52 protein-coding genes and 1 other RNA gene (2 of these 53 cut by a window edge) are annotated in these 57,671 nt (G+C 48.8%); 24 read left to right on the forward strand and 29 right to left on the reverse strand.

What is annotated here, in order from left to right; genetic code table 11:
* The 6 genes from AC5FX6_RS01190 to dnaN form a co-directional block, all read left to right on the forward strand.
* Nucleotides 1–153, forward strand: the end of a protein-coding gene (locus AC5FX6_RS01190; RefSeq protein WP_493595200.1) for a hypothetical protein. The gene continues 423 nt to the left of window position 1, outside the view; the window shows 153 of its 576 coding nt (coding positions 424–576); its start codon lies off the left edge, out of view; the stop codon is at nt 151–153.
* Between the two features lie 20 nt (nt 154–173).
* Nucleotides 174–878 carry an SDR family oxidoreductase gene (locus tag AC5FX6_RS01195; RefSeq protein ID WP_493595201.1) on the forward strand — a complete coding sequence of 235 codons (705 nt, stop codon included), beginning with the start codon at nt 174–176 and terminating at the stop codon, nt 876–878.
* 126 nt (nt 879–1,004) lie between these two features.
* Nucleotides 1,005–1,916, forward strand: coding sequence for a gliding motility-associated ABC transporter ATP-binding subunit GldA (gene gldA, locus AC5FX6_RS01200; protein WP_493595202.1), 912 nt, complete (start codon nt 1,005–1,007; stop codon nt 1,914–1,916).
* A gap of 13 nt (nt 1,917–1,929) precedes the next feature.
* Nucleotides 1,930–2,658, forward strand: a complete 729-nt coding sequence (gene gldF, locus AC5FX6_RS01205) for a gliding motility-associated ABC transporter permease subunit GldF (RefSeq protein WP_493595203.1) — start codon at nt 1,930–1,932, stop codon at nt 2,656–2,658.
* Nucleotides 2,652–4,352, forward strand: coding sequence for a gliding motility-associated ABC transporter substrate-binding protein GldG (gene gldG, locus AC5FX6_RS01210; protein ID WP_493595204.1), 1,701 nt, complete (start codon nt 2,652–2,654; stop codon nt 4,350–4,352). Before gldF ends, gldG begins: the two co-directional genes overlap by 7 nt.
* Before the next feature lie 107 nt (nt 4,353–4,459).
* A complete protein-coding gene (gene dnaN / locus AC5FX6_RS01215; RefSeq protein ID WP_493595205.1) occupies nt 4,460–5,584 on the forward strand; it encodes a DNA polymerase III subunit beta in 1,125 nt (374 codons plus the stop codon).
* Between the two features lie 80 nt (nt 5,585–5,664).
* On the opposite strand, the gene AC5FX6_RS01220 is transcribed toward dnaN, so the two are convergent.
* Nucleotides 5,665–6,735, reverse strand: coding sequence for an endonuclease/exonuclease/phosphatase family protein (locus tag AC5FX6_RS01220; protein ID WP_493595206.1), 1,071 nt, complete (start codon nt 6,733–6,735; stop codon nt 5,665–5,667).
* Between the two features lie 42 nt (nt 6,736–6,777).
* Between AC5FX6_RS01220 and gldC the strand changes: the two genes are divergently transcribed.
* Nucleotides 6,778–7,119 carry a gliding motility protein GldC gene (gldC, locus tag AC5FX6_RS01225; RefSeq protein ID WP_303412809.1) on the forward strand — a complete coding sequence of 114 codons (342 nt, stop codon included), beginning with the start codon at nt 6,778–6,780 and terminating at the stop codon, nt 7,117–7,119.
* Nucleotides 7,120–7,183: 64 nt separating this feature from the next.
* On the opposite strand, the gene AC5FX6_RS01230 is transcribed toward gldC, so the two are convergent.
* The 5 genes from AC5FX6_RS01230 to guaA form a co-directional block, all read right to left on the reverse strand.
* Complete coding sequence (locus AC5FX6_RS01230) at nt 7,184–7,630, reverse strand: DUF4890 domain-containing protein (RefSeq protein WP_493595207.1); 447 nt, start codon at nt 7,628–7,630, stop codon at nt 7,184–7,186.
* 213 nt (nt 7,631–7,843) lie between these two features.
* Nucleotides 7,844–8,380, reverse strand: coding sequence for a dCTP deaminase (gene dcd, locus AC5FX6_RS01235; protein WP_116544581.1), 537 nt, complete (start codon nt 8,378–8,380; stop codon nt 7,844–7,846).
* Between the two features lie 168 nt (nt 8,381–8,548).
* The gene (gene hemL / locus AC5FX6_RS01240; protein ID WP_493595208.1) at nt 8,549–9,847 is read right to left on the reverse strand and encodes a glutamate-1-semialdehyde 2,1-aminomutase; all 1,299 of its coding nucleotides are present in this window, start codon (nt 9,845–9,847) and stop codon (nt 8,549–8,551) included.
* A 73-nt stretch (nt 9,848–9,920) separates the two neighbouring features.
* Nucleotides 9,921–11,624 carry an ABC transporter substrate-binding protein gene (locus AC5FX6_RS01245; protein ID WP_493595209.1) on the reverse strand — a complete coding sequence of 568 codons (1,704 nt, stop codon included), beginning with the start codon at nt 11,622–11,624 and terminating at the stop codon, nt 9,921–9,923.
* 169 nt (nt 11,625–11,793) lie between these two features.
* Complete coding sequence (guaA, locus tag AC5FX6_RS01250) at nt 11,794–13,323, reverse strand: glutamine-hydrolyzing GMP synthase (protein WP_493595210.1); 1,530 nt, start codon at nt 13,321–13,323, stop codon at nt 11,794–11,796.
* Between the two features lie 242 nt (nt 13,324–13,565).
* Between guaA and ffs the strand changes: the two genes are divergently transcribed.
* From ffs to AC5FX6_RS01270, 4 genes are all read left to right on the forward strand, one after another.
* An RNA gene (ffs, locus tag AC5FX6_RS01255) (signal recognition particle sRNA small type) lies at nt 13,566–13,663 on the forward strand.
* 209 nt (nt 13,664–13,872) lie between these two features.
* Nucleotides 13,873–14,529 (forward strand): fructose-6-phosphate aldolase, encoded by a 657-nt coding sequence (gene fsa / locus AC5FX6_RS01260; RefSeq protein WP_007654513.1) that lies wholly within the window; start codon nt 13,873–13,875, stop codon nt 14,527–14,529.
* A 133-nt stretch (nt 14,530–14,662) separates the two neighbouring features.
* Nucleotides 14,663–14,866 (forward strand): fructose-6-phosphate aldolase, encoded by a 204-nt coding sequence (locus AC5FX6_RS01265; RefSeq protein ID WP_493595211.1) that lies wholly within the window; start codon nt 14,663–14,665, stop codon nt 14,864–14,866.
* A gap of 7 nt (nt 14,867–14,873) precedes the next feature.
* A complete protein-coding gene (locus AC5FX6_RS01270; RefSeq protein ID WP_493595212.1) occupies nt 14,874–15,587 on the forward strand; it encodes a cell division ATP-binding protein FtsE in 714 nt (237 codons plus the stop codon).
* A 19-nt stretch (nt 15,588–15,606) separates the two neighbouring features.
* Here the strand turns inward: AC5FX6_RS01270 and AC5FX6_RS01275 are convergent, their stop codons facing one another.
* The 11 genes from AC5FX6_RS01275 to pseB form a co-directional block, all read right to left on the reverse strand.
* Nucleotides 15,607–16,233: a hypothetical protein gene (locus AC5FX6_RS01275; protein WP_493595213.1), complete on the reverse strand. Its 627-nt coding sequence runs from the start codon at nt 16,231–16,233 to the stop codon at nt 15,607–15,609.
* Between the two features lie 96 nt (nt 16,234–16,329).
* Complete coding sequence (locus AC5FX6_RS01280; protein ID WP_493595214.1) at nt 16,330–17,814, reverse strand: lipopolysaccharide biosynthesis protein; 1,485 nt, start codon at nt 17,812–17,814, stop codon at nt 16,330–16,332.
* Between the two features lie 50 nt (nt 17,815–17,864).
* Nucleotides 17,865–20,468 carry a LamG-like jellyroll fold domain-containing protein gene (locus AC5FX6_RS01285; protein ID WP_493595215.1) on the reverse strand — a complete coding sequence of 868 codons (2,604 nt, stop codon included), beginning with the start codon at nt 20,466–20,468 and terminating at the stop codon, nt 17,865–17,867.
* A gap of 44 nt (nt 20,469–20,512) precedes the next feature.
* Nucleotides 20,513–21,799, reverse strand: coding sequence for a hypothetical protein (locus AC5FX6_RS01290; protein ID WP_493595216.1), 1,287 nt, complete (start codon nt 21,797–21,799; stop codon nt 20,513–20,515).
* Nucleotides 21,800–21,802: 3 nt separating this feature from the next.
* On the reverse strand, nt 21,803–22,846 hold the full coding sequence (gene pseI / locus AC5FX6_RS01295) for a pseudaminic acid synthase (RefSeq protein WP_493595217.1): 1,044 nt from the start codon (nt 22,844–22,846) through the stop codon (nt 21,803–21,805).
* Nucleotides 22,847–22,862: 16 nt separating this feature from the next.
* Nucleotides 22,863–24,347 carry a UDP-2,4-diacetamido-2,4,6-trideoxy-beta-L-altropyranose hydrolase gene (gene pseG, locus AC5FX6_RS01300; RefSeq protein ID WP_493595218.1) on the reverse strand — a complete coding sequence of 495 codons (1,485 nt, stop codon included), beginning with the start codon at nt 24,345–24,347 and terminating at the stop codon, nt 22,863–22,865.
* 1 nt (nt 24,348) lies between these two features.
* Nucleotides 24,349–25,146 carry a cytidylyltransferase domain-containing protein gene (locus tag AC5FX6_RS01305; RefSeq protein ID WP_493595219.1) on the reverse strand — a complete coding sequence of 266 codons (798 nt, stop codon included), beginning with the start codon at nt 25,144–25,146 and terminating at the stop codon, nt 24,349–24,351.
* A complete protein-coding gene (locus tag AC5FX6_RS01310; protein ID WP_493595220.1) occupies nt 25,140–25,928 on the reverse strand; it encodes an SDR family NAD(P)-dependent oxidoreductase in 789 nt (262 codons plus the stop codon). The genes AC5FX6_RS01305 and AC5FX6_RS01310 overlap by 7 nt, the downstream gene beginning before the upstream one ends.
* The gene (locus AC5FX6_RS01315) at nt 25,925–26,809 is read right to left on the reverse strand and encodes an aldo/keto reductase (protein ID WP_493595221.1); all 885 of its coding nucleotides are present in this window, start codon (nt 26,807–26,809) and stop codon (nt 25,925–25,927) included. Before AC5FX6_RS01315 ends, AC5FX6_RS01310 begins: the two co-directional genes overlap by 4 nt.
* A gap of 2 nt (nt 26,810–26,811) precedes the next feature.
* Nucleotides 26,812–28,008, reverse strand: a complete 1,197-nt coding sequence (gene pseC, locus AC5FX6_RS01320; protein ID WP_493595222.1) for a UDP-4-amino-4,6-dideoxy-N-acetyl-beta-L-altrosamine transaminase — start codon at nt 28,006–28,008, stop codon at nt 26,812–26,814.
* A 23-nt stretch (nt 28,009–28,031) separates the two neighbouring features.
* Nucleotides 28,032–29,051 carry a UDP-N-acetylglucosamine 4,6-dehydratase (inverting) gene (gene pseB, locus AC5FX6_RS01325; protein WP_493595223.1) on the reverse strand — a complete coding sequence of 340 codons (1,020 nt, stop codon included), beginning with the start codon at nt 29,049–29,051 and terminating at the stop codon, nt 28,032–28,034.
* A 223-nt stretch (nt 29,052–29,274) separates the two neighbouring features.
* Between pseB and AC5FX6_RS01330 the strand changes: the two genes are divergently transcribed.
* From AC5FX6_RS01330 to AC5FX6_RS01350, 5 genes are all read left to right on the forward strand, one after another.
* The gene (locus AC5FX6_RS01330) at nt 29,275–30,372 is read left to right on the forward strand and encodes a glycosyltransferase family 61 protein (protein ID WP_493595224.1); all 1,098 of its coding nucleotides are present in this window, start codon (nt 29,275–29,277) and stop codon (nt 30,370–30,372) included.
* Between the two features lie 118 nt (nt 30,373–30,490).
* Entirely contained in the window at nt 30,491–30,973 is a 483-nt protein-coding gene (locus AC5FX6_RS01335; RefSeq protein ID WP_493595225.1) for a hypothetical protein, read from the forward strand.
* Nucleotides 30,974–31,075: 102 nt separating this feature from the next.
* A complete protein-coding gene (locus tag AC5FX6_RS01340) occupies nt 31,076–31,285 on the forward strand; it encodes a hypothetical protein (protein WP_493595226.1) in 210 nt (69 codons plus the stop codon).
* Nucleotides 31,286–31,635: 350 nt separating this feature from the next.
* Nucleotides 31,636–32,142, forward strand: a complete 507-nt coding sequence (locus AC5FX6_RS01345) for a hypothetical protein (RefSeq protein WP_493595227.1) — start codon at nt 31,636–31,638, stop codon at nt 32,140–32,142.
* A 126-nt stretch (nt 32,143–32,268) separates the two neighbouring features.
* A complete protein-coding gene (locus AC5FX6_RS01350) occupies nt 32,269–33,510 on the forward strand; it encodes a S41 family peptidase (RefSeq protein WP_493595228.1) in 1,242 nt (413 codons plus the stop codon).
* A 35-nt stretch (nt 33,511–33,545) separates the two neighbouring features.
* On the opposite strand, the gene AC5FX6_RS01355 is transcribed toward AC5FX6_RS01350, so the two are convergent.
* Nucleotides 33,546–34,880 carry a glycosyltransferase family 4 protein gene (locus AC5FX6_RS01355; RefSeq protein WP_493595229.1) on the reverse strand — a complete coding sequence of 445 codons (1,335 nt, stop codon included), beginning with the start codon at nt 34,878–34,880 and terminating at the stop codon, nt 33,546–33,548.
* Between the two features lie 259 nt (nt 34,881–35,139).
* On the opposite strand from AC5FX6_RS01355, the gene ffh reads away from it, so the two are divergent.
* Entirely contained in the window at nt 35,140–36,480 is a 1,341-nt protein-coding gene (gene ffh, locus AC5FX6_RS01360; RefSeq protein WP_493595230.1) for a signal recognition particle protein, read from the forward strand.
* Nucleotides 36,481–36,565: 85 nt separating this feature from the next.
* On the opposite strand, the gene AC5FX6_RS01365 is transcribed toward ffh, so the two are convergent.
* Nucleotides 36,566–37,042, reverse strand: a complete 477-nt coding sequence (locus AC5FX6_RS01365; RefSeq protein WP_493595231.1) for a nucleoside deaminase — start codon at nt 37,040–37,042, stop codon at nt 36,566–36,568.
* Nucleotides 37,043–37,454: 412 nt separating this feature from the next.
* On the opposite strand from AC5FX6_RS01365, the gene AC5FX6_RS01370 reads away from it, so the two are divergent.
* Together AC5FX6_RS01370 and AC5FX6_RS01375 are read left to right on the forward strand one after the other, a co-directional pair.
* Complete coding sequence (locus AC5FX6_RS01370) at nt 37,455–38,114, forward strand: hypothetical protein (protein WP_493595232.1); 660 nt, start codon at nt 37,455–37,457, stop codon at nt 38,112–38,114.
* 24 nt (nt 38,115–38,138) lie between these two features.
* On the forward strand, nt 38,139–39,032 hold the full coding sequence (locus AC5FX6_RS01375; protein WP_493595233.1) for a PhzF family phenazine biosynthesis protein: 894 nt from the start codon (nt 38,139–38,141) through the stop codon (nt 39,030–39,032).
* A gap of 6 nt (nt 39,033–39,038) precedes the next feature.
* On the opposite strand, the gene AC5FX6_RS01380 is transcribed toward AC5FX6_RS01375, so the two are convergent.
* Nucleotides 39,039–39,602, reverse strand: coding sequence for a DinB family protein (locus AC5FX6_RS01380; RefSeq protein ID WP_493595234.1), 564 nt, complete (start codon nt 39,600–39,602; stop codon nt 39,039–39,041).
* A gap of 206 nt (nt 39,603–39,808) precedes the next feature.
* Here AC5FX6_RS01380 and AC5FX6_RS01385 point away from each other — a divergent pair, with 206 nt between their 5' ends.
* The 3 genes from AC5FX6_RS01385 (at nt 39,809) to AC5FX6_RS01395 (ending at nt 42,062) form a co-directional block, all read left to right on the forward strand.
* The gene (locus AC5FX6_RS01385; protein ID WP_493595235.1) at nt 39,809–40,528 is read left to right on the forward strand and encodes a class I SAM-dependent methyltransferase; all 720 of its coding nucleotides are present in this window, start codon (nt 39,809–39,811) and stop codon (nt 40,526–40,528) included.
* Between the two features lie 73 nt (nt 40,529–40,601).
* Nucleotides 40,602–41,552, forward strand: coding sequence for a YihY/virulence factor BrkB family protein (locus tag AC5FX6_RS01390; protein WP_493595236.1), 951 nt, complete (start codon nt 40,602–40,604; stop codon nt 41,550–41,552).
* Nucleotides 41,553–41,660: 108 nt separating this feature from the next.
* On the forward strand, nt 41,661–42,062 hold the full coding sequence (locus AC5FX6_RS01395; RefSeq protein WP_493595237.1) for a hypothetical protein: 402 nt from the start codon (nt 41,661–41,663) through the stop codon (nt 42,060–42,062).
* A gap of 201 nt (nt 42,063–42,263) precedes the next feature.
* Here the strand turns inward: AC5FX6_RS01395 and AC5FX6_RS01400 are convergent, their stop codons facing one another.
* Nucleotides 42,264–43,247, reverse strand: coding sequence for a pyruvate dehydrogenase complex E1 component subunit beta (locus AC5FX6_RS01400; protein ID WP_493595238.1), 984 nt, complete (start codon nt 43,245–43,247; stop codon nt 42,264–42,266).
* A 73-nt stretch (nt 43,248–43,320) separates the two neighbouring features.
* Nucleotides 43,321–45,108, reverse strand: coding sequence for a tetratricopeptide repeat protein (locus AC5FX6_RS01405; protein ID WP_493595239.1), 1,788 nt, complete (start codon nt 45,106–45,108; stop codon nt 43,321–43,323).
* A 130-nt stretch (nt 45,109–45,238) separates the two neighbouring features.
* Between AC5FX6_RS01405 and AC5FX6_RS01410 the strand changes: the two genes are divergently transcribed.
* Entirely contained in the window at nt 45,239–45,457 is a 219-nt protein-coding gene (locus AC5FX6_RS01410; RefSeq protein ID WP_007654962.1) for a PspC domain-containing protein, read from the forward strand.
* Here AC5FX6_RS01410 and AC5FX6_RS01415 read toward each other — a convergent pair.
* Together AC5FX6_RS01415 and AC5FX6_RS01420 are read right to left on the reverse strand one after the other, a co-directional pair.
* Nucleotides 45,452–46,474: a glycosyltransferase family 2 protein gene (locus tag AC5FX6_RS01415; RefSeq protein WP_493595240.1), complete on the reverse strand. Its 1,023-nt coding sequence runs from the start codon at nt 46,472–46,474 to the stop codon at nt 45,452–45,454. The genes AC5FX6_RS01410 and AC5FX6_RS01415 overlap by 6 nt on opposite strands.
* Entirely contained in the window at nt 46,464–46,799 is a 336-nt protein-coding gene (locus tag AC5FX6_RS01420; protein ID WP_116544553.1) for a YbaB/EbfC family nucleoid-associated protein, read from the reverse strand. Before AC5FX6_RS01420 ends, AC5FX6_RS01415 begins: the two co-directional genes overlap by 11 nt.
* 524 nt (nt 46,800–47,323) lie before the next feature.
* Here AC5FX6_RS01420 and AC5FX6_RS01425 point away from each other — a divergent pair.
* Nucleotides 47,324–50,980 carry an outer membrane protein assembly factor BamB family protein gene (locus AC5FX6_RS01425; protein ID WP_493595241.1) on the forward strand — a complete coding sequence of 1,219 codons (3,657 nt, stop codon included), beginning with the start codon at nt 47,324–47,326 and terminating at the stop codon, nt 50,978–50,980.
* A gap of 32 nt (nt 50,981–51,012) precedes the next feature.
* Here the strand turns inward: AC5FX6_RS01425 and AC5FX6_RS01430 are convergent, their stop codons facing one another.
* From AC5FX6_RS01430 to AC5FX6_RS01450, 5 genes are all read right to left on the reverse strand, one after another.
* Entirely contained in the window at nt 51,013–52,962 is a 1,950-nt protein-coding gene (locus tag AC5FX6_RS01430; protein WP_493595242.1) for a T9SS type B sorting domain-containing protein, read from the reverse strand.
* A gap of 232 nt (nt 52,963–53,194) precedes the next feature.
* Nucleotides 53,195–54,700 (reverse strand): histidine ammonia-lyase, encoded by a 1,506-nt coding sequence (hutH, locus tag AC5FX6_RS01435; RefSeq protein WP_493595243.1) that lies wholly within the window; start codon nt 54,698–54,700, stop codon nt 53,195–53,197.
* Nucleotides 54,701–54,708: 8 nt separating this feature from the next.
* Nucleotides 54,709–56,115: a histidine--tRNA ligase gene (gene hisS / locus AC5FX6_RS01440; RefSeq protein WP_493595244.1), complete on the reverse strand. Its 1,407-nt coding sequence runs from the start codon at nt 56,113–56,115 to the stop codon at nt 54,709–54,711.
* A 56-nt stretch (nt 56,116–56,171) separates the two neighbouring features.
* Nucleotides 56,172–57,554 carry an undecaprenyl-phosphate glucose phosphotransferase gene (locus tag AC5FX6_RS01445; RefSeq protein ID WP_493595245.1) on the reverse strand — a complete coding sequence of 461 codons (1,383 nt, stop codon included), beginning with the start codon at nt 57,552–57,554 and terminating at the stop codon, nt 56,172–56,174.
* A 101-nt stretch (nt 57,555–57,655) separates the two neighbouring features.
* On the reverse strand, nt 57,656–57,671 hold the final stretch of the coding sequence (locus AC5FX6_RS01450) for an O-antigen ligase family protein (RefSeq protein ID WP_493595246.1). Its footprint extends 1,256 nt past the window's final position; 16 of the gene's 1,272 nt are visible here — the last part of the coding sequence; its start codon lies beyond the right edge, outside the window; its stop codon occupies nt 57,656–57,658.

Below are 57,671 nucleotides of genomic sequence, written 5' to 3' on the forward strand. Positions count from 1 at the left end.
AGACCGCGACTGGGCCTGACTGGCTACCGCGGTCATGTTGGAGCATCGCTCAGCTATGCGCACGGTATAAGAAACCAACGGGCTAACATGGATGGCGCCAACATGGAATTATATACCCGGTTATTCCGGATTGGTCTGCTTTACAGATTATAAACTCCACATAAACAGAAACTATGGAACTAGAAGGAAAGATAGCGGTGGTTACCGGCGTAAGCCGAGGTATAGGACTGGCAACAATCAACGCATTGCTGGAACAGGGGGCAAAAGTAGCCGGTTGGGGCAGAACAGCACCTGAGGTGGAGCACGAGCACTTTGAATTTGTGGAATGCGATGTACGCAGTGCTGATGCTGTGCAAATGGCCTACCAACATACAGTAGATCACTTTAGAGGCCAAATCAGCGTGCTCGTTAACAATGCCGGTTTAGGACGCTCTGCGAATCTGGAAGATCAGAGCCTGGAAGACTGGCACCTGATGTTCGACACTAACGTGCATGGTCTCTTCTATTGCACCCGGCTGGTGGTGCCGGGGATGAAAGAGATGGGAGAGGGGCACATCATCAACATCTCTTCTATTGCAGGCACCACAGGTATAGAGCAAATGTCGGCTTACTGTGCCACTAAGCATGCAGTACGCGGCATTTCGCACTCGCTTTACAAAGAAGTGCGTGACTATGGCGTGAAGGTAACTTGTATCTACCCTGGTTCCGTGCAAACTAACTTTTTCGACAACATCGACAGCGTCACTGTGAATGATAACATGATGCGTCCGGAGGATATTGCCTCCACCATTTTACATTGCTTGAAATCTCATGCCAATTACCATCACGTAGATATTGAGGTACGCCCGCTTATGCCAAAAGGCCGAAAACAGGTATAGTCATAATATGGAACAGCTTTTGTAGCTTTGCATACCTAATTAATGACGAGTTAATAATGGTGCATGCATCATGAGCAGGCCGATGGCTACTATTCATGGTGCATGATTCATTAATTATTATAAATAATGTCTGTCGAAGTTAAAAATCTTACCAAGTTATTCGGGTCACAGCGGGCAGTCGATAATATTTCATTTTCGGTTGCGCAAGGGCAGATACTTGGCTTTCTGGGCCCCAACGGTGCTGGCAAGTCTACGACCATGAAGATTGCCACCTGCTACCTGCCCCCAAGTGCAGGCACTGTGCAGGTAGCCGGCTATGATGTCGTACAAGATCCGATCGCTGTACGCCGCCATGTGGGGTATCTGCCTGAACACAACCCGCTGTACCTGGACATGTATGTGCATGAGTACCTGCAGTTTGTGGCCTCGGTCTATGGTCTGAAAGGGCGCCGGGCGAAGGAGCGCGTGCAGGAGATGGTGGAGCTTTGCGGACTTACATTGGAGCAAGGCAAGAAGATCGGGGCGCTCTCCAAAGGGTATCGGCAGCGGGTTGGTCTGGCGCAGGCGCTGGTGCACGACCCGCAGGTGCTGATACTCGACGAACCAACAACCGGTCTTGATCCCAACCAGATCGTAGAGATACGATCGCTGATCAAACGCATCGGGCAGGACAAAACCGTGATCTTCTCGACACACATTATGCAGGAGGTAACCGCTATTTGCGACCGCGTGGTGATCATCAACCGGGGCAAACTGGTAGCCGATAGTGATGTGGCGAGTCTGCAAGCGGGGGCACGCAATGAAAAGACAACCCTGGTGGAGTTTGAACAGGCTATACCGGTTGAGGCTTTGGAGCAAGTGCCTGGCGTACTGAACGTGACATTGGCCGAGGGTACAACTTACCGAATTGTTTCCCGCAAGGATACCGACATCCGCGCTACACTTTTCCGGGTGGCGGCTGAGCGCAATTGGCCGTTGGTTGGTCTGCGCCACGAAGAGAACTCGCTCGAAAAAATATTCCAACAATTGACGAAATAGTTAGAGAGAAAAAATGCTCGCTATACTTAAAAAAGAATTTAACGGCTTCCTGAACTCCCTGATCGCTTATATCGTGATCACTGTTTTCCTGGTAGCCATTGGCATGTTCATGTGGGTGTTCCCTGAGAGCAACGTGCTCGACTACGGTTTTGCCGACATGCAGACGCTCTTCAACATGGCGCCCTGGCTGTTTTTGTTCCTGATCCCGGCCATCACGATGCGCACCTTCGCTGAGGAGAAGCGTGAAGGTACCATTGAGCTCCTGCTCACCAAGCCGATATCAGACTTACAACTGATCCTGGGTAAATACTTCGCTGCACTCTTACTGGCATTGTTTGCGCTTATACCTACCCTGATCTACTACTATACCGTGTATGAACTTGGCAACCCGCAGGGCAACGTGGACTCTGCCGCTGTAGTGGGTTCATACCTGGGCCTAGTGTTCTTGGCGGGCGTGTTTACGGCAATCGGGGTGTTCGCCTCCTCTGTTTCTGACAACCAGATCATCTCTTTTGTGATCGCTATTTTCCTGTGCTACATTATTTATGCCGGCTTCGAGCTGATCGCCTCTATACCTGTTTGGGGCGGGTATGGCTACTTCATCAGCCAGCTAGGTATAGCGTATCATTATACCGCCATTAGCAAAGGGCTGATCGATTCACGCGATGTGCTCTACTTCCTGAGCGTGATTGCGATCATGATCTTATCCACCAAACTTGTATTGAGCAGCAGAAAATGGTAACCGAGCAGGCAACGACACATAAAAGCAAGCGCAGCCGCGACCTGACCCGCTTTCTGATCGCGATAGCAGCCGTTATACTACTCAATGTACTGGCGGCCAATTTCTTTTTTCGCCTCGACCTGACCGAGGATAAACGTTATACTATCTCGCCTGTCACGAAGCAGCTGCTGGCTGATTTGCCTGAGCCGGTGTTTGTAGAGGTATACCTGGAAGGTGAATTTCCAGCCGGGTTCAAACGTCTGCAACAATCTGTGCGGGAGACGCTCGACGAGTTCCGCATCTATTCCGGGGGCAATGTGCGCTACGAGTTTATCGATCCGAACGAGATATCGGACGAGCAGCAACGGGCAGAATTCTTCCAAAAGCTGGCTGCCTCAGGTATACAGCCGACTAACCTGCGGGCCAATGAAGGCGGCAAGCAGGTGGAGCGCCTGGTGTTCCCTGGTGCAAGAGTAATGTACAAAGGTAAGGAGACTGGCGTGATGCTACTGAAAGGTAATCTGGCGGCTTCAGCTGATGAGCGTCTGAACCAATCCGTGGAAGGGGTGGAATACGAACTGGCCACCGCAATCCGCAAAATGGCATTGCCGGGCTCTAAGACTATTGGCTACATCAGTGGACAGGGGCAACTAGAGACACAGAACGTAACAGATCTATTGGGTTCGCTGCAGGAGTTTTATCGGGTAGCACGTGGCGAGTTGCGCGATATACCATCTTTGCAGGGGCTGGATTTGATCATTATTGCCAAACCTACAGAGCCTTTCACGGAAGCCGATAAGTATAAGATCGACCAGTTTATCATGAACGGAGGGAAAGCCGTGTTCTTTGTAGACGCTCTTAACGCCAATATGGACAGCATTGGAGCGGGCGGGATGTTTGCTATGCCGTATAACCTGAACCTCGATGACCTGTTCTTCCGTTACGGTGTGCGCCTCAATCCAACCATGATCATGGACCTGAACTCCGGTTTTATACCGATCGTGACGGGTTATACCGGCGAGCGCCCTCAAACGGAAATGATCAACTGGCGCTTCTATCCGCTAATCAACACATTCAGTAAACACCCGATCACCCGAAACATTGACGCGGTCTACTCTAAATTCATTGGAACGATGGATACCGTAAGGGCCGATGGCATACGCAAAACGCCGCTGGCCTATACCTCGGTATATTCCCGTGTGTTGCAACCGCCTGTGCCGCTTACGCTCGAAGAAGCCCGTATGGAGGTGAAGCCAGAGCAATACCAGGCTGGTCCTCAGCCGGTGGCTTACCTTCTGGAAGGTGCCTTTACTTCGCTTTTCCGTAACAGGAGAGCACCGGAGGGTGCCGCGAACCCGCAAGTAAAAGAAACCGGCGAGCCAACCAAAATAGCAGTTTTCTCGGATGGCGACCTTGTGCGCAATGATGTAAACCCGCGTACCGGGCAGGCTTACGAACTGGGTTTTGACAGGTATAACAATGTCACATTCGCCAATCGTGAACTGGCGATGAACACAATTCACTACCTGCTAGACTCCGAAGGCCTGATTAACGTACGTAGTAAAGAAATACAACTCAGACCGCTGGATAGAGTACGGGTGAAGGAGGAACGTACCTACTGGCAACTACTCAACATTGTGGCCCCGATTGTTTTGCTCGCGTTGTTTGGGGTGGTTCGCTACTACCTGCGCAAGCGCCGCTACGAGCGCTTCTAATTTTTTTGCGCTGTATGTAAAGAAATTGTGAAATTGCTGGCCCGATCTGGTTAGCATAAATGCGAAAAATTTTTAACTTTGTCCAAATAACATTATAGCTATACATAATGAAATTTATCGTCTCTTCTTCTGCTCTTTTGAAGCAGCTAGCCAGCATAAACGGCGTAGTGACCAACAACCCGGTGGTTCCTATCCTCGAAAACTTCCTGTTCGAAATCAGCGACAGCACCCTGACCATCACAGCCAGTGACCTGGAGACTTCCATGATCACCGAACTACAGGTAGAGGCGAAGGAGAACGGCCGCATTGCTGCCCCAGCCAAGATCTTGATCGAGACGCTTAAAAACCTGCCAGACCAGCCGGTTACCTTCACGATCGACGAAGAGACATATACCATCGAGATCAGCTCAGCGAACGGACGCTACAAACTATCTGGTGAGAACGCAACTGACTTCCCGCGTGTACCTGTAGTGAAGGGAGGTAGCGCCATCGAAATTCCGTCTAACGTACTGGCTCGTGCTATTAACAAGACCATATTTGCAGTAAGCAACGACGAGCTTCGCCCAGCTATGACAGGTATCTTCGTGCAGCTGCGTTCTGATAACGTAACGTTCGTAGCCACAGACGGTCACCGTCTGCTGCGTTTCCGTCGTACGGACATTGCTACCAGCCAGGAGGCTTCGTTGATCATTCCTCGCAAGGCCTTTACGCTGTTGAAGTCCACGCTTCCTTCAGAGGCTACTGCCGTGCGCATGGAGTTCAATCAGTCCAATGCTTTCTTTAGCTTCGACAACATCCGTATGATCTGCCGTCTGATCGACGAGCGCTACCCAGACTACGAGAACGTGATTCCGGTGCAGAACCCGAACAAACTGGTGATCGACCGTGCTGCTTTGCTGAGCTCTGTGCGTCGTATCTCTATTTACTCAAACAAAACTACACACCAGATTCGTCTGAAGTTGTCCGGTTCTGAACTGCAGGTATCTGCCGAGGACCTGGATTTCTCTAACGAAGCAAATGAGCGTCTGACCTGCCAGTATGATGGTGAGGACATGGAAATCGGTTTCAATGCGAAGTTTTTGATCGAAATGCTCAATAACATCGATGCCGAAGAAATCTCGTTTGAGCTGTCTACACCAAACCGGGCTGGTCTGTTGATGCCGCTTGCCAATGAAGATAATGAAAATGTTCTGATGCTGGTGATGCCTGTAATGCTGAACAATTACGTATAAGAAGATAATTTCTCCTAATGCAGAAAGGCGGACCGTTTTGGTTCGCCTTTCCTGTTTTAGTGAGGTTTCTAACAGATTGCCTAGGGTTGCAGCTTGATGAACACGGGAAAGTGGTCACTGTAGCCTCCAATATACAGCGTTCCTGACCAAGTCTGTTTGGGTGTGTCCTTATACCTGCCAAAGGTAAATTTTGCGAACTCCGGGTCATGAATCTGGGCGGAGCCATGCACATAATGCAGGCCCGAGCGTGTATTCACCAATGATTTGGAAACCAGGATTTGGTCTCGCATTTTGTTATCGTTACGGGTATGGTAGCTTCCAAGGCCCTGTACAAACCATAGATAGAAGGTATTGAACAATTCTTCCTCGTAAGCGGGATTGGGACGCCCAGAAGCTTTTAAAATGTTCTCCATGGTGGCTGATTTAGGTTCATCAACAAAATCCCCTAGAACGATGATCTTCGCATTCTTATCAGCCTTTAGCTGTAGGTCAATCTGGCGGCGAAGCTCTGTTGCTGCATCCCTTCTACGAACTGATCCCAAAGAGCTGCTGCCCCGGTCTTCCGGCCAGTGGTTGACATATATTGTTACAGGCTCGCCCGCGAGTGTGCCTGTAACTTGCAGGATGTCCCGGGAGGTAAAGCCTTTCTCAGAGAATTTCACAGGTATACTGGTGTTCGCCGAAGGTTTGAAAACTCTCGGATTATAGAGTAAAGCAACATCCAGACCTTCCGGGTCAGGAGAGTTGTGATGGATGATGCTATAGCGCCGTTTGCGAAGAGGAGAGGAAGCTATCAGGTCTTCGAGTACTTTTCGATTCTCCACTTCGCAGAGGCCGATCACAGCTGCTCCTTCCTTGCCACCTATCGTTTCGATGACCGAGGCGATGTTCTTTATTTTGGTTTTATACCTTTCCTGATCCCATTTCATGATCCCAGTGGGGGTGAAACCATCGTCGTCTATTTTAGGGTCGTTCTCTGTGTCATAGAGCTTCTCTGTATTATAAAAGGCAACTGTATGTAACTTAGGTTTCTTAGTAGATGTGGATAAGCTGGCGCATCCCGAGAGGATGGTCAGGCTAAAAAGAAAAAAGAAGGTTTTTATTCCGTAGCGCATCGCGTAACTTTGTACTTGGTTTGAGTATTCAAGCATAGTACGAGATATATATAGCCCAAAGTTTAAAAAGAAAAGAAAATGAAGAAGTCTGAGATATACTTTAGCATAGCCCTGGACGAGCAACGCGTGCCGGAGGCCATCAGTTGGAGAGCTACTGATGCAGGTGAGAAAATTCATTTTGCCAAAGCCATCAACATCTCCTTATGGGATCGTGACGAAGCAGGCACCATGAAAATTGACCTGTGGACGAAGGATATGCCGATAGATGAAATGAAGTACTTCTACATCGACACAATTGGAGCCATGGCCCAAAGTATAGCCACTGCTACCAGCGATAAGGTGATGGCTGATAAAATGCGCGCCCTGTGCGAAGACCTGATGAAGCATGTTGAAGAGGAGCGTAAGAAAGAGAATAACTAAACGCCCATAAACAATGAAAGCCACCTGAAGAGGTGGCTTTTATGCTTTTATAATGTATGTTCAATTAGTTTAAGTTTGAGGCAGTCGTGTTTTCAGCGGCTTTCTCGTTCGTGGCCAGGTTCTGAGAACCCTGATTGTTTAAGTTAGCCATAAACTCACGGTCAACTTTAGAGTACATCTTACGGTCACCGAAGTAATCGTTATACTGAATAGTGCTCAGTACATCTTCAAACTCCAGATCACGTGAGGCAAGTACTTCATTGCACTTCTCAGCGATCAGTTGCTCGTTACCTTCGTGCTTCTGCTCAATTTCAGTAATTTGAGCAGCTACTGCCAGGTTAATTTCTCTAACTTTATTAGCCTGGTAGTTATTCAGACGAAGTTCACGAATCATCTGGTCAGAAAGGTTGTTGGCACGCTTCTCAGCAATCACTGTTACATTGTTACCTGTAGCAAATGCGCCGAATACAGTTCCGAATACCATTAATGTTATTACCAGTAGCTTTTTCATAATCTTAGTGTTTTTGGTGTTTTCAATGCTTTAAATTCTCCGCTAAGGCATTGTAGTTTTACAACGCAGGCTGTCGTGAAATGATTCCGACATTTAAAAATTTTCCTGCTTGCCTGCTAGCGTCAAATACATGTAATATAGTGCAGAAATAATGCCAAAAAAGGCCAAATAACCAAATATTTGACCTTTTTTAATGAATTTTTTAACAGACTTCTACCATTCATTTCGCCACATCATAGACTCGACAGGCTTGGTCGTACGGTTGTTATATTTAGCGTTTTCCTTACTATTATAGTAGTTCTCTATACCGCCTTTTACTTCAAAATAGATCAGCTGGCCAATCGGCATGCCATGGTATACACGTACCTGCTGCGTCACCGAAATCTCCAGAGTCCAGGTGTTGCAGAAGCCCACATCGCCCTTGCCAGCAGTGGCATGAATGTCTATACCCAGACGGCCAACGCTTGATTTACCCTCTAAAAATGGCACGTGTGCATGTGTTTCGGTGTATTCCAGGGTTACGCCCAGGTATAGCGTATTAGGCTGTAATACAAATCCCTCTTCCGGAATCTCAAAGACATCGATTTCGTTGTGGTGACGGGCATCGAGTACTTCGTTGCGGTAAGTTGCCAGGTAACGGCCCAGGTGTACGTCGTAAGAGTTGGTGCCAAGACCTGAACGTTTAAAAGGTTCAATCAGGATGGTGCCTTTCTCTATCTCTGCTAAAATCTGCTTATCTGTAAGAATCATGGGGGTGCAATGTTGTGACCGTAAAAGTAAGCAAAATGGTTGATTGTTGAATTGTCAAATACCTGAATTGTTAAGCACTAGCTATGAATTGTCGGTAAGGTAGCACTATAAAAAGAAGCGGCAGCCCATTGCTGAACTGCCGCCTTTGACTATTTATTAAGGTATAGCTTACTGCTTTACAGCTTCCTCCAAGGACGCCCGGCTGGCTTTGATGTATTCTTCTACCAACTCGTCTGTAATGGCTGTAGACACAAACAGTGACTCGTATTGCGAAGGGGCCAGGTATACGCCACGTTGCAGCATGCTGTTGAAGTAACGTCCGAACATGGCTGTATCAGATGACTTGGCACTTTCAAAATCAGTAACAGGCTGCTCTGTAAAGAAAATGCTGAACATAGAGCCGACGTGATTAATCGTAAAATTCATGCCCAGTTCCTGCATGTTCTGCTTCATGCCGTTGACCATGTTGGATGTCGTCTGCTCCAGATTAGTATATACCTCCGGATGGCTTTGCAGGTACTTCAGCATGGCCATACCTGCCGACATGGCAATAGGATTACCCGAAAGGGTACCAGCCTGGTATACCGGGCCGGCTGGCGCTACAAAGTTCATGATCTCCTTTTTGCCACCGTAAGCGCCCACTGGCATACCGCCACCTATTATTTTACCGAGTGTGGTCATATCTGGCGTTACACCGAACAACTGCTGCGCTCCACCAGGAGCCAAACGGAAGCCAGTCATCACTTCATCAAATATCAGCACAATGCCCTCTTTGGTACAGAGGTCGCGTAAGCCCTGCAGGAATCCTGCCTCAGGCAGTACTAATCCCATATTACCAGCTACTGGCTCCAATATAATAGCCGCTACCTGATTTTTGTTAGCCTCCACCAGTGTCTTCACAGCCTCCAGATCATTGAAAGGAGCGGTGAGGGTATCGGCGGCTACACCCTGCGTTACACCCGGGCTATCCGGCACGCCTAAAGTAATGGCACCGCTACCTGCAGCGATCAGGAAAGAATCGCCATGGCCATGGTAACAGCCTTCGAACTTGATCATTTTGTTACGGCCGGTATAGCCTCTGGCCACACGTACCGCTGACATGGTCGCTTCTGTACCAGAGTTCACCATGCGCACCTTCTCAATTGAAGGCACCATGTCCACGATCAGCTCAGCGATCTCAATTTCCTTGCGGGTAGGGGCACCAAAGGAGAGTGAGTTAGGTATAGCCTGCTGCACAGCTTCCTGTACTATTTCAGCGGCATGACCCAGGATCATAGGTCCCCAGGAGTTGATGAACTCCAAGTAACGGTTTCCGTCCTCGTCATACATATAAGGACCCTTTGCAGATACCATAAAACGCGGATTGCCACCCACGGCTCTGAAGGCACGGACAGGAGAGTTCACTCCGCCAGGTATGGAGTGCTGGGCACGCTGGAAAAGTTCTTCGCTGATTGGCGCTATTTTCATAATTCTGTTTCTTAGATAGTTAATGAGTTAATATAAACAGGTAGCTATACCCTGCTATAGAATGATGAGAGCCTTAAAAGACCGGATTCACAACGGTCAGCTGCAGGTTCTCCAGCTTGGTGATCGGTATGAACTGGTTGTCGCGGCGTACCTCATTAAGAGCTGTACGGTCGGTATACCCAATACCTTTATAGAAAACACCCGGTCTGAGCCCCTCTGAGCCCATTGCCAAGTTAAAGCGTGGACCATAGTTCTGTAGAAGTGTGCCGAAGTAATACATCATTTCAAAACCTGCATAAGCGTACTGTGACGGAGGCATGTTATACCTGGCTGCGTACCTTTTGCGGAAATGACGCGCTGCGGAGCTCATCTGGTCAATGTATTTCGGGTTCACAAAATATATTTCCAGATCATCCAACTGGCGAAGTGTGAGTTGACCTATACCCAGCCAGTTTTCGAATGTAACAATTGGCAGCGTGGCTGCTCTGGACTGTAATGTACTAACTGTGTTTGCGGCAGCTGTCATCTGATCAGAGAAAACAGCCATGTGGCCTACATTCTCCAGTTTCAGGTCCTTAAAAATAGTGGCGGTAGCTGAGCTCTGCGCAGAGTTTATTTTTTTATAAACTGCTACTTTACCTCCTAACTTGAGGAACTGCTCACGGTAGTGTTGACTAAAAGCGATGTCGTCTTTGCTGTCTTCATACAGGATAACAGCCGTTTTAGGCTCGAAGGTGTTAAAAGCATAAGTAGCAGCCTGACGCGCCTGTGTCGCTACTGATGACTCAAACAAAAAGACGTTCGGATTCTCAGATGCTGCCTCTAAATCCTGCGAAAGCGGATTAACCACATTTACATTGTTCTGAGTAGCAAAACGAGCAGCTATTTTGGCAGTTGATCTGTAAACGGGACCAATGACCAGGTCCATCCCTTTAAGCTCTGATGTTTCCAGCAGGCGTTTGACAGCAGTTGTATCAGTGCCTGCATCGTACGCATACAAATTGATGTTAATGCCCTGACGCTTAAGAGAGTCTTGCGCCATCTTCATGCCAGCATAGAGATCCGTAGCGAACTGGTTTTTGCGAGCTGCCTGGCCAAGGTCCTGGTCTAACTGAAATGGCATAAGGGCAGCTACATTGTAAGCTTGCTTGCGCATGGCATTAGTACTCAGGTAACGGTTGCGGTCCAAGCGGTGCTTTGCTACAATGCTTTCAAGGGTGCTTTTGTCTTCGGGACGATACCATCCGGCCAGCAGTTTATCTGCATAGGTCTGCGCTACTGCTTTGTCATCAGGAAAACGTTGCAGCAACTGCTCGAAAATGGCGCGGTCCGTGATACGGATTAAGTAGTGGCGCTTTAGGTTCTCGGCATCGCTTTGCAGCTTAGCGGACGGCAGGCTGCTCAGTTCGGCGAGTGCCTGCTCGTATTCGCCTTGCTCAAACAGCACGTTGCCAAGCAAGTAACTCGCTTCAGGTTGATTAGGCCAGTTCGGGTGCTGACCCTGTAGCTGCTGCAGCATCCGACGGGCTTCCGGCAGTTTATTAGCTTTAAGCGCCGCTACGGCATAGAGGTAAGAAGCTTCCGGAGCATATTGATTTTTAGGACCAGCTTGCGTTATAGGTAGCAGCTCGGCCATGGCCTTGTCGTAACGCTCCTGCTCAATTAGTACCTTGCCATTACTATAGGTAGTGCTGTAATCCTGCTGAGCCTGTGCCGGCAGCGCAAGCGCAGCCATTAGCAGCACACCAGCTGCATGCTTCAATAAGCTTCTCTTCATCTTGTCTATTTTTGATTGAGAGATTTTAAATGAGTAAATAAGTGATCTAGCGAATGAGTGAATTGATAGAAACAGTATCTGAATGACTCATTTACTATTTAAAAAACAACTCGATTCATTACTACTCACTCAATCACTCATTCACTCATTCAAAATTCACTCACTAATACTATTCCCACTCGATAGTAGCCGGTGGTTTTGAGCTGATGTCATACACCACTCTGTTTACACCTTTTACCTTGTTGATGATCTCGTTGGATACATCAGCCAGGAACTCATACGGCAACCGGCTCCAGTCCGCTGTCATGCCGTCGATGGATGTCACAGCGCGAAGTGCAACCACATTCTCATAGGTACGTTCGTCACCCATCACACCTACTGACTGCAACGGTGTCAGGATAGCACCTGCCTGCCATACTTCGTCATACAATCCTGATTTTTTCAGGTTGCTGATGAAAATATGGTCAACTTGCTGTAACACATGTACTTTTTCTGGTGTGATATCGCCCAATATACGGATAGCAAGGCCAGGACCAGGGAAAGGATGACGGCCAAGGATGTTATCGTCGATTTTAAGGGTTTTACCTACCAAACGCACCTCATCTTTGAAAAGTGTTTTGAGAGGCTCTACCACTTTCAGTTTCATAAAGTCAGGCAGACCGCCCACGTTGTGGTGCGATTTGATAGTAGCCGAAGGGCCTTTCACGCTCAGCGACTCAATTACGTCCGGGTAAATAGTGCCTTGTGCCAGCCACTTTACATCTTCAATCTGATGCGCTTCGTCATCGAACACCTCGATAAACACGCGGCCGATCGCCTTGCGCTTGCCTTCCGGATCAGAGATGCCGGCCAGTGCTGCGTAGAAGCGGTCTTTGGCGTCCACACCTTTTACGTTCAGGCCCATGTGCTTGTATGAATCAAGCACTGACTCAAACTCGTCTTTGCGCAGCAGTCCGTTATCTACGAAGATACAGTACAGGTTTTTGCCAATAGCCTGGTGAATCAGCATGGCCGCCACGCTGGAGTCAACACCGCCTGATAGACCAAGAACTACCTTGTCATTGCCGATCTGCTCTTTCAGTTCAGCCACTGTGGCATCCACAAACTGCTCTGATGTCCAGTCTTGCTGGCAATCGCAGATGTGCACCACGAAGTTGCGGAGCAGGGTCTTGCCTTCGTCAGAGTGCGTTACTTCCGGGTGGAACTGAATGCCGTAGGTCTCCTGGTCACGCAGCTTGTAAGCGGCTACGCGCACGGTTTCCGTACTGGCTATTACTTCAAAATTATCTGGAATTTCTTTGATGGTATCACCATGCGACATCCACACGATAGAACCTGGGGTAAGTTCTTTCATCAGGCGGTTAGCCGTGTGCAGCTCCGTAAGTCTGGCACGACCGTATTCGCGGATGGTGGATGGAGTTACTTCGCCCTGATGCTCGTAAGCGATCAGCTGTGCGCCGTAGCATACACCTAGCAATGGGAGCTTGCCCATATACTGGCTCAAATCGATGGTCGGGTGTTCTTGGTCGCGCACCGAGCAGGGGCTGCCCGATAGAATAACGCCTTTGACATCTTCCGTAAGTTCCGGAACATTATTGTAAGGGTAAATCTCACAATATACATTTAGCTCGCGTACCCGTCTTGCGATCAACTGGGTGTACTGGGAGCCGAAGTCGAGAATCAGTATTTTTTCTGGCATGCGCAAAGGTAAGGTGCTTTAGGCTTTTTTGCCAAAAATAGGGGAGATATGTTTTAAAACGCTTATCAGATGGGGTAGCCGATGCATTCTATCGTTGCATTAGCCAAATAAGAGGTACACTGTAGAAATTCTTTCATCACTCAAATAGCCTGACTGTGAGAAGTATGTGCTTATAGCAATGCGTATTCAATATTATTATGCAGAATAAATTTGGACTGCAAGATAATTTGCGTACTTTTGTAACGGCAAATCGGCACGGCCAGCTCCCGTCGAACTCCCCCAGGGCCGGAAGGCAGCAAGGGTAGATGGTTGAAGCGGCGCGATGTTGGTTTGCCACTTTTTTTTGCCCATACTTTTCTGACCGGCCCCCAGCTGGTCTTTTTTATTTCGGTCCCATACCTGTTCGCACTTTCCTTTTGACACTGATAAGCAGTGTGTTTGCCCAGCCTTCCTCCGCTATTCCTTATTTGTCCTGCATCTTTTATACAATGTCTTTTGACTTAGGGCATATTGCGTTAGATTTGTAGTATAATCTACATCCTCAGCATTATGAAATTCTTTGTTGATACTGCAAACCTGCAGGAAATTCAGGAAGCGCACGACCTCGGTGTGCTCGACGGTGTAACCACCAATCCATCACTGATGGCCAAAGAAGGTATCTTCGGCCACGACAATGTGATGGCGCATTACAAGCAGATTTGTGAAATTGTGGATGGCGACATCAGCGCTGAAGTTATCGCAACAGACTTCGACGGTATGGTACGCGAAGGCGAACTGCTGGCTGAGCTGCATCCAAACATCGTGGTGAAAGTGCCAATGACACGTGAAGGTGTAAAGGCGATCCGTCACTTCAGCGAGCGTGGCATTAAAACAAACTGTACGCTGGTATTCTCTGCCGGTCAGGCGATTCTGGCTGCTAAGGCAGGTGCTACCTATGTGTCTCCGTTCGTAGGTCGTCTGGATGATGTGTCAACAGATGGTTTGCAATTGATCGAGCAGATCGTGCATATCTATGGAAACTATGGTTACCAAACGCAGGTACTGGCTGCTTCCGTTCGTCACGTGATGCACCTGGTGCAGTGCGCTGAGCTTGGAGCTGATGTAGTAACGTGCCCACTGTCTGTAATCACAGGTCTGTTAAACCACCCACTGACTGACATCGGTCTGCAGAAATTCCTGGCGGATCACGCCAAAGGAAACAAGTAATATAGCATGACTAATGAGTAATGATGAAGGAATCAGAGTGTCTGAGGTGTGAATCTTAAACATTTTGACTTCTTCATCATTATCCATTCTAAACTATTGTTTTTAATCATTAGTCACGCTACATTCAAATAAGATGTATATCATCAAAGTAAAAGGCAAAGCCAAAATTCCGGATTATATTCAGCTGCGCGACGATAACTTCGTGCTGATTGCCTACTTTAGGGCAGACCGTCCCCTTAAAAACCTGGACCGCTATGGTTTGGAGGGAAAAGAGGATGCTTTGGCTGCGCTGATTGAGTCCCTCGAATTTGGTAAACTGCAGCAATTAGACATTTAATCATTATATGAGCTTTTCTTCATCTACCCCTGTAGTGTCGCTGCGCGACGTCGCTATTTATCAGGATGTGAACACCGTGTTGAGCAGTGTCAACTTTGACATTGACAAAGGGGAGTTTGTGTACCTGGTAGGGCGCACGGGCAGTGGGAAAAGCTCATTGCTTAAAACCCTTTACGGTGACCTGCCATTACAGACAGGTGTAGGCCATATTGCCGATTTCAAGCTGAGTAAGCTTCCACGTAAGCAAGTGCCCTACCTGCGCCGTAAGATCGGTATTGTGTTTCAGGACTTTCAACTTCTTTTTGACCGCACCGTGGCCGAGAACCTGGCCTTTGTGCTAAAAGCCACGGGCTGGAAAGACAAGTCGAAGCGCAAGCAGCGGATCACGGAAGTACTCATGCGGGTAGGACTTGATGCCGCAGCCAACAAGCTTCCGCACCAACTATCCGGGGGAGAGCAGCAGCGTATTGTCGTAGCACGCGCCCTCCTTAACGAACCGGTTATCCTGCTGGCCGACGAACCAACCGGTAACCTCGACCCGATTGTGGCCGACGGGATCATGCAGCTCTTCAACGAGATCAATAACAGTGGCACCGCCATCCTGATGGCAACGCACAACTACGAGATCATCAACCGCTACCCACACCGTGTATTGAAGTGTGAAAACGGAAAAGTACTTGACTCCAAGGTTGAAACCTTCAACCTGACTACAGGCTATTAGAGTACAAGAGTTAGTTCTGCTAAACTGATTGCCTGATCTGTAAGTACCGCTTCTCTGATTCTGCAATGGCAGATCTGTCAACAGGGGTAAGCCCCTGTACGAGTTCTTTAGCTCTGTTTTGGAGGGCGTTCCACCAGCCTTCTATCATTTCCCAGTCGCGGCCTGAGTATTGCGCTTTATTTTGATCCAGGGTGTTGACAAAATGCTGATAAGTTGCTGCCAGATTACCTGTTGTGATCTCACTCAGATCATCTGACTCCACATCAATACCCAGCAACTCCTGCCGGAGCTGGTAACGTCTGCTGACATCTTCGTGCCGCTCTTGTAATTTCTGTATTGCTACATCATACCGTCTTTGCAATTGATTGATCTCCTCCCGGCGTTCCGGCCTGTATTCATCTGAGTATTTCATTACCTGACTTTGATAAGTGAGGTATGATTCTTTAAGCTCGCTGACCTCACCATCCCACTCTTGCAGGTTTGACTGGTCATCTGAATTAGCTTGCTGCTCTGTAGCGATCACAAACTCTTTGTATTCTTGATAAGCGCTTTCTTTACCTGTATCAGATTGGTTTTGCTCTTTATCTGTACATGAAATAACAGATAGAAAGAATGTTATCAATAAGGAAATAATGGTTCGTTGCATGCCTGTTGATTTATTTTATAAGTTAATATTTTCAACGAGCTGCCTACCTGTTAGTTACAGTGGCGTGCTTTCCGCAAGAAACAGGCAGGTTAATACTTACTTCGTATTTCTAAACTTTTTCAGTGAGTTAGCCAGCCACTGGTTCATATCCGGGTATACCCGCAAGCCAAGCATCAGACCCATGTAGATAGCGGTGATCAGCAGGGAGCGAACCAGGATATCCAGGTATAGATTGCCTAGGTATGGCACTAGATAGGAAGCTCCCAGCGCCAAAGCTGCAATAGCTGTCACACCCAATGAATTCCAGGCAAAAGGCTGCATTTTGTAAAGATACTGCACAAAGAAGAGGCGCAGCAGGTTGATGGTGACATAGGAGATCATGGAAGCGAGGGCAGCTCCATTTATACCATACAGTGGAATGAAAACGTAATTGGTCCAGATGGTAAGACCGGCCAGCACCACGTTAAAAAGCAGGTCCCAGCGGTACTTCTCAGAAGTAGCCAGTATGATGCCGTTTATACCTGTGGCCAGGTCGATAATTCGGGCCATGGACAGGAACAGCACTACGTATTTACCGGCCCGGTAGGTCTCCGGCATGAAAGAAAAAAGGTTGTCGATATTAGCCCAAATGCCGATAAAGAGCAGCAAACCCACAATCAGGTTGATCAACGTGATCTGCTTATAAAGCCGCTCCATACCTGCCATATCCTTGTCTTTCCAGTACTCGGCCACCTGCGGAAAAGCGATCTTGAAAATAGACCGTGCCGGCACCATAATAGCACTTGTAATGAAAAAGGCCGTAGTGTAAATACCGTTGTCGCCCAGACTGTAAGAACTGATCATGATCTGGTCGACGGTGGTGATGATGGTGACCGAGATATTGCCCAGGAAGGTGAAAAAGCCGAAATACAGCATTTCCCGTAGTGGTACAATGCTCAGAGCCGCTAGGCGTGGGCGCAGGAAAAGTTGCTTTAACCACAGCGCATATACTACCAGCGAAAGCGTGATTACCGCATTAATGACAATGTAGAGCAGCACGAATTGCCTGAATTCAATCCAGTCAAATGCATAAAGACCTATTAGTGCCGTTGTGAGGATGCGCAGCAGAAAATCCTGGGCGAAAGACGAAATGATGGTCTTGAACAGGGAACGCAGGTAGGCTGTGAGCAGATTGAACAGCAGCGTGAAAAAGGCCAGCGGGATCACAAAGTAATAGTAATCGAGCAGGAGGGGAGAGTTCTCGATGTAATAGTCGATCACGACCGGCCTGAATAGCAGGAAGAGTCCAGTAATGGCGCCAAAACCCAGTACAGGTATAGCCAGCATCAGAAATAGAAAGCCGTGGTGCTCCTTGCTCTTGTCCCGGAAGTAAGGGAAATAGCGGACGCTCATGTTCACAAAACCGAGCGCTGAGAACTGTGCAAACATCACCGAGATCTGAATCAGCAGGCGGGTAAGGCCCACTTCTTCCTCCTCCAGAAAGTTCGGAAACAGCAGAATGGTATTCACATAGCCGATGGCGATGCCGGCGTATGAAATCACGGTGTTCCAAATTCCCTCGCGCTGGAGATGTTTGCTCATGTTTTTAATTCAGGCCACAAAGGTAGCCGATTCAGGCAGAGTTGCCAGTATTACTGTACTACTTCCACCCACCCTTTGTAAACCTTTTGTGTCTGTCCGCTTTTGATATGGTAATAGTACATACCTCCTGAAGCACCTGACCACATGTTGTCGTAGGAATTGCGCTTGTACACACTTTGGCCCCAGCGGTTGAAGATTTCAATTTCAATTAAATCGATATTGATTCCCTGCAGCACAAACGTATCGTTCTTGCCATCACCATTTGGTGTAATGATGTTAGGGACAACAGGACATTCGTCGCTGGTGACGTTCACCTCGCGAGTATAGGTACAGCCGTTTACTGTGATGGCAACACTTAGTTTGGCGGGAGCCGTTACAACGACCGTCGGAGTGGTCTGTCCTGTGCTCCACAGGTATGTGGCGTTTGGCGTCAGGGCGTCCACGCTAATCCGCTCTCCATAACAGGCGTTAAGTTCCAGAGGCAGGGTGAAGTCTGGCTGTGGCTTTACTTCAACAGTTACTTCATCTTTGGTAGTGCAGCCGTTGGTGTTCGTCACCTCCACCCAGTATTTGCCGGAGGTTTTTGCCTCTATAACTCCTGAAGTTGCGCCCGTGCTCCACCTGTAAGTATAGTTTCCTGCAGGTGCCTCCAGCATGGTCTGTTCACCACTACAAAGTGTGCGATCGGGACCTAAGTCTACAACAGGATTGGGAAACTCACTTATAACAACACGATCCGTGAATGTACAGCCATTGACATTAAAGGTGACACTATATTCGCCGGGTTCGCTTACTGTAATGGATTTGCTCTTTTCGCCGGTACTCCATAGCACATTTTCATCTGTACTGACACTCAGTGTGGTGCTGAAACCTGTGCAGAAATTACCTGTAGTTTGTATGCTAGGCTGGTCTGTATTGTCTACCCGCACAGAAACGTTATGAGTGTATGAACAGTCGTATAAGGTTACTGTCACACTCAATTCTGCAGGTGCAGTTACCAGCACCGAAGAGCTTTTCTGTCCATTACTCCACAGATAACTTGCTCCAGGTATGTTAATGTTAGCATCTAACAGCACTTCGCTGTTAGGGCAAGCAACGATTTGCGAGGGGAGCGGGATGTTTGGCACAGGCAGTACCGTGAGGTTAATTTCATCTCTAACGCGGCAGCCCTGGCTATTAGTGATTTCCAACCAATATGTACCAGATTTGCTTACCTCAATTGTTCTAGTAGTAGCTCCTGTGTTCCATAGGTAACTATAGCCCGAAGGGGCGCTGAATGTCTTTTTTTGGCCTGAGCAAATTGTCAGGTCAGGCCCCAGGTCTAGTGTTGGTAGTGATGCTGATTCAACAACCACAGTCTCGACCAGCGTGCATCCAGCAACGACCGAGGTAGCAGTATAGGCACCAGCGGCATTTACTGTAATGGATTTACTGGTTTCTCCTGTACTCCACAAAACTGTGCCTTCAGTAAGAGCTGTAAGGATTGTACTACTGCCTGGGCATATGTTTAAGTTTCCCTCTATTTTGAGTTTTCCGTTGGCTACTCCAATTCTGTACTCTCCACGATAGCTCTCACTGGTTGACACAATATAGGGACTTTGTTCTGTAAGGACCAAAGGTGACCATACGGCGTTGTTGTATTGTAGCCGCTCGTCAATGTCAACGCTACAAGAGGTAAGCGGTAGGTAGCGCAATTTGGCCTGGGTCTTAGGGGCCAGAGGAGTGAAAAAGCCAAAATATGCGGCCCTATCCGTTACAGCGTGTCCGTTACTGTCATTAGTATCAGCTTTCACCAAGTACATTTGAAGCCCTTCCGGATGTTCTCCTAACCAGCCATCCACAAACAGACGTCCAACAGTGTCTTCTACTTGCAAAGGGTGTAGACCTTCCCAATTCTTCGTGTAAATGTGTAAGCTTTCGTCCCCAATTGGAGCCCCAGACTTTACCCAGGAAGTATTTGGGTTCAAGTTTTGCAACTGCCCATGCAAGCGCAAGGGACTGTGGTCAGTAACGGTATTGCTTTGCTGCTGATCAAAATTGAAGTGGGCTACCAGCGCATCTGGCATTCTGTTAAATTTGGTACACATCTGATCTCGGATTTCGCCCACACTTAGCGCTGTGTTCCAGATGCGGACTTCATCTATCTGCCCGACGAAATACTCATTGTCCACTAAAAGGTCTTTACCGATGGCAAGAGGGGCGTTGTTTATGAGACTAGTTAGGTTATAACCTGAGTAAAAGCTGTTCTGCAGCACCCCATCTACATAGATCAGCCAGCTGCTGCCATCGCACACGCCAGTCAAGTGATGCCACTTCCCATCATTGACGTTTACGCTTGAATAGCCTGAATTCCTATAGAATCCTGAGCCGTCTCTTCCAGCAAAGGCAGCCTTGCCATCCTTAATAATCAAGTGGAAGCCACGTTCAGCGCCATATCGGTCATATTTTCCAACGACCCACATGTATTTATTTGAAGATGTATTTACCCAGGCAGAAACAGTAATGTGACTCGATACATTCCGATTTGAGTTGCTGGTGACTACATAGCCGTTTTGGCCGTGGTATTGCAAAGCATTGCCAGGGCCTTGAGCAGCTAAACCGATCGGAAAGTACAGGAGGGTCAAAAAAATAAGAAAGCGTAAACTTGTCTTCAAATGCAACGTGTTTTAAATAACATTCAGAATGCTGAATATAAGCATTATTCGTTAGGATAAGCCAGCATCGCCTTTACAAAATTGCTTGCAAGTGCACTGCTCTCACCGTCATAAGGCGTACCTACTGTCGCATTGTAGTATTGAGCCCGCAGGTATACTTCCGGCTTTTGCTGTATACCCTGCTCCAACATTGGCTTAAGTGCTGCATAAGAGGCTGCCTCTTCCACAAGGCCGTGCGCTACATAACCGTAATAGTCGTGCAGCTCTTCCCGGGGATTGAAATTAAAATAAACAGACCACACATTCAGTAGCACTGCTTCTAGGTGGATGCCGGAGTTGCCACTCACCAGCATATCTATACCTTGCAAATACTCAAAAACGGACTGCTGTCGTGCATTAGAAAGGCTAATGTTAGAATTGATGCCCGTGGCAAAGGCATAGCTGCGCTTGTCACGGGGGTGGGGGCGCAATAGGATGAGCAGCTGCGGGAAATCATGGCAGATATGGCGAATCAATTGCTCGACTTCCTCCACCCGGTCCATCAGGTTACAGGCTATACCCAGTGTTTGCACCTGTTGGTTCTTATTACGAAGCGGCACAAACTTATCGGCTTTGGGCATGCCAATAAATTCCACCTGACCATGCACTGGTCCGCACTGCCTGTACTTGTCCAGCGAATCCTGGCCTTCCAGTAGGTTGAGATCAAAAGCCAGCGGCGGAAATAAGTTACTCACGCTGGAGTGCTGCACATAAACAGTCTTAATGCCCAGTTTTTTTGCTGCAAGCAACATTGCCCGGGCATCTGCATTATGGTCGTTGGCAAAGACGATGGCCTGCGGGCGGTATTTTTTCAGCTTTTGCAGGTATACCTCGTAAAAGCCAATGGCATCGTATAGCAGGTCCACGAAGCGGAGGGTGCTGTGCTTACGATGGGAGAGAAACTGAAAGAAAAGCGGCAGAAACTTATAGTAGTAGAGCAATTTCTTGCGAAGTGAGAGCCTTGCCACCTCTTGGTTATACCTGCCAATGGCTTTGCTCTGGCCTGCTACCATTACAGCGTCAGGTATAGCTGATTCTAAAAAATGCAGGCTGTCGTAGTTGTTTTGACTCACTACATAGAGCCATACCTTTCCTTGTAATTTTTCCGGCTGCTCTACTGAGCGAATCAAATTGCAAAACAGCCGCACCAAGGTATAGCCTACCATTCGTAAGATTCGCATGAGCGTATTAGAAGGGGAGGCTGCGTTTTTTGCGCTTTCCGGCAAGTTGTAGAAACCTTCCGAAAAATGCAGGTATAGTATATTGCGGTAAAGCGAATACCAGTCTTTCATGCGCTAAACCATGTCCCAGCTAAGCGGTGTGCCTGCTTTGATGTCCTGCGCAGCGTTTTTGCCCAGCAGGTTGTCGTAGTGTTTCGGCGGGAGTCCCAAACCAGGTCTGATCACACGGATATTCTCTTTGGTAAAGGCTTCACCTGCCTGAATGTCTTTAGAAGCATAGACAGAGCGCTTGAAGAGGCGGCTCTTTTCCTCTGCCCGCTGCACACCATACTGTACATGCCCCAGCGCCAGCCAGGCTCTTTCCGACTCCACTACCAGCGACTGCAGTTCTGCAGGCTCCAGCGAGAAGGCTGAATCCACGCCACCGTCGGCGCGACTAAGGGTAAAGTGTTTCTCGATCACGGTCGCACCGAGTGCCACAGCGGCTACCGAAGCCCCTACGCCCATGGTGTGGTCAGAGAGGCCAACCTGTACGTCATAAAGCGCATTCAGGTGCGGAATGGTACGCAAGTTGGTATTCTCTGGTGTGGCCGGGTAAGTGGAGGTGCACTTGAGCAGAATCAGTTCCAGACAGCCTTCTTCACGAAGTACCTGCACCGCTTCAGCCACCTCCTGTACGGTCGCAGCACCGGTGCTCATAATCACGGGCTTGCCGGTAGCTGCCACTTTGCGTAGCAACGGATGGTCTGTGTTTTCGAATGAGGCGATCTTGTAGGCAGGCGCATCCAGGCTCTCCAAAAAGTCCACGGCCGATTCATCGAAAGGAGAGGAGAAGGCGATAATACCCCGCTCCCTTGCCCGCTCAAAAATAGGCTGGTGCCACTCCCAAGGGGTATAAGCCTCCTTGTAGAGGTCATACAGCTCACGGCCTTTCCAGAGCGAACCCTCGTCCTCAATAGTGAGGGCACCGGGCAGAGTCATGGTGTCGGCGGTGTAGGTCTGCAGTTTGATAGCATCTGCACCAGCCTCGGCAGCGGCGTCCACGATGGCAAGCGCCCGCTCCAGTGACTGGTTGTGGTTGCCCGACATCTCGGCGATGATAAAAGGCTTATGGGAAGGGCCGATCAGGCGGCCAGCGATACTGATATCGTTAATCATGGTATTTGTTTCTAAACTATGCGCTGGTCTTTGGCTGCCAGACAAAACGAAATGCCTTCGGGTGAGCCGGGTCAGGATCACCGTAAGTAAAACCGGCTTTCTCAAAAGATCGCACAGAGGCTTTGTGCTCCTGCTGCACCAAACCTTCTACTAGCTGTACATCCGGCCGGGCCTGCAGTAACTGCTTTACACCTTTCAACAATACCGTATGCCCCAGGCCCTTGCCCCGGTAGTCGGCCGAGATCAGGTAACTGATGGTGGCTATGCTGCCAGTAAGGTCGAAGCGGGTGTGAGCGGCTGGTTTTCCGTCTGCTTCAGCAATATAAAGGATGGCGTTGGGGTTGTCAAGTTTGGCCTTAAACCAGCGGGTATGGTCTTCCAGCGGAATGGGTTCTGGATTGAAAGAGTGCCGGCGAACCTCCGGGTCATTGGCCCAGTCGAAAAGCAACTGCAGGTCCTCTAATGTAACCTCGCGGATTTTAAGGTCCGCCGCCAGTCCCAGGCGATGGAAAATCTCCTGTAATCGTTCTTCGCTTTTTCCATCGAAAAACTGACGTTGGCTAGTTACCTGCGCATTGAACATCTCCTGGTTTATACCTGACTGCAGTACTTGAGACAGGGTGCGGTAGTCATGGGCTATACCTTCAGTGGTCAGAAATTGGTGTATCCCTTCCTGGTTATCAGCGGTCTGCTTCACAAACAAAACGCCTCCCACAGCAGCATATTCATAAGAGATGCCGCTGGCAGAGGTGATCGCTGCCTGGCATTTGGTCATCAACCGGCGCAGGCTTTCAGCAGAGAGGTCACGATGCAGGCTGGCTTGGGGCAGGTCTTTCAGGTGCTGCTTGAGTGCGTGCAAATGGCTATAAGCACTGCCTATAACAACTTCCAGCTGTATTGCAGCAGGTATAGCGTGCAATTCTTTCAAGGCCTGTAAGGTATGGTTGTCGGGGTCGGCTCCTCCCATGCAGACCAGCACACGTAGTTCACCTTCGGGCATTGTCCGGGTGGCTTTGGATGCTCTTAGGAATGCGGGCCGCAGCAGCGCATAGTGCGGACCGAGCAGTAGTCGGGTAAAGGGAGCGGTCTGGTATAATTCCGGCTTTACCCCACCAGCCTGGTTAATCACTACATCGGCTACAAAGGGATAGGCGTGGATATCGTCGATGCAAACCAGAGCCGCACCACGGGACTTTATATTCTGCTGATAAGCCGTGTTGAAGGTATAGCCGTCCAGTACTACGATCTCTTCTTCAGAAACATAAGCATCCAGTTCGTGTACAAAGCGAGCAGCGTCTTTATCAGCAGGGGGAAGTACGATGATGCCATCACATACCTCCTTTATCCGCTCCTGCAATGCCAGGTCGGGCGATTGTATCGCAAACACGCATTCAAAGTCCTTGCGCAGCATCTGCACTAGTGCCAGCGAACGTGTCACATGGCCTAGTCCGATGCGGCTATTCCCGTCTGCCCTGAAAATGATGCGTGTCTTCCTGTTCATCCTATGGTAGTTTTTGCAGCGTTCTGGTAAATCCTCCGGCCTGCAGCAGTTTTTTGGCTGCGGCTATTTCCTCTTCTTCCGAGACAAACACTTGCCGCTGCGAATTAGCGGCGTTCACCTCCTGCAGCCAGGGCTGCTCATGCAGCAGTTTACTAATCGCGCTGTGCGAGATGGGCTTACCCGGTTTCCAGAGCCGCTCAAAAAGCAGCCCGGCCAGCGCGTAGTCTACGGTAAGGCGCAGCTGATTGATGGGTGAATCAAAGGACAGCGTTTGCGTGCTGTAGCCGGTTTCTCTTCTGATGAAAGGCGTCACATGTTCCCTATCGGCGGCTGTCGTAGCTTGTGCTGCGGCTGTTTCCAATGCCTGACGGGTAAACACCTCCACGTTGGTACCCAAGGGCAGACCCGTGGTGATCAGATAATCTGAATTGGTCGCTTGAAGCTGAGAGACAGCCTGGTCAATCGTTTCCGGCATCACAAAGGGGTTATCACCAGTGAGCCGTACGATCACATCCAGTTTACAGGTATGAGCAGTCTGCTGGAAGCGCTCCAGCACATCATCGGCTGAGCCGCGCAGGCAGGGTAGTTCTTTCGCCTTGCAGAAAGCTTCGATGGCATCGTCTGCGGGGCGTGTCGTAGTGGCTACGATCGTTTCTTGCAAAGCTTTCGCAGAGCGGGCATTTATCACCACATGCTCCAGCAGGGAGGGGCCGCCGCTGAATGGCAGCGGAAGCAAGGCCTTTCCGGGGAGTCGCTCCGAGCCCAAGCGCACCTGTATGATGGCGCCGACCTTTACCATGCCGTCCAGCCTCCGTCCAGCACCATGTTCTGTCCCGTCATATAAGCCGAGGCGTCCGAAGCCAGGTATACAAAGGCTCCTTTCAGATCCTCAGGCTTGCCAATACGACCCAGTGGGTTCTTCTTTTTCAACTGCTCCACAAACACTTCGTTCTGCTGCACCTGCTCACTGGGGAAAGGCCCCGGCGTGACGGCGTTGACCGTGATATTGTGCTTGCCCAGATAGCAGGCAAAGTAACGGGTAAGCTGTAGCACACCCGCCTTGGCCGCGCCATAATGCGGCGGATTCAGGAAAGCCGGGTTTTCGTCGTAGATGCTGAAATTCGGAGAAACCATGCCGTACATGGAAGACACATTGATGATCCGTCCGCCATTCTGTTTAAGGTAGGGGATCACTTCCCGGATGCAGCGGTACACGCTATTGAGGTTACCGTCGATGCCATAGCTCCATTCTTCATCAGTGAGCTGTTCTGGCTGCTGGCCTTTGGAATAAAAGGCATTGTTCACCAACACATCAACACGACCCTGTTCACGCTGCACCTGTTCAAAGGCGGCTGCAACGGTTTGGGTATCGGAAATGTCGCAGTAGATGAAAGCCAGGCTTAGGTCAGTGTGTTCACTGAAAGCCTGTTTGAATTTGGTTTCGCTGCGGCCCAGCACATAGACGGTAGCCCCAGCCTCGGCCAGACCTAAGCTGATGGCGGTGCCCAAGTGCCCGTAACCGCCCGTGACGAGGGCCACCTTGCCAGAGAGGGAAAATAATTCAGTCAGATTACTGCTCATCGTGCGGGCCACTTGTAGGGTAAGAGTATATTTTCGTTTTCTTCTTTTAGTTCGAGTAGTTCGTTATGAAGCGATTCGGGCAGTTCCATGTTGCTGAAGCTGATGTTCTCCTGCAGGGTATGCAAGCTCTCCATACCGATCACCACACTGGAAATATAGGGATTTGCCAGCGCAAAACCCAGACAAACCGCCCCGATCAGGAGTTGATGTGTTTTAGCCAGTTGCTGCAGCCGCTCCAGTTTGGGGGCTGCCTCCTGCAAGAAGGACGGCAAACTATCTGGCTGCATAAAATATAGTCCTTGCAGGTATACCGAGCGGATATGCGTTTCAATGCCCCGACCATGAAGTTCTGGGAGCAGCTCCTCAAAACGCCTGTCGAAAATGCTGTAGGGAAACTGCACAAGATCGATTGGCGTATCTTGTTCGAGCAGCTGCTCCGCCTCCGACGGATGGTAGAGTGATACGCCAATTCTTTCGACCTGGCCGGAAGACTTGAGCTCCTGCAGTTCGTCCAGTATACTTGGATTGTTGCTATAACTCGCGTAGCTGTGCAGCAGGTAGCCATACAGTTTATCTACTTTCAGGCGCTCTAGTGAGCCACGTAATGCCTGCGCCACACTTATGTCAGGAGTGTTGGGCGGATACTTGGAGATGATGCGGAATTGGGTTGGCAGGGTGTTGAGAGAATTGCCCAAACACTGCTCGCTGCTGCCGTAAGCTGCAGCCGTGTCCAGCGTGTCTATACCTGCTTTTGCTGATACGGCCAGTATGGCCGCCACTTCTGCTTCTGGAATCTGCCCCCGTTGGTTGCTGATTCCGTAGGGTAGTCCGAACTGCGCCGTACCCAGAATCAGCCGCTGTGTCGGTGTCTGGTTGCTCACAATCAAGCCTTGCAAAACTCCTTTACCTTCTCAATCACGTATTGCTGCTCCTCCTCCGTCAGGGTCGGGTACATGGGCAGACTCAGGCAAGCCTCGTAGTAACGCTCGGCCATCGGGAAGTCGCCTTTTTTGTAACCCAGACTGCGGTAGTAGGGCATGGTATGGGCCGGTATGTAGTGCACCTGCGCAAAGATCTGGTGCTCCCGCAGGAAGTCATACAGCCCCTTGCGGTCAGCCACCTGGATCACGTAAAGGTGGTAGGCGTGACCTGTCTCACCCGTCTCGGTCAGGGCAGCCGGATTGGTGCCTAGTACTTCTATTCCTGCTGCTCCGGCGAATGCCTCGTCGTAAACCCTGGCGATCTGTCTTCTGCGGACCATTCCCTCGTCGGCGCGGCTCAGCTGCGTGATGCCCAGGGCGCAGAGCATATCGGGAATGCGGTAGTTATAGCCCAAGTCCTGCATCTCCATGTACCAGCCGCCGTGGTTTTCCTCTAAAAGCCCCGGATCGCGGGTGATGCCATGAGTGCGGTAAAGCAATAGTTTCTTGTAAAGCTCCTCGTCGTTGGTGGTCACCATGCCGCCCTCGCTCGTGGCGATGTGCTTGACGGGGTGGAAGGAGAAGATGGCCAACTCGGCAAAGCGCCCGTTGCCGCAGAATTGCTTCTCGCCTTTACTGTCTATATAGAAGCCGCCGGGCGAATGGGCTGCGTCCTCGATGATCCAAAGCCCGTGTTCGTCAGCCAGTTTACGGAGCTGCTCCAGGTTCACGGGGTTGCCTGCAAAATCCACCGGAATAATGCCGCTATAATAGCCCTTCGGTTTGCTCTCCAGCATCTGACGCACCTGCGCGATGTCAATCAGGGCCGTGGCTGGATCGATGTCGCAGAACTCGACGGTGCCGCCGCAGTAGCGCACGCAATTGGCCGAGGCCACAAAGGTAATTGGGGTAGTGATCACCCGAGACTGTTCGTTCACACCCAGCGCCATAGCGCAAAGGTGCAGAGCCGCCGTGCCGTTGCTCACCGCCACAGCATACTTGGCACCCACGTATTTTGCAAATGCCTGCTCAAACTCCGCTACTTTCGGTCCCTGCGTCAGGTAATCCGACTGCAGTGTCTCCACCACTGCCCGTATGTCGGCCTCAGTGATGTGCTGGCGTCCGTAAGGTATAGGGCGCATTTGCTTTTCATTTTGCATAGCTGTGGAGGAAATTCACTTAATCACACACTAAAATTCGGATCCACGTGCTGGCGGATCTGGTCGCGGAGTTGCTCTACGCTGAGCCAGTCACTGTTGGTGCCGGAATTATACTTGAAGCCTAACTCTACCATCTTGCCATTATGGGCCTTGATGAAATCCTCCACTGTCCACAGCGGGGTAGAAGGAACGATAACGTAGTACTTGTCCAACTCCACAGTACTGAGCGAGTCGGTTTCGGTGATCATCTCTTCGTGTAGTTTTTCGCCTGGCCGTATACCTACCACTTCCTGCTTGCAGTTCGGTCCAATGGCTTCAGCCAGATCCGTAATTACATAAGAAGGAATCTTTGGAACAAAGATCTCTCCGCCCCAATGGTGCTCCAGCGCATGGAATACCAACTCAACACCTTCTTCCAACGAAATGTTGAAACGGGTCATCTCCGGATGTGTGATTGGCAGGACACCTTCTTCGCGCTTCTTCAAAAAGAAAGGCACCACAGAACCTCGGGAGCCGATCACGTTGCCGTAACGCACGACTGAGAACTTGATGTCACGCTTGCCTTTCATGTTGTTGGCAGCCACAAACAGCTTGTCAGAGCAAAGTTTGGTAGCACCATACAGGTTGATCGGAGCAGCGGCTTTATCGGTAGAAAGTGCCACCACATGCTTCACGCCTGTGTCGAGGGCTGCGTTGATGATGTTCTCAGCACCAAGTACATTCGTTTTGATGCATTCCATCGGATTGTACTCAGCGGCTGGCACCTGTTTCATGGCAGCGGCGTGCACAATAATGTCGATGCCCTCACAGGCACGCTTGAAGCGGTCACCATCACGTACATCGCCTATGAAGTAACGAACAGAATTATACTTGCTGTGCGGGAACACCTGCGACATTTCGAATTGCTTGAGCTCGTCACGGGAGTAGATCACTACACGTTTTACGTCCGGAAAACGGGCGTACACCATCTCCACGAATTTCTTTCCAAACGAGCCCGTACCGCCCGTTACGAGTATAGCTTTATTATTTAGGTCTAATGCCATGCTAATTTTTTGCTTAATACTAAGGCGCAGCATCAGTAACCCACGCCAAGCTGCAAGTTAAATATTTAATTGCTCAATCTTAATTGATAAATTGTTGGATGGTTAAATTGTTGCTGGCTAATATTGGAATGAAGTTCTTAATTTGCATGAATTGAGGGAAGCAGATTATAGACTACCGGGTGCGGATACTTCGCTTATTTAATTCAAAATCCAAAACTTCTCCATGTTAAAAAAGGCTTTTTTCGGCGTGCTCCATGCCTTAGGTTACTACTCCCGCTATACCTCGGTGCTGCACCACCCCAGTAAGAAGGTGCTATCGCCTAGCTACGTGCTACCCTTTAATGAAGTGGAGACCGGGTTTCTGGAAGATTCTGCCCGCAGCTTTAACTATGCTATTGATTATAGCTTAGGCTACCGGCAGAAAGAGCAGTACCTGATCCGGCTACCGGATGTAGAGGTGCTGGGCAACTCCGGTGCCGTGGTGCTGGATGGGAAAGTAGTAGTGGAATCGGTGGGGGAGGTGAGTCGGTTGGCCAAATCAGATGCTTTTAAGGAAGTGTCGCTGCTGTTGCCGAAGAAAAAGAAAGGTCGCTATACCTCTGTGCTGCACCTGCCTTGGTCTGACCAGAATAACTACCACTGGTTTTTTGACTGTCTGCCACGGTTATACCTTGTGCTCGAACATACAAAGGAGCCCATAAAAGTGATCATGCGCAGCGACATGGCACCTTACCAACTCGAAACACTTGCTTTTATGCTGAAGGACTACCCTCAGGCAGAAGTGGTATACATCGGCAAACACGAAAAATGGCAGGTAAAGGAGTTCATGCTTCCTTCTTTTGTGGCTAACGCGCAAAGTGGCTATCTGCCTCGGGAGGTGGCTGACTGGCTGCGACACAAGGTATGGCAGGGATACGGCGTGCAGCAAGGCAACCGCAAAAGACGCATTTATATTAGTCGCGACAAAGCCAAAACCCGTCGTGTACTGAACGAGCAGGAGCTTTTGCCACTTCTTGAGAGGTACGGCTTTGAAGTGGTTCGAGCAGAGGAGCTAAGCTACCAGCAGCAAGTGCAGTTATTCTATGAAGCGGAAGTGGTAGTGGCACCACATGGCGCTGGCCTGACTAATCTGCTTTTCTCGGAGCATTGTCAAGTGCTGGAGTTTCATCCGGCCAATTTGATCAAAACCCACTACTTCCTGCTCTGCAAAGCCCTTGGTTTTAGATATAATGCTGTAGTCGGATCTACGGGAGATAGACTGGAAAACTACACCGTATCTATTCGGGAAGTAGAGGATTGGTTAGGAGGTATAGGGAATTGAGAATATTTAGTTAAATTAAAGTTTGGTGTAGTAATTCAGGTATAAACCAAATTCTTACATAGGGCAGATAGTGGGAGTAGGAACTCCTGCTAGCTGGTAGTTGGGCAAAATTGTAATCATGAAGAAAAAGTTGATTTTCCTTTTAAGTATCTCTTTCGCTTCACTTGCTTCGTGTGTTGAACCAGAAGCCCAGCAAGAAGAAAAGGCAAATGGTAATATTGGGCTCGCTGGACCCGTCACGAATGGAAAGTCAGAAATTGTTGATACAAGATGGGTGAATACGATAACAAGCCCTATCGGAAGTTGCAGCGATTCGCTTCACTTCTTAAGCAATAGAGAAGTGGTGTTTTATGACTGTGAAATGGACTGGCACTTCGATGCGAACTACTCTATTTCAGGGGATACAATTAACATTGCAATTGTTGAAGCACAATTTGAAGTAGACAACTATAAAGAATTTGAGCCTTCTTCGGTTTGGAAACTAAGAAAGACTGATGGGCAATTAGTAGTCTCTTCTATCGTGCTTCTAAGAAACAATAATTGGGAAGAAATATCAGCTGAAGATTACAAAAGAATTGGTGATTTCGAGAAGATAAAATAACTCTGCCCAACCCAGTTCAGCCTTAACCCTCGCTATGCTTCGGGCTTCGGCTGCACAAAGCCGTTAGGCTCCATACTAAGCTCCATACTAAATAAATTTAATATGAATATAGAACCATTTGGAAACCTTAGTTACCGTCGCAAGGACAAAGAATGGTTCGGAAATGTTGACAATATTTCACCAGAAAATAAAGTCGAACTAGGCATATTGGTTGACGATAACCAACAAGACATCTCTGATAAAATAATTCTTATCGAACAGCTTGCGCGTGATTATGGAGAAGTTGTATCAATTAGCTTGCCTCAAGTATAAAGATACAAAATGGGAGAAACCATTGAATGAAATAAAGAAAACGTACTTCTTAACAGGAGTAGAAATACAAAGCGATAACAAAACTTGGAGGTTAGTGTTAGAGCCTAATTTTAATGTTGAATCTATATATGACCAATTTCTGCGGTTTACAATGGTTGACCGTGAAATTGTGTGGGCAAACTTTGATATCAATACAACAGCCTAACAAAATATATACTTCATGCTTCGGCTAAAGTCTCGCAAGTAGCTTATACGAGAACCGTTAAGTCTGATCACAAAAATGAAGAAGTGTTCTGCTTGACTTGCGACAAAATATTGTGCTATCGAAAAGCGTCCTAAGGGTCCACTCTATGAAATACTATAACTTCAAAAGAAGAAGTCTTTTCTCAGGCCCGCATTTGTTAGGACTCTTGTTTATAGCTGCAGGTATATTTTCAATAATTAGTCCTGCTATTTTTAATAGCGGTAGTTCCTTAGAAAGGGCTTTTTATGTTGGACTTGCTGCTATAGTACTTGGAGCCTTGATAGTGTCATCCTATAGCGGTACAGTGATAGATTTCAACAAAAAAAGGGTGAAGGAGTACTTCTCAGTTTTAGGTTATCGATTCGGAGAATGGGAGGCTTTGCCCAATATTGAGAGAATAGCTGTTGTTTCCTCCAATCATAAAGCTTCAAATACGCCTAATGGTATCAGCCCCACATGGTCAGGAACTGTGACTGATTACAGGGTATTTCTGTATTCAGAGAGCCCCAAACCTATATTCTCATTCTCGTTTTCGGATAAAGAACGAGCAGTAAAGACAGCCAAACTTTTATCTGCAAATCTGGATGCACACTGTGAATTAAGAAGTGTGTAGCAAGTTAATTTCTGTTTTGATCCCTCTCATTAAAATCGAATCATAAAAGAAAAGTGGGTATGGTTGCAGCAAAGAAGAAACCAGACTTAACCACATCTTTATCGCACCATAGAAGACCGATTGCTCATGAAACAACTTTACCTTTCTATTTTCATCATCCTGTGCCTCTTCTCTGGCTGTACCACCTCAGCCCCAAATTTTCAGAATATTTACATCACTGATCTGGCGCACAATCCGGCCGAGTACCTTGCTAATTTTAAGGAGATTCATACTGTTGTTGAGAGTAAGCACCATTACTTGACAAGCAAGGGAATTCACAAGGATTCACTGTTTGCAAAGTACTCGGCGTTAATTTCAAAAGCCGAGGATAACGCTACATATGGCAAATTAATACTCCAGTATTTCAGTGAATTACAGAACGGACATTCGAGCGTGTATTTCAGGCGAGACTTTGTTAACTGCGATGCGGCTCTCATTGAAAACCGACTATTCTTCACGAGCGTCCGTGAAAAGCTTTTCATAAAAGCAGGTATAAAAGAACGAGATGAGATCATCGAAATTGATGGTATGCCGGTAATTGAATGGCTGGAACGGGAGAAAACTTATGTATCTGCTTCAACAGCACAGGGCAGAAAGGCTTTTGCAGTCGATAACAACCTCTTTAGGAGTTATTTCAAAAACACCCGCCACTATTTGATCCAAACGGCAGATGGCTTAAAGGAGGTCTCCGTGCATTTTGATAGAAGCACTTATATACCTGTGCCAGGCTATACCTTGGCAGCAGGAAAGAGCCTGACAGACCGGGTTGGGTATATTGCAATCAACGGAATGAAAGGCAATGTAACTGAGCAGTTTCTGCAGCATTACCTCAGCCTGAAAGATAAGCCATATCTGATCATTGACCTCAGGTATAACGGCGGCGGAAATTCAGCTTTGGGTGAAAAGATGGCGGCCTATCTGGTCAAGAAGAAACATATCGCCAGTGTGTCAACCAATCCGATCAGCCCGGTAAAAGACAGCTACAAGGGAAAGCTGTTTGTGCTGACAGGCGGCTATACCTTCTCTTCCGCTGAGAGCTTTGCCATTGACCTGAGGGAAGGGGGAGAAGCAACGCTTATCGGAACACCAACCCATGGCGATACCGGCAATGGGGCCACAAACTTTGTCACCAGCCAGGGAATGGCCTTCCGCATACCTACCCGAAAACCTAGGGTTTCCTCCGGCGGCTTTCCAATGGAGGGGAACTCAATACCACCTGATTATTTGGTTGAGGCTACAGCAGAAGATTTCCTGAAAGGAGAAGATAGCGTCCTCAATTATACCTTGCAATTGATCAACCAGCTCTCTGAGTTAAAAGCAGAGAAATAGGAGTTATATACCCTGAAATTCATGAGCGATATTGATTAAGCATTTGCCTTAACCACCAACCGTTTTACCACCTTGGCCAGCTTCTCCGTCAGCGCTCTTCTCGAAAACTGAGAATGGTTGATGTAGGGCAGGTCGAGGTTTGGGTTGATGGTCCAGGCTTTGCTTGTCAGCATCATATGATCGAGCATAAGGTCATAAGCTGTGTAGTGAAACAGGCGACCGGCACCGCATTCGTCAATGATACGGTCCGTGTCGGAGTGTACAGGGCCCAGGCAAAATATCGGTTTGTTCGAGGCCAGGTACTCAAACAGCTTACCCGGCACATTAGAGTACACGGCCGGAACATCGGCGATGGCCATGAGCAACATCGTACTTTCCATCAGGTACTTAATGGCTTCGTTGTGCGGCACATGCGGCACAAATTCCGCTATACCTTCCAGTCCCGCTTTGCTGATGCGCTGCTTCACACCCTCCGATACCTTACCTACAAAGCGCAATCTATACCTGATGTCAGTGTTTACAGACCTCAGTTGAGCTACCACCTTTAAGAACACATCAATGTTGTAGTTCTCTGTGATCGTACCGGTATAGGTGATCAGAAACTCGTCCTGCGGTGGGGTAGAAGGGTAAATGAAGTCATCCTCATCGTAGCCGTTCGGGATCACATGGATCTTATCCGGATTGATCTTGGCCGGTTTGTTGAGGAAGAGTCGTTTTGTGTCTTCGCTCGTCACAATCACAGCATCGGCCTGCTCCAGCACCTGCAACTCATACTTCTTGTCAATGCGCTTGGCAATCGGGGTATGGTAAAGCTGGTCGTAGTAATGAATGTTCGTCCAGGGGTCGCGAAGGTCCGCGATCCAGGGCAAGCCATACTTTTCTTTCAGTTTCAAGCCGATCAACTGGGTGGAGTGCGGTGGGCTGGTCGTCAGGATAGCCTGAAACTTACCTGCCTGCAGTAACTCGTCCGCCTTTTTGAGTGCGTGTTTGTTCCAGCCTACCCGGGCATCAGGTATAAACAGGTTGCCGCGCAAAAATTTGAATACCTTGTCCATCAAGCCGGTTTTGGCTTCTTCATTGGCAAAGCCACTGTAAGGTATTTCTTTCTTGCCAGAAAGCTTTTTGTAATACTCAAATGGCTCGGACGTGGCAGTACGGTATACAGCTATACCTTCAGGTACTTCCCTTGCAAATGTATGGTCGAGCACCGGATAAGAGGCTTGTCGTTCATCTACCGTCAGTACGCTTGGCCACACACCTGAATGTGGCAGGTGCTTGCAAAATTTCAGCCCACGCTGCACGCCTGGCCCACCTGAAGGAGGCCAGTAATAGGAGATATATAGTAAATTGATTAGGTCTGTTTTTTCCAAAGCAATCTGTAAAATAACTTCTTTCCCAAAGATAATGAATACGTACTTAGGAAAGAATTATGATGAATACACGAATTCACAATTAAATCACCAGCTTGCCAATCTATGCAAACTTACGTGAAGGTATAGCGCACCCAGTAGCCTGAGCTTTCACAGACTACTCGCTGCCTTTACCTAATGTTTCATTTGGTATTCATCATTATTATAGCAACTATTCCTGATATTCCTTAGTTTTGTAGGTAAATCCAGAATTAGAGAGATGTTTGATAATTTAAGTAACAAACTAGACCGCGCCTTTAAAACCCTCAAAGGCCAGGGAAGCATCACCGAGATCAACGTAGCGGCCACCATCAAAGAGGTACGCCGTGCCTTGGTGGATGCTGACGTGAACTATAAAGTAGCTAAAACAGTAACCGACAAGATCAAAGACGAGGCCATGGGCCGCGATGTATTGATCTCCGTATCACCGGGCCAGTTGATGGTGAAGATCGTGTACGAGGAGCTGACCGAACTGATGGGCGGCCAAAAGCAGGATATCAACCTGAAAGGCGAGCCGGCCATCATTCTGATCGCTGGTCTGCAGGGTTCTGGTAAAACAACCTTTACAGGCAAGCTGGCTAACTACCTCAAGAAACAGGGGCGTGGTGTGCTGGTGGCCGCCTGCGACGTGTACCGTCCGGCTGCGATCAACCAGCTGCAGGTGCTGGCTGAGCAGGTGGGTGTAGAGGCCTATACCGAACTGGAAAACAAAAATCCGGTTCAGATCGCCCTCAACGCGGTTGCGCATGCCAAAAAGACAAACAAGAAAGTAGTCATCATCGATACCGCCGGTCGTTTAGCCGTGGATGAGGCGATGATGAAAGAAATAGCCGAAATCAAGGCAGCCGTTAAGCCAACCGAAACCCTGTTCGTAGTGGACTCCATGACGGGCCAGGATGCAGTGAACACAGCCAAGACATTCAACGACCGCATCGACTTCGATGGCGTGGTATTGACGAAGCTTGACGGTGACTCACGCGGTGGTGCGGCCCTTTCGATTCGTGCGGTAGTAGAGAAGCCGATCAAGTTCATCTCAACAGGTGAGAAAATGGAGGCGCTTGATCTGTTCTACCCGGATCGTATGGCCCAGCGTATCCTCGGCATGGGTGACGTGATCTCCCTTGTAGAGCGTGCCCAGCAGGCTTTTGACGAGGATGAGGCCAAGCGTATTAACAAGAAGATCCGCAAGAACCAGTTTAACTTTGATGACTTCCTGACGCAGCTAGAGCAAATCAAGAAGATGGGTGATATCAAGGACTTGGTAGGCATGATCCCTGGTGTTGGCAAAGCGCTGAAGGATGTAGAGATCGATGAAGGTGCTTTCAAGCCGATCGAAGCGATCATCAAGTCGATGACACCACAGGAGCGTGAGAATCCGGACATGATCAGCGGCAGCCGTCGTGCCCGTATCGCGAAGGGTTCCGGTACGGATATTACACAGGTGAACAACCTGATGAAGCAGTTCAACGACATGCGCAAAATGATGCGCTCCATGAACAAGATGGCAGGTACCAAAGGCGGTATGGCCAACCTTGCCAAAATGATGGGTGGTCGTAAATAAGCAATTCTGGAGATAACAGCAAAAGGGCTGAGCTTTCAACGGCTCAGCCCTTTTTATTTTGAGGTTCTATACCTGATGGATTATTTCAGTATACCTGCTTGTTTTCTTTTTTTGCCCAGCGTTTGAAAGCCTCCTGCGCTTCTTCCTGTAGCATCTGCTCCATAGGTATAAAGCGGTCTGGTGCGTCCTTCTCTATCTCGTTGTAGATAAACTGATCGTCAAAGCCAACAGCTGCCGCATCGGACTTCGAGTTACCATAGTATACCTTGCGTGGGCGGGCCCAGTAGATGGCACCGAGGCACATAGGGCAAGGCTCACAGCTAGTGTATAATTCGCAGTCTGTTAGCTGAAATGTGCCGAGAGCCTGGCAGGCTTTACGAATGGCGTCGACTTCGGCATGGGCAGTAGGGTCATTAGTGGCCAGCACGTTGTTATACCCACGGGCAATGATCTCGCCATCGCGCACGACAACTGCTCCGAAAGGGCCACCAAACCCGGCCTCCATTTTTTCAACAGAAAGCCTGATCGCTTCCCGCATGTAGTTTTTCTGTTCGTTTGTCATATAATTTGCTTCACTTTGCAGCATACGTAATCCCGGTAGTATCCGGTTAGGGATATACCTGAGATGAACACTGTCGATTAAAGCGGGAAAAGACCGGAATAGTTAGTTAGATGCTTATCCAAATTTCTATTAGATAAGTATATATACAAAGCAATAGCTTACACTACACTTGTGCCTTTTAACGCATACTCGTAGTGCAAGCTATTCTAGCTAGAGCCGTTTGCCTGAACACAAACTGGCGGTATTTTGAGAGGTATAGTATTTACTTATGTAAGTATATGATTTATTAATTGTATTTTAATAACCTTTCAAAACTTAATACGAACCATATGTAGTATTGGTTTAAAACAGCTTAAATACGTAAGTATATTTTTTTGCTGTTTCAATATTGATTAGAATTGCCTGATTGTAAATGAATAAGAGATTTATGGTGACAAAACCTTATAAGCCCATTGTACGGATTTTTGGAAGTAGATCGCAGCGTCTCAATTGGGGTGTTATTGCACTTTTTGTTGTAATGCTGATGAGTGCCTGTACGGCTACACGCGAACAGGAGATAGAAGGGGATGTGAATGAGTTCCGTTCATGGGTTAATTCACAGACCAACAAGCTAGAAGAGCGAACAGAGGAGGATTGGAAGCGAACAAAAGAAGACTTTAGACGCAGAACCCAGGAGCTCGATCGCAAGCAGGAACAGTTTTCTGAGAAGCTGCGGGCCGACTATCAGCAAATCAAAGAAGACTTTAAAACCCGTGAGAAAGAGCGGGACAACATGGCCAGCAACCAGGCACGGCTTAGTAAGTGGGAGCGTGACCTGTTAGGGCAGTATGCCAATGGCACCTCCCTGAGTGCTGAAAATGTAGAGCTGGCCTATAAAAATTTTATGAGCAATGTGCGCGCCAGGCACAAGACCTGGGAGCAGCAGGACTGGGAAATGGCAGCGGCAGTGCTGGAGGAGTTGAATCAGCGCAAAGAAGCATTTGATGAATTATTAGACGAGACAGAAGTACGTATTAAGGCTCTCCAAATGGAGTTTGCCACACTTAAAGAGAGTGAAACAGCCAACAACTAACACCCACTAATTAGCACACACCCTATGGCCAATTTTGAAACCTTACTGCCTGAGCTATACCTAGTCAAGGCGTTTACTGAGCATCCCAATGGTGGCAACACTGCCGGCGTCGTCCTTTTTGCGGATAGGCTTCCGCGTGAGAGGCGCCAGAAGATAGCGGCTATGCTTGGTCTTTCTGAGACAGCTTTTGTGTCTGCTTCTGAAATTGGGGATGTGAAAGTGGAGTTTTATACACCCCTGAAACAAATCCCGCATTGCGGCCATGCGACTGTAGCCGCCTTTAGCCTGTTATGGAAGAAAGGTCTGCTGTTAAACGGCAGCGCTGTAAAAGAGTCGATTGAGGGTCCTCGACAAATCAGTTTTGATGAAGGGAAGGTATACCAGGCACAGCTCCCGCCACAGTATACGAGTCTCGAAGCAGCAGATCTCAACACGCACCTGATTACCACAGCGCTTGGACTGCCCGAAGGATTTGTATATCCATCAGTTCCGATTATCGCCAGCACAGGTGTTCCTTTCCTGCTAGTGCCTGTACCTGACGAGAGCACCCTGCATCACCTGCAACCTGATCAGGATCTGGTGCGCGCGATTTCAGACAAAGCGGGTTTGGTTGGTTTTTATGCGTTTACTACCGAGACGGCACAGGCCGATGCAAGCGCCCGTATGTTTGCCCCAAGCTACGGTATACCTGAAGAGTCAGCCACCGGTATGGCGGCAGGCCCACTTGCCTGTTACCTGCACGATCACCTGCAGTACGAGAAAGCCAGCTTTGTCATACACCAGGGCTACCACATGCGTCACCCCTCACCAAGCCAGATTGAGGTGCTGTTGCAACTCGACGGAGAGGGGCAAATCACAGGCCTGCGCGCCGGAGGGCACGGCCTGGTCATCAGACAAATGGAGCTGGGCGACTTTTAGATCCGGCTACTGCAGCCACTGCTTTCGCAGGTTGGTAATCTGACGGGCATGATGATCAAAGTGGTCCTGTAGAAATACCAGGGTCTGGGAGATCGTGAGCATACCTGCGTACGGATGCCGAAACACGCACTTATCCAGTAGGTGATGAGGGAGCTCGGTCAGTGTGTCCTCAAGTTGATAGCGTGCTGCATCCCATTGTATGTGCAGCGAATTGAGATTCGACTGAGCAGGCACCTTTGATACCACAGCAGGCGCCTTGAACTTCATACCAGAATGAAGTGCGACACGAAGCAGGAAGGATCGGAAGCTGTGAGCCAGGGAGGCTGATTCCAGTTCTTCTTCCTGAATTTTACGCTGTATGTAGCTATTTGTCAGTTGCTCTACCTGAATCAGGTGGGCCACAATCTGGTTGATAGACCATTTGTCAGGGGCGGCAGGTCGGTTTAGAAGTTCTTCGTCCAGCCCTTCCAGCTCGTCGATTAGTCGGTTACGCGACTCCTGCAGTTTTAAATAACGGCTTTCAAGCAATGGATTCATCAATTGAATGTGGCTAAATAGTGCTGTGCTCATAGGTATACGTAGGTATAGGTCGGTTATTGCTTGCTAAGCTACATAAATTTCTGATTAGTGCAACAGGTAATGCTGTATTTTTACTTCTAATTGTCTGATAATAAGGCCGGTGATTTAATATGAAGTAAAATATATAATTGGATAAGTTCAACTTTTGTAAAAGAAAGGCTGATAATCATTTACTTTGTAAAAATATTCAAGATACCATGAAGATTACCAATGACCCTGTAGGCGCTGCTATTCAGGACTATATGGCAGGAAGCCGGGAAGCAACCATTGTGGTGGAGAGTAACTTGGCTGAGGATGATGAGATAGCGGTAGCCTACCTGTTTCGGACAACCGAAGAGATGCCGGAACTCGAGTTGCTGGCGTTGGAGCAGTGCCAAGGGCGGGTACTTGACGTAGGCGCTGGTGCTGGTTGCCACAGCTTAGCACTGCAGGAACGCGGTGTAAATGTGACAGCACTCGATTTATCAGCTGGAGCGGTGCAGGCGATGCGGGAGCAAGGTGTACAGCAGGTAGTGCAGCAGGATATTTTCAAACTGGAAGGTGAACGATATGATACGCTGCTGCTGCTAATGAATGGCATAGGTATAGCAGGTGATCTGGAAGGATTGGAGCGGTTCCTGGAACACGCTAAATCGCTGCTTATCCCCGGTGGGCAGCTCCTGCTTGAGTCGTCTGATATCCTGTACATGTTTGAAGAAGAAGACGGGTCGGTGCTGCTTGACCTGAATGCGGGCTACTATGGCGAAGTGTTATACAACATGCGCTACAAATCCCACCAGACAGGCGAGTTTAAATGGCTGTTCATAGATCCTGCGATACTTGAAGATTACGCCACAGCGCACGGCTATACCTTTGAGCAGCTTTACGAGGGTGAATACGGCAACTACCTGGCCCGATTGGTACTGCAGCCTGACTAGCATGACACTGCTTTCTTAAATCCTGTAATAGGCTTTGCCGTATGGGATTACTTAAGAGACACAGAAAGCAGGTATGCAAAAGAAGCTTAAAACAACATGGGAGCTAACCAAGCGGACTTTTAAAAAATTCTTCGACGACAATCCGCTGGATTACGCCGCCATTATCGGCTTTTATACCATCTTCTCATTGCCAGCTGTCCTCATTATCACCATCCGCATTGCGGGTGCTGCTTTTGGGCAGGATGCAGTGCGGGGGGAAGTCGTAAATCAGGTTGGCGGCATTGTGGGACGCAACAGCGCATCCCAGATCCAGAGCATTATTGAAAATGCCAGCCAGTCGGAGTCGAGCGCGATTGGAACAATCGTGGGGGTGCTGGTGATGGCATTTAGCGCTACTACTGTTTTTGTGGCGCTGCAGGACTCACTCAATGCCATGTGGAAGGTGAAAGCAAAGCCAGATAAAGGCATTATGAAGCTGGTACTCGGCCGTATCCTGTCACTGGCGCTGGTAGTCAGTTTTGGGTTTCTGCTGCTCGTCTCGCTTTCCGTTGATGTGGTGCTGGGACTAGTGTATGATTACCTGCGTCAGGAACTATCAGGTATAGCGGTATACCTGGTTACTATTGGAAACATACTGGTCTCTATTGCCATTGCCTCCGTTATTTTTGCAGCCATCTTCAAAGTGCTGCCTGATGCTAAAATTCGATGGCCCAATGTGTGGGTTGGTGCTATCGTGACGGCCATTTTATTCACACTTGGCAAATACATCCTCAACATTTACTTTCAGCACGATCCGCTGGCCGACACTTACGGCGCAGCGGGTTCGCTCGTGCTTATTTTGGTTTGGGTATACTATACCTCGATTATCTTTCTGCTTGGAGCAGAATTTACGCAGGTATATTCCGAAGAGCATGACCAGGGCATAAGACCATCCGATACAGCCGTGAAGGTAGAGAAGCAGGAGGTAGAAGAAGATCAGGACACTGGCAAAGTAGAGGTAAAGCGGAAGTCAGGGCTAAACTAAAGGGATCTCAATTGGCTCTGAACAAACAATTTTTGGCTGAAGCGTATAAAACAGGCAGTTGTAAATGAAACAAGAGATATAGTATTAGAAAATTAAAAAACCAAAACTATGAAAAACCTTAAATCAGTATTCGCAGCCTTTGCGCTATTCTCCCTATTTCTATTCAGTTGCCAGGATGGCGGTACCGATACCACAGATAGCACCACAGCTACAATGGAGTCACAGCATGATGGCTCAAATGAAATGGAATCACAGCATGGCGAAGCCAGTTCCGTAGCATCTGGCACGTATCAAGGCAGAGTGAAAAAAGTAGAACCTGAAAGGACTGAGATCTATGTGGAAACTGACGATAACCAAACACTCGAACTTTATTTTAGAGAGACGACTACGCTGACCAGAAACGGTGAAACAGTTACATTCGACCAACTGAAGGAAGGCAGTAGAGTAGAGGTACAGGTCGAAAATGAAGGCGAACACCTAAATCCTATCGCTGTAAGAATACTGGATTAGAAACAGGAAAGATCTGCTCATTCGATGTAGGCAGTTACTTTCAATTTAATTATTAAAGACTTTAGGAGGACCTTGTATATTTTCCTCACCAGTGACTTCACATTAGCAGTAGCAAATCCTATCAAGAAAGTTTCTATCAAGAAAAAACGCCCCCTGACTCAGAAGCCAGGGGGCGTTTTTAAATTTATGTGAAAAAGCGGGTTAAGCTTTCTTATACATTACTTGCTTCACTGCTTCAATCGTACGCTCCACGTTTGGAAGGGAAGCTTCGATCAGAGTAGGAGCATAAGGAAGTGGCACGTCGCGGCAGGTTACACGCTTCACTGGCGCATCCATGTAATCGAACGCGTTGCTCTGAATGTGGTAAGCCAGCTCAGCAGAGATAGAGGCCAGTGGCCATGCTTCTTCCACTACCACCATGCGGTTGGTCTTCTTTACAGACTCGATCAGTGTTTTGTAATCGATCGGACGTACAGTGCGCAGGTCAATCACTTCAGCGTTGATACCGTCTTTTGCCAGTTCTTCAGCAGCAGCCAAGACAACTTTCATCATTTTGCCAAACGAAACGATGGTTACGTCAGAGCCTTCGCGTTTGATGTCAGCTACACCGATCGGAATCAGGTATTCTTCTTCAGGCACCTCGCCTTTGTCGCCGTACATCTGCTCCGACTCCATGAAAATCACAGGGTCATTGTCGCGGATAGAAGACTTCAGCAGACCTTTAGCGTCATAAGGGTTTGAAGGAACTACTACTTTCAGACCAGGGGTGTTGGCATACCAGTTTTCGAAGTTCTGTGAGTGCTGAGAAGACAGCATACCTGCGCTACCAGTCGGGCCGCGGAATACCATCGGGCAAGAGTACTGACCACCTGACATAGACATCATTTTGGCGGCAGAGTTGATCACCTGGTCAATAGCCACCAACGAGAAGTTGAAGGTCATGAATTCCACGATCGGGCGCAAGCCATTCATTGAGGCACCTACACCAATACCGGCAAAGCCAAGCTCAGCAATAGGAGTGTCAATTATGCGCTCCGGACCAAATTCGTCCAGCATGCCCTGGCTCACTTTGTAAGCACCATTGTATTCGGCTACTTCTTCACCCATCAGGAATACGCTCTCATCGCGGCGCATTTCTTCTGACATGGCTTCACGAAGGGCTTCTCTAAACTGTATACTTCGCATATAAATGTTATAATCTCGGTTCTGTGGGTAAAATTAAGATAAGTCTGTCAATTTGCAATGTATAGCGCACAACTTATCGTATCATCGCTTCCCGAAACGTCTGTTTGCCATGGTAAGCGGCAAACTCCGGGTCATCAAAAGCACGCTCCATGTAGCTGCGGTCCAGTCGGATGGCCCGTCGCAGGTGAATGTTCATCATTCCTTCGTTCTGCTGGCGGGCACCTACAATAGCCAGGGAATAGTGTGCCAGCGCATCATCGGGTTTCAGTTCCAGTGCCTTTTCGTAATAGCCACGGGCTCCGTCGTAGTTTTCCTTCAGCAGATAACTTAGCCCCAGGTTCATGTTGGTCTGATAATCGTCGCCAGAATAGGTCAGGCTGCGGATAGCCTCGTCGTAGCGCCCCATCTCCATCTCCAGTGCGGCCTTGTCAGTGAAGATACGGTGCAAAAGTTCCTGCTCACCACCCAGCCGGATGGCGTAGTCGTAGATCTGCAGCGCTTTCTCGCGCTCACCACGCAGATGATAAGCACTGGCCAAGGCGTAATTTACGTCAGCAGTTGGGTTGCGGAAACCGGCAAAATTCAGATTGTGAATCGCTTTGTCGAGCAGTGCTTCCCGGGCCTTGGTTCGGTAGTCTTTGCGGGCCATCTCGGTATAAACCACGCCTAGGTTGTAGTAAGCGGGCCATTTGTCTGTGGTTTTCACGGCTGCTTCATACAGCTTGCGACGCTCAGTCAGCAGGGGAGTCAGAGTAGCAGCATACTGCAACTCTTCGGCAGTGAGCACATCGGCGCTGGCAGATTCGTCGGCAATGCGGCGGGCCAGCAGGTATAGCTCGTAGTCTGACTTGCGGGCGCGGTTATAGTCCACCTCCACACGTGCAAAGCGCATGGTAGGGTAAACGTAGCGTCGGATATAATCAAAGGCAGCGCTCTGCTGCAGGGCATCCGCTTTCTGCTTATCGGACCCTGCATCCTGAAAGATTCGGGCCACTTCCTGCTTCTGTGCTTTCGGGAGTGCTGACTTATTCACACGTTCCAGCAGTGTACTCCAATCGGTTGGTTCCGTTTCTGTACTGATCTCTACCTTTTTGCCTGAGTAGTCGAGTGCACTAACCTTACTGCGATAGTAGTCGGCCAGGGCTTTGGCTCGCTTCTGAGCCAGATCAGTGCCGTTTTCGTTCGGCGCCTGGCTTCCTTTGATCTTAATGGTTTGCTGTTTTACCGTATCCATGGCGTACTGGTCCAGCACGGGCAGGTTCTCACCGAGGTAGTTCTTCGTGGCAAACTGATTATCGTCAAAGTAAAACAGAATGCTCGCAGGACCTTCGGCTATGGTTTTATAATTGTCAGGCACGTAGGTATAGTCATTGCTGCGCACCATCAGCAGGGCGGTGGTGTTCAGTCCTGTTGCCACCTGTTCTTCCGGGGTATAGGCTACGCGGTCACGCTTGCGCTTGTCAATCGCAGTGCCCTGTACCAGGAGGCGGCCTTTGTTTTTGTGCGGGGCGTATGGGAAGGAAAATTCCTGTGTGATGGTCGGGCGGCGGTTCTCGTACAGATAATTGCCAATATCGAAGTTGAATGCACCCAGGTGTTCGCGCTGCTGGCCATCGGCTTCGTATACTACATCGATCTTGTAGCGGTAGTCCTGGTTGTTTTTGAGCATCTTCTCAGGCAGGGTTGCCTTCATCTCAAAAACTACCTCTTCACCGTTGGCTGCAAGAGGATTAGGGGTGACTTCTATTTCCTGCTTTTCAGCCTGCTTTACCATGCGCTGCAGTGTACAACCAGTATTGGTTGCGAACATCACCACGGCGAGTGGCAGGAACAAAGCGGCGTTTTTTTTGTTGTGTTTCATACCAGATTAGGGTAACCAACGTAAGATATAGCTGGGGGCATGCGTTTATACCATGCAATGCCACGATTTTTGTCAATATTTTTGATGGAAATCTAATAATTTCCTACTTTTAAAATTAAATCAAACGAAAGTGAAAAGGCTACAATACTTTATCGAATCTCAGGCTTTTGGTGTCTGCGCCATGTTGGGAGAGAAGCTTGGAATAGCCTCTAGCAGCATACGCCTATCCTTTATCTACATTTCGTTTTTCACACTGGGCTCGCCGATTATCCTTTATTTCATTATGGCCTTCTGGATGAACGTCAGCAAGCACCTGCGCCGTGAACGCAGCACTGTTTGGGATCTATAAATCCCGCACTGTGCGTCGCTGGCGCACAAAGTACTGCCACACAATACTTCCTTTGTAAATGCCCGTCATCGCTGGAAAAGTACCTTTCAGCTGCTGTTCCTTCCTGCGATTTCGCCAGTACTTACTTTTGCGCAGCAAGTCAGCATGCGCTTGAAGCACTGCTTTCGCGTCGGCAGTTTGTCCTGCCAGCAACATGCGCAGGGCCGCTACCCAGTCCAGCAGAATGCGGATAACAACAGTTGAAAACAGCTCGCCTGCCGGCAGGTTTTTGTACAATAGCGCCATGCCATTGCGAAAGTTCAGGTATGTTTTGCGTGGGTTCGACTTATGCAGCGTGCCGCCTCCCACATGGTATACCTGGCTGTTCCCATTATACATTACCTTATAGCCCACGTTCTTGGCCCGCCAGCAGAAGTCAATCTCCTCCATGTGCGCAAAAAAGGCAGGCTCTAATCCGCCCAATCCATGATAGACATTGGCCCGAACGAACATGCAGGCACCCGTTGCCCAAAATACCTCTAGCACATCGTTGTACTGCCCTCTGTCTTCTTCCAAAGTCTCAAAAAGTCGTCCCCGACAAAAAGGGTATCCTAAGGCATCCAACATACCTCCGGCAGCACCGGCGTACTCAAAGAAATCAGGGTGCTGCTGTGAAACGATCTTAGGCTGGCAGACGGCAATGTTTTCGTCAGCTTCCATTAAACCGATGATCGGCTCAGTCCAGCCCGGGGGCACATGCACATCCGAGTTGAGCAGCACATAGTACTTGGCCTCTACCTGGCGCAGGGCAATGTTATACCCTGCGCAAAAACCGTAGTTATCGTCGTTTTGGATGATACGCACCTCCGGGAAGTGCGCTTTCAGAAAGGGAATGGAGCCATCGGTCGAGTTGTTGTCGGCCACGATAACTGCACAGCCCGGACTGTTTTCCACCACCGATGGCAGGAACTCCTGCAAATAGCGGAGCCCGTTCCAGTTAAGTATAACAATAGCCGTGAGGCTGGGATTAGAGACCAAAGTTTCCTAAATCTAAACCAGGGATGTTAGGTAAAAGGCCTTCTGTGCTCTTCTTCATTTCTTCCTGCGCACGCTCGCCCGCTGTCAGCATGGCATTGTTCACGGCTGCTACCACGAGGTCGTTCACCATGTCGCGGTCGTTGGTGTTCAGAATGGAGTCGTCGATCTCTATTTTAAGGAGTTTGCGCTGCCCATTCACGGTCGCCTTCACAAGGCCCGCGCCCGACTCGGCTGTAACGGTAATATGTTGCAGGTTGTCCTGCGCTTCTTTCATTTTGGCCTGGACTTCTTTCATCTTGCCCATCATGCCCATCATATCAAACATAGTCTATCTTCTTTTTGGTGTACTACAGGTATAAACGTCCCTTCGGTGCCGAGGGGTATACAAATATACAAGCATATATTTTAATCGGGAAATTATGGGCCAGCACGGCTGTTAACCGAGCCCGATAGTTGAATTGAAACGAAGCTATGCCCGGAATTCGGATGGGTATACTAAATAAGTACTCAAACTATAATATGACATCTCCTTTATATTTGGACTCAATTTACCATTTGTATTTGCTTTAAGAGTAGTCGGCTATCCGACGTCATGTGAGATGCTTCATTTGCAAGTGTATCTTTGTATTATCAGCAGAGGATAGATGCAAAATTCACCCAATCGGTACCAGAATATTTTCGTATTATAATACAGGTTATTCTTTGCTCTGCCTGATTTTGGGGCTTTAAGGTAGCGTATACCTGCGTCCTGTTGATTCATTCACCCTCCTTACTTCTTGTTTCCGGAATAACATTGCTCCGGCGTGTGGTTGGTACTCCGTGCTATGAATTAAATTTTACCCAATGTTTATGTCAGTTTCTTTACGCATGCCCGGAAGGGGCTATGAAATTCTTTTTGCTGTTATATTTCTTTTTGCGCTGAATGCGCCTGCTGCGGCACAACAGGTTACGGAAGAGTGGGAGAAGCGCTACAACAATGACTTTCCTACCTTTGAGTCAGGAGCCCTTATTGCCACCGATGCAGCCGGTAACACTTATGTGGCCGGCAACAGCAAGAGCACTTCTATGGATGCTCCTTCCAATTTTGATGCTTTTGTAGCGGCTAAGTTTAGTCCCACTGGCGAACTGCTTTGGCAGCACCGTTTGCCTCTTTACCAGTATCCGTATACCTTGGTGGATGTCACGCTAGACGAAACGGGTTTTTACGTAGCAGCGTCCACAGTTGACGTGGGCTCCAGAACAGCCGTGTATTTGGTGAAATATAATCTGTCAGATGGCCAAATGCTTTGGCAGGAATTGGAGACCCCTTTTAATACCATAACAGGTATACAAATATTGGCAGACATGAGGGGAGGCTTGTTTATGGTGGGCTCTGTTTATTTTGAAGCTCCCGGCGATTTCTCCACGCTTTATAAATATGATGCCTCGAGTGGCGAAAGGCTTTGGCGGGAAAGCTTATCTGGCAGCACTAACCCAGCTGACTATCAACACCTGGCAGGTATAGCACTCGATAGCCGAGGGGACATTTACCTGACCGGAAGCATAGGTGTCAAGGAGAATGCCAGTCGCTCCCTTACAACAAAGCGAAGCGGCGCAGATGGTTCTTTGGTTTGGCAGCAGCAGCATGACACTGCCCTGCAGAACCGTGCTATGCAACTTGCCCTGGATGATGCAGGAGGCGTCTTTATAGCAGGAATACAGTATGCGGCCGAACCCAATAGTCCGGAAGGCAGTTTCCTGATCAGGTATGACGCAGCGAACGGCAGCCAGGTATGGCTGCAGCAACTAGCAAGCTCGGGAATACCTGAGCAGTTGCTGGCTGACGAGGCTGGCGGTCTATACCTAAGGGGCACTGTGGCAGAAGGAAATGAAATATCAAGGTATAGCGCATCACGTGGTAATCTGAACTGGTCAAACCTGTTGCAGGAGACTGTCGTCGACATGGACTCTGACAGGGCAGGCAACCTATACCTGGGAGGCAATTTTACCGGCAATAGGTATGTAGTGCGCAGGTACAGCGGAAATAGCGGAGAGCAAGATTGGGAATATACCTCTCCAGACGAAACCAATGCCATGCTGGAAGACCTGTCTATTTCTAAAGCAGGTACCTTGCACCTGGGCGGCACTACAGGCGCCGGAGAATCCCATCTATTTGCATCCAGCATCCAAGCGGCCCGTGGAGAACCTATCTTCTATACTCCTTTCATCAACACAACTCCGGGCACTGACCGACCTGCCGGTTTGACCACAGATAATGCAGGTAATGTATATATCACCGGCGTATCTGAGCGGAGTGACTTACCAGGAGGAAGCAAGTTCGTTATCATACTCAAGTATTCACCTGAAGGAGAGCTTCTTTGGACACAGCAACATGATGACAACCTGGCTACCGAAGGCCAGCATTTAGTGGTAGATGCCATGGGCAGCGTGTACGTGATGCTGGAAGAGCGTAATAGTAGTGATTCAGGTGCTGCTATTGCGTTGCTCAAACTGGACAGTGCAACTGGGGAGCTTATCTGGAAATCAACCCATCGCCCTGCCGCCTCCAATGCGGGCCAAGAATTGCGTTTGGATAACCAGGGGAACCTCTACATTATGGGAATGGTCCGTTATACGCCCAATGTGCCTATTGAGCATTTCATTAGCAAGGTTGATGCAGTAACAGGAGAAGGCATCTGGACAAAGAGGTATAGTCCTTATCTGGGTGATACGGAGTTTCTGGAGTTGGCTGCCTTTACGCTGGATAAGGTAGGTGATGTGTATGTGACGGGCAGTATGCCAGCACCGGGAGTTGCCAACAATCTGGTGTTGGCCAAATACGCCGGTACAGATGGAAGCCTTGTCTGGCTCAAAGAGTACAATAGTCAGAACCGACAAACGGTCCACCGTGCATCCGGTGTAGCTGTGGACACTACAGGTGGTGTATATGTAGCTGCCTTTGATGACCTGAACACAGATGAACGTGTATCTTATATGCTCAAGTTCAGTGCTGAAAGTGGCGCATTCGTGTGGCGACAGCCCACCATCGACCAAGGCACAACACCAGGCCGCTTAGACAACTTGCAGGTCGATAATGCAGGAGGAGCGTATGTGACTGGCTTCATAAATGGCGTGCCGCATGTGATAAAATTCAGTGCAGAAGAGCCAGGAGTTGTGTGGACAGCACCTTTTCAAGGTGTGCTATCAGGAATTGAGCTTGATCAGGAAGGAGGCATCTATGTCACGGCCAGGAACACAGACGGGGTACACACCACCAAATATCGTAAGTCGGATGGGGCCAGGATATGGGAGGTGGTAAAGTCTGAATTATCGGACTACGGACTTTTGGCCCTGGACAATGAGCGAAACGTGATTGTCACAGGCGCCACGTTATCACTTGCCACAAACCTCGACATCCTGACTGTGAAGTATAGCCAAGGAGAAGTACCCACCTGTGCTATACCTGTAAACGTGCAGCTATACCTGGCGCCTTATGCCATAAGGGCCGGTTGGGAGGCACGCACTACCGCCGATTTTTCTCCTTACATTCTGCACGAAGATACTGGTGTGCGCTGGACCTGGGGCGACGGTTCTGAGCCGACAATGTCCTATACCGCTTTTGGGACATCCCGCATTACAGGCAAACATACTTATACTCAGGCTGGCATCTATCAGGTGGGACTCGACTTTACAGAAAGTTGCCTGGAGGCAGCCAACGATGACTACAACCAGTGGCACATTATTTACGACCCCGAGGCGGGCCATGTGAAAGGTACAGGTAGCATTGCGTTGGCCCATTTCGGACTGGGAGGCATCCCCCAAAACCATAAGCTAGAAGCGGAGTTTTCCTTCTCCGTGCGGTATCAGAACAAACAGGCCACTAAGCCACAGGGCACTGTGCAGCTTACTGTGAACAAGCAGAAATTCTCCCAAAGTGGCGCACTCGACTGGCTTGTGATTACAGGAAACCAAGCCATCTGGAAAGGCACTGCCCAGTTGCAGGGTATCGGGCGCTACGGATACATCGTATCGGTGCGTGATGCGGGCGGCAAAGGCAAAAACGATCCCAACGACCAATTCCGTATCCGCATCTGGGACATGGACCGCGGCAATGCTCTTGTATTCGATAACTTTGAGGCAGGAGGCGACATTTACGACCTGCGCAATGAAACGGGGCCTCGTATCGGCTGGGGTAACATCGTCATCAACGGGAAAGATAAGCAGGACGACCTTATTGCGGGCCGAAGAGATGGTGCGGAAGGTATGGTAGCCAGCTTACAGGTATATCCGAACCCCGCTGTTTCCGAGGCAACCTTGCGCTTCGCGCTCGAACAGGAAAGTGACTACGCTATCTCGCTCTACGACCTGAAAGGGGCGCTTGTGCAAGAGGTAAAACAGGGCAGAGCCCTTGCAGATGAACAAACAGAAATACACGTTAATGTAGCTAATTTGCCGAAAGGCATATACCTACTGCGCCTCAGCAGTGACAATCATCATGAATCGGTCAGACTTGTATTGACCCAATAAACATAGCCGCGCGATGTCTGTACAGGTACCATTTAACGCAACAGTGTAATGGTGCCCGTGCGGCGCTGCGTCTGTCCGTTGAGAGCTGTCACGTTTAGTTCGTAGGCATAGGCCCCGGCGGGTTGTGGCTTACCCTGGTATGTGCCGTCCCAGCTGTTTTGCTGGGAGTCGGAGCTGAATACGACCTGCCCCATGTTATTGTATACCTTGATGTTGTAGGAAGTGATAAATCGGCCTTTTACCTCCAGCACATCGTTGAGTCCGTCGCCGTTTGGCGTGAATGCATTCGGGATATGCAGCTGCAATGGCTGCTGAATGACTATTATATTGGAATAGGAAGTGGCACTGCCACTTCCTGAAGTTACCCGAACACGGTAACGCAACTCCTGCAAATCGTTGCTTGGGTTGCGTTCGATGTAAGTATTTCCTGTAACAGGTATACTGCTGACAATGCGATTATCAGTGTCCAGAAGCTCAATGGTATACTGACCTACCCCATCCGGAAAACCAACATAGCCGGTCCAGCCCAACGTAATGACCGGACTATTTTCCTGTGGCAATGCAATCAGGAATACAGGGCAAGTAGTGTTACTTAGACTTGAGCTCCGCTCACAGGGATTGGTATAGCTAGCGCGGTAGCAAACCGGACTCAGTGGTTGCAATGCATCAACATGCTTCGTTTGCTGACTGATGATCAGGTCAGAAAATGGCTCGCCGTCGACGCTGCGCAGATAGCGAATCTGCTGTGCTGTCTGGCCATTTGGTACATTTAGCGAGAGTTGTATTTGGTTGGTCTGGTCATAGGTACTGTACAGGTAACCGGTGGGTGGCGTAGCTGTGGAAGTGGCCTGAACACAGCGAGACGCTGAGATCGACCGGCTCTGTCCATTATTCAGAATAGAGTTGACCTGGTAACAATAGTTCTGTCCGCAGCTCAGATTTCGGTCAGTGTATGTGGTGGTCGAGCTGTTCAGTTCCGCGATCAGATTACCATCGCGGTTTATGGTGTAGCGTTGTATAGCACCTGCTATACCTGACCAACTTAAGTTGGCCAATTCATTGCCTGTTTGCACGCCCAATACCAGGCTACTGACCGGGGCTGAAAATACTGAAAGCTGATTACCGCAATTATCTGTAGGGCGAAGTCTGAACTGTATGGGCTGCCGGGTATCTACATTGCCTATTCTGAAGTCAGGCCACCTGTTCTGGCTGAGTGGTGCGCTGGTATAAATGGCTTCAAAATTTCCAGTTGCAGTTATACGGCGCTCCAGCACGTAGCGATAGCCTGGCTGTAAATTTTCCAGTGTAAACAGTATCTCCCCGTCAACCGCTTCACGCAATACTTCCAGCTGTGCGATCACGGGCGTGGGAGGAGTAGGCAAAAGCGTTACCATATTCGAACTGCTCATTCCGCAAGCGCCTCCTGAATACTTGCCCCGTACGCTGATGGTATACGAGGGAGCCGTACCCTGATAGGTATAGAAAGCCTGCTCCCCGGCCTTTACATCTCTTACCACCGTATTGTCACCGTAATCGATATCATAAAGATCATACCCTACGTCAGCAATAGTCACTTGCACAGAGCGACTGGCACAGGCTTGTATTGTGAATTGAGGGGCAGGAGTGGCTACCACTTCAAATTCCAATGGTTCTATGGTCGTGCTGTTGCCGCCACCCCGGTTGATGATCTGCGTGATGATGTATTTGCCGGGATCCGTGTAGGTATACTGGAATCGGCCATCAGCACCACGATTTACCAATTCATCCTGATTAAAATTCTGAGGGTCAAATGCCTTCGGACCTGGATCATAAAAAGTCGTATACCGCACGTTTTGGTCGGTGCTACAATCCTCAAAAAAAACAGGTATACCTGCGCAGATTACCGTTACTGGTTGCCCATTCTGGAAAGCCCTAAAACAGCCTTCCTGCCCCAAAACAGGTATAGCAGCCAACAGGAACAATATGAAAAGCAGTAATCTCAAGCGATAGGTATAGGGTGTGCTACGAATATAGTCAAGCAAGTGATAGGAGAAAAGCCTATACTTAAATTTCAGGTATATGAAAACGCGTTGAGCAATCAGTTACCCGGGCCGTGAAAGACTGAATGAAGACGAGTGTCTAATTAATTTGATCTATCTGGTCAGTATGTATAAAAGAGAAATCCGCAGCAACTCAATGAGCTATTGCGGATTTCTGATAAATAACGAGAAAGGCCTACGCCATAAAAGCGGGTAAATGGCAGGCTCTGATAAAGTCCACACTGCGCTCCATATCCGGATGCATTATACGGTCAGTACTTACAAATGGAATTTGTTCACGGAAATCAGCCACAAGTTGTTCCAGTTGCACTGAGGTACGTAGCGGACGTCTGAATTCCATGGCCTGAGCGGCGTTCATGAGTTCAATAGCCAGCACACGTTCCACATTCTGCACCACTTTATACAGCTTTGTAGCGGCATTAGAGCCCATGCTAACGTGGTCTTCCTGACCATTTGATGACGGGATGGTGTCAATCGAGGCTGGTGTGCAAAGCTGTTTGGTCTGGCTCACAATGGAAGCAGCCGTATACTGCGTTATCATAAAACCGGAGTTCAAACCAGGTTCCGCCACAAGAAAGTCCGGTAAACCACGGCTGCCTGAGATTAGCTGATAAGTACGACGCTCGGATATGCTGCCCAGTTCGGCCAATGCGATTGCCAGGAAATCCAGTGCCAACGCCAAGGGTTGCCCATGGAAGTTACCCCCCGAAATGATTTCGTCTTCGTCCGGGAAGATGTTTGGATTGTCAGTTACAGAGTTGACTTCAGTCAAAATCACTTTCTCAGCATAGCGGATAGCGTCTTTAGAGGCTCCGTGTACCTGTGGGATGCATCGGAAGGAATAAGGATCCTGCACATGCTGCTTATACTGGCTGATCAACTCACTGCCCTGTAGCAGTTGTCGGAACGTAGCGGCCGTTTCGAGCTGACCCGGATGTGGACGGGCCTGATGGATGAGGTGGTTAAACGGCTCGATCCGGCCATCAAAGGCATCCAGTGAAAGAGCGCCCACCACATCAGCCATGCGCGATAAGCGGCGGCCTTGCAAAATGCAATGTATCCCATAAGCACCCATGAACTGGGTGCCGTTCAGCAAAGCGAGTCCCTCTTTTGCCTGTAGAGCAATCGGCTCCCAACTGAACATTTCCAGCACGTGGCGACTTTCCAGGCGGTAGCCCTGGTAATAAACCTCTCCTAAGCCGATCAGCGGTAGGCAAAGGTGTGCTAACGGAGCCAGGTCACCGCTTGCGCCAAGTGAACCCTGCTGGTACACGATCGGGTAAATATCGCGGTTATAGAAATCGATCAGGCGCTTTACGGTCTGCAACTGCACACCACTGTTACCATAGGCCAGCGACTGAATTTTGAGCAACAGCATTAGTTTCACCACTTCTGCCGGCACTTCGTCCCCCATACCACAGGCATGCGACATCATCAGGTTACGCTGGAGTTGTTCGAGGTTATCGTGGGAAATCTGTTTCTTGTAAAGTGAGCCGAAGCCGGTATTAATGCCATAGATACTGGCATCGGTGTTGGCGATCTTACGGTGCAGGTAGTTATAACAGTGTAATATGCGCTCCTCCGCTTCCTGTGACAAAGCTAGGGTATACCTGCGGCTAATGATTTCCTCAATTCGCTCCAGGCTAAGATGCTGGCTGGAGATATGGTGAACGTCGCTCATAGTTTGTTTTAATTTGCTTCAGATTTCAGCTGGGCAATGATGTCGTCGATGTAAAGCTCGTCTTGTTCGCCTGTCTGCATGTCACGCAGCTTCAGTTTGCCAGAAGCCATTTCTTCAGATCCAATTAGCAGCACAAACGGAATCTTCTTCTGGTCGGCGTAGCTCATCTGCTTTTTCAACTTGGCGGTTTCCGGATAAAGTTCCGAGGCTATACCTGCATTGCGCAGTTTCTGTAGCAATGGTAAAGCGTAGCGCTCAGATTCTTTGTCGAATTGCACGATCAGTACCTTAGTGCCCACCTCGCTGCTAGCCGGGAAGAGTTGCAATTCCTCGAGCACATCGTAAATGCGATCCACACCGAAAGAGAAGCCCACACCCGACACGCCTGGCATACCGAACATCCCCGTCAGGTTGTCATAACGGCCGCCTCCGCTGATGCTGCCCATGTTTGCATTGTTTACCTTCACCTCAAAGATACAGCCGGTATAGTAGGAGAGACCCCGAGCCAGTGTCACATCCAACTGCAGACGTGGCTGACCAGACAGATTTTGCGTTGTAAGGGCATCGCTGCCGAGATTATCCAGATATTCCCACACTTCCAGTAGGTCTTTCAAGCCACGTTGGCCTTCTTCTGTGCCGCCCAGCAGTGTTTGGAGTTGATCCAGTATCTCTTTGTTAGATCCTTTCAAATCATAAAGGGGTTCCAGCTTGTCAACAGCACTTTCGGCTATACCTCGCTCAAGCAATTCTTTACGCACCCCTTCCGCACCAATTTTGTCAAGCTTGTCGATGGCCACACAAATATCGCCCTCACGACCTTTTTCACCGATGGCCTCCGCTATACCTGCCAGTATACCACGGTGGTTGATCTTGATGGTGAAGTCTGTCATTCCTAAGCTTCCCAGCACCTCATCAATCATCTGCACAATCTCGGCTTCGCAAAGCAGGGAGTTGGTGCCTACCACGTCGGCATCGCACTGGTAAAACTCACGGTAACGGCCACGCTGCGGACGATCGGCACGCCATACTGGCTGAATCTGGTATCGCTTGAACGGGAAGCTGATCTCGTTGCGGTTCATCACCACAAACCGGGCAAAGGGCACGGTCAGGTCGTAACGGAGGGCCTTTTCAGATATCTTACGGGTCAGGTGTTTGGAACCCTGCTCGATGTCAGCGGCAGATGTCTTGGACAGAAAATCACCGGAGTTCAGAATCTTGAAGATGAGCTGGTCGCCCTCGTCGCCGTACTTACCGGTGAGTACGGAGAGCTGCTCCATGGCAGGTGTTTCGAGGGGCAGGTAGCCGAATTTCTCAAAGGTGCGCTTGATCACGCCAAATATATAGTTGCGCTTGACCACTACGGCGGGGCCAAAGTCACGGGTTCCTTTCGGTATAGATGGTTTTTCCTTGCTCATGTTTTCAACTTTGCAGGCGAAGTTACTAAAACAGGAGCAAATGAGTAGGTTGATTTTTAAAATGCATTGTCTTCACCGCGCAGCATGTTGTACACGGTATAAAAGACAATCTTCAGATCAAGGAAGAAAGACCAGTTCTCCAGGTAGAAAATGTCGAGTTTCACACGGCCACGCATCTGGTGTATCTCGCTTGTGTCGCCTCGGAAGCCACGCACCTGTGACAGGCCGGTTATACCTGGTTTAATGAAATGCCGCACCATGAACTTATCCACCAACGTGGAGTAGTACATGGTGTGGCTCAGCATGTGCGGTCTTGGCCCTACAATAGACATTTGCCCCATAAGTACATTAAAAAACTGAGGTAGTTCGTCCAAACTAGTTTTGCGAAGAATAGCACCAATAGGTGTAATGCGGGAGTCGCCTCTTTGTGCCTGCCTCGAATTAGCCTCACTGTTCACATACATCGTCCGGAGTTTCCAGCATTTGAATTTCTGGTTGTCAAGCCCAGAGCGCTCCTGCTTAAAGAAAATCGGTCCCTTAGAGTCAAGTCGGATCAGTATGGCCAGGACAGGAAGCACCCAGGACAGAATGAAAAGGATGACAAGCGATGAAAATAATATGTCGAAGGCACGCTTCAAGAACTTATTGATCGAATCGTCCAGCGGGATTGAGCGAAAGATTAGTACCGGTAGCATGTCATAGAAGTCTACCTGTAACTTTTGATAAGGCAGTCCACCTGGTTCAGGCAAGAATTTCAGGCGAATCAGGTTATTGTCAACAAAGCTCAGCAGCTGAACGATCTGGTGCTTCTGCAGTTCGAAGGGGCTGCAGTAAATCTCATCTACGTCATTTTGGGACACAAACTCCTCTATATCATCAATCTTACCAACCACACCAGGCTCCTGCGCATGCTTGTCATCAAAGAAGCCAAGAAAACGGTAGCCATGTTCTGGATGGTTTTTAAAGAAGCGACGCAACTCTTTGCCTGGAGTTGTATAGCCTATGATGATGACTTTGCGGTAATTGTAGCCTTTCTTTCTGTATAACCGGAGTGATGTAATAACGACAATACGCCACAGGATGACCAGGCTGGCCAGCATTAAATAATGATGTAGCAAAAAACTGCGGCTGTAGATAGGAGTATCCAGTATATTAAGGATCGCCTCTATCAAGATCAGATAAAGCAGCGTTACCTTCAGGACATTCGCGACTATTTTGAGAAGCCGTGTTACCCTATAAAACTTATAGATACCCAGTAAGCTCGTGCATATGAACCAGGCTAGAATACCATAAAGCAAGAAGCTTGCATAAGGCCGGGTAAAAAAGCCAATAAACGTCCCCTGTGTCAGCCAATAAGCACCTGCAGCCGAAATAGTTATGGCTACACCATCGCCTAACGCATGGATGGGTTTGATATATCGGGAGTACAGGCCGGGCATTTTTAATGTAGATTATAGTCCGAATGGGGAATATACAAAGATAACTATAAGCCAGTTTATTTTTAAACTAGTTTCAATCTTTAGAAAATTTCAGCATTTGATTAACCAAAGGCATTT

The organism is Pontibacter sp. LHS2, assembly GCF_058932845.1.

Coding starts and splice junctions, on each gene's coding strand:
- AC5FX6_RS01195 (WP_493595201.1), top strand. CDS start 174: ATGGAACTAGAAGGAAAGATAGCGGTGGTTACCGGCGTAAGCCGAGGT.
- gldA (WP_493595202.1), top strand. CDS start 1,005: ATGTCTGTCGAAGTTAAAAATCTTACCAAGTTATTCGGGTCACAGCGG.
- gldF (WP_493595203.1), top strand. CDS start 1,930: ATGCTCGCTATACTTAAAAAAGAATTTAACGGCTTCCTGAACTCCCTG.
- gldG (WP_493595204.1), top strand. CDS start 2,652: ATGGTAACCGAGCAGGCAACGACACATAAAAGCAAGCGCAGCCGCGAC.
- dnaN (WP_493595205.1), top strand. CDS start 4,460: ATGAAATTTATCGTCTCTTCTTCTGCTCTTTTGAAGCAGCTAGCCAGC.
- AC5FX6_RS01220 (WP_493595206.1), bottom strand. CDS start 6,735: ATGCTTGAATACTCAAACCAAGTACAAAGTTACGCGATGCGCTACGGA.
- gldC (WP_303412809.1), top strand. CDS start 6,778: ATGAAGAAGTCTGAGATATACTTTAGCATAGCCCTGGACGAGCAACGC.
- AC5FX6_RS01230 (WP_493595207.1), bottom strand. CDS start 7,630: ATGAAAAAGCTACTGGTAATAACATTAATGGTATTCGGAACTGTATTC.
- dcd (WP_116544581.1), bottom strand. CDS start 8,380: ATGATTCTTACAGATAAGCAGATTTTAGCAGAGATAGAGAAAGGCACC.
- hemL (WP_493595208.1), bottom strand. CDS start 9,847: ATGAAAATAGCGCCAATCAGCGAAGAACTTTTCCAGCGTGCCCAGCAC.
- AC5FX6_RS01245 (WP_493595209.1), bottom strand. CDS start 11,624: ATGAAGAGAAGCTTATTGAAGCATGCAGCTGGTGTGCTGCTAATGGCT.
- guaA (WP_493595210.1), bottom strand. CDS start 13,323: ATGCCAGAAAAAATACTGATTCTCGACTTCGGCTCCCAGTACACCCAG.
- fsa (WP_007654513.1), top strand. CDS start 13,873: ATGAAATTCTTTGTTGATACTGCAAACCTGCAGGAAATTCAGGAAGCG.
- AC5FX6_RS01265 (WP_493595211.1), top strand. CDS start 14,663: ATGTATATCATCAAAGTAAAAGGCAAAGCCAAAATTCCGGATTATATT.
- AC5FX6_RS01270 (WP_493595212.1), top strand. CDS start 14,874: ATGAGCTTTTCTTCATCTACCCCTGTAGTGTCGCTGCGCGACGTCGCT.
- AC5FX6_RS01275 (WP_493595213.1), bottom strand. CDS start 16,233: ATGCAACGAACCATTATTTCCTTATTGATAACATTCTTTCTATCTGTT.
- AC5FX6_RS01280 (WP_493595214.1), bottom strand. CDS start 17,814: ATGAGCAAACATCTCCAGCGCGAGGGAATTTGGAACACCGTGATTTCA.
- AC5FX6_RS01290 (WP_493595216.1), bottom strand. CDS start 21,799: ATGAAAGACTGGTATTCGCTTTACCGCAATATACTATACCTGCATTTT.
- pseI (WP_493595217.1), bottom strand. CDS start 22,846: ATGATTAACGATATCAGTATCGCTGGCCGCCTGATCGGCCCTTCCCAT.
- pseG (WP_493595218.1), bottom strand. CDS start 24,347: ATGAACAGGAAGACACGCATCATTTTCAGGGCAGACGGGAATAGCCGC.
- AC5FX6_RS01305 (WP_493595219.1), bottom strand. CDS start 25,146: ATGGTAAAGGTCGGCGCCATCATACAGGTGCGCTTGGGCTCGGAGCGA.
- AC5FX6_RS01310 (WP_493595220.1), bottom strand. CDS start 25,928: ATGAGCAGTAATCTGACTGAATTATTTTCCCTCTCTGGCAAGGTGGCC.
- pseC (WP_493595222.1), bottom strand. CDS start 28,008: ATGCAAAATGAAAAGCAAATGCGCCCTATACCTTACGGACGCCAGCAC.
- pseB (WP_493595223.1), bottom strand. CDS start 29,051: ATGGCATTAGACCTAAATAATAAAGCTATACTCGTAACGGGCGGTACG.
- AC5FX6_RS01330 (WP_493595224.1), top strand. CDS start 29,275: ATGTTAAAAAAGGCTTTTTTCGGCGTGCTCCATGCCTTAGGTTACTAC.
- AC5FX6_RS01335 (WP_493595225.1), top strand. CDS start 30,491: ATGAAGAAAAAGTTGATTTTCCTTTTAAGTATCTCTTTCGCTTCACTT.
- AC5FX6_RS01340 (WP_493595226.1), top strand. CDS start 31,076: ATGAATATAGAACCATTTGGAAACCTTAGTTACCGTCGCAAGGACAAA.
- AC5FX6_RS01345 (WP_493595227.1), top strand. CDS start 31,636: ATGAAATACTATAACTTCAAAAGAAGAAGTCTTTTCTCAGGCCCGCAT.
- AC5FX6_RS01350 (WP_493595228.1), top strand. CDS start 32,269: ATGAAACAACTTTACCTTTCTATTTTCATCATCCTGTGCCTCTTCTCT.
- ffh (WP_493595230.1), top strand. CDS start 35,140: ATGTTTGATAATTTAAGTAACAAACTAGACCGCGCCTTTAAAACCCTC.
- AC5FX6_RS01365 (WP_493595231.1), bottom strand. CDS start 37,042: ATGACAAACGAACAGAAAAACTACATGCGGGAAGCGATCAGGCTTTCT.
- AC5FX6_RS01370 (WP_493595232.1), top strand. CDS start 37,455: ATGAATAAGAGATTTATGGTGACAAAACCTTATAAGCCCATTGTACGG.
- AC5FX6_RS01375 (WP_493595233.1), top strand. CDS start 38,139: ATGGCCAATTTTGAAACCTTACTGCCTGAGCTATACCTAGTCAAGGCG.
- AC5FX6_RS01380 (WP_493595234.1), bottom strand. CDS start 39,602: ATGAGCACAGCACTATTTAGCCACATTCAATTGATGAATCCATTGCTT.
- AC5FX6_RS01385 (WP_493595235.1), top strand. CDS start 39,809: ATGAAGATTACCAATGACCCTGTAGGCGCTGCTATTCAGGACTATATG.
- AC5FX6_RS01390 (WP_493595236.1), top strand. CDS start 40,602: ATGCAAAAGAAGCTTAAAACAACATGGGAGCTAACCAAGCGGACTTTT.
- AC5FX6_RS01395 (WP_493595237.1), top strand. CDS start 41,661: ATGAAAAACCTTAAATCAGTATTCGCAGCCTTTGCGCTATTCTCCCTA.
- AC5FX6_RS01400 (WP_493595238.1), bottom strand. CDS start 43,247: ATGCGAAGTATACAGTTTAGAGAAGCCCTTCGTGAAGCCATGTCAGAA.
- AC5FX6_RS01405 (WP_493595239.1), bottom strand. CDS start 45,108: ATGAAACACAACAAAAAAAACGCCGCTTTGTTCCTGCCACTCGCCGTG.
- AC5FX6_RS01420 (WP_116544553.1), bottom strand. CDS start 46,799: ATGTTTGATATGATGGGCATGATGGGCAAGATGAAAGAAGTCCAGGCC.
- AC5FX6_RS01425 (WP_493595241.1), top strand. CDS start 47,324: ATGTCAGTTTCTTTACGCATGCCCGGAAGGGGCTATGAAATTCTTTTT.
- hutH (WP_493595243.1), bottom strand. CDS start 54,700: ATGAGCGACGTTCACCATATCTCCAGCCAGCATCTTAGCCTGGAGCGA.
- hisS (WP_493595244.1), bottom strand. CDS start 56,115: ATGAGCAAGGAAAAACCATCTATACCGAAAGGAACCCGTGACTTTGGC.
- AC5FX6_RS01445 (WP_493595245.1), bottom strand. CDS start 57,554: ATGCCCGGCCTGTACTCCCGATATATCAAACCCATCCATGCGTTAGGC.